Below are 42,310 nucleotides of genomic sequence, written 5' to 3'. Positions count from 1 at the left end.
CCTTCAAAGACTTTCAATACGAGTTGGTTTCCCCCTGTTTTGCCAGGCAAAACAGGGGGAAACCAACTCGCATTAAAAGTTTTTGGAGGGAGTCTGAGGGAACCTTTTTACAAAAAGGTTCCCTCAGTGCAATAAATCAGAGCTTACCTAAGCGCTTTCGATGAAGAGTTTGCCCGGGTCTTCGAGGTAGTTGATGATGCGGCTCATGAACAGCGATGCTTCGGAGCCGTCCACCACGCGGTGGTCGAAGGTGAGCGAGATGGGCAGTATTTTGCGTATTTTGATCTCGCCCTCGTGGATCCAGGGTTTGTCGCGGATGCGTCCTGTGCCGAGTATGCCCACGTCGGGGTGGTTGAGGATGGGGGTGGCGAAGAGGCCGCCGAAGGTGCCGTAGTTGGTGATGGTGAAGGTGGAGCCCTTGAGTTCGTCCAGCGTTATCTTCCTCTCCCTGGCCTTGCGGCTCAGCTCTCCGAGTTCGGCGGCGAGCTCCACTATGGATTTGCGGTCCACTTCCTTTACGACCGGCACCATGAGTCCCTCGTCGGTGTCCACGGCGATGCCGATGTTGTAGTACTTTTTCACCACGATCTCCTCGCCCTCGTCGTCGACCGAGCCGTTGAGCAAGGGGTGGGCCTTGAGGGCGTGTTGGACGGCCTTGATGAAGAAGGGCATGAAGGTGAGGTGTGCGCCCAGCTTCGCGGCCGCCTCCTTTTCGCGGTTCTTGAGGTTCCACAGGCCGGTGACGTCGGCCTCGTCCATGGCCGTGACGAAGGCCGAGACCTTCTGTGAGCGGATGAGCCTTCGGGTGATGCTCTTTCGCACGCCCTTGAGCTTTATCCTCTCGACGGGGCCGTACCTGTCGCGGTCGCCGCCCGGGGAGGCCGCCGCGCCCTGGGCCATGGCGGCATCGCGCACGTCCTCCTCGGTTATGCGCCCTCCGGGACCGGTGCCGGCCACGCCGTTGAGGTCCACGCCGAGCTTTTTGGCCAGGTGGCGCACGCCGGGGGTGGCGAGCACCTCTTCGGTCTCGGGCATGGTGCCGACGACGGAGAGCGAGGCGGGCCGCTGCTCGAGCTTCTTCTCCTCGCCCTCGACGGTCAGGGTGAATATGACCTCTCCCACCTCGACGGTGTCGCCCTCCTTCCTGTTGAGCCTTGCGACGACCCCTTTCTTCGGAGACGGCACCTCCACGATGGCCTTGTCGGTCTCCACCTCGACCACCCCCTGGTGGGCGTCGACGCGGTCCCCCTCCTTGACGAGCCACCTCACTATCTCGCCTTCCGTTATGCCCTCGCCGAGGTCGGGCAGCTTGAATTCATGGGGCATCTTCACACCTCGCCTTCTTGCTCCGCTTTGCGGCGACGGTCGTTAATTACTCTGTTAATTACTCTGGGGGAAACTTTCTGTAGAAAGTTTCCCCCAGACCCCCTTCAAAGACTTTCAATACGACTTGGTTTCCCCCTGTTTTGCTTGGCAAAACAGGGGGAAACCAAGTCGCGTTAAAAGTTTTTGGAGGGAGTCTGAGGGAACCTTTTACAAAAAGGTTCCCTCAGTGCAATAAATCAGAGTTTCCCTAAAACTCCATGACCCGTTCGTAGGCGCGCCGTATTCGTTCTTTCGACGGCATGTAATGGTCTTCGAGCAGCGCAAGGGGCACGACGGCCTCGGGGCCCGCCACTCTCACTATCGGCGCCTTGAGGTGGAGGATGGCCTCTTCGGCGACGAGCGCCGATATCTCGGCCCCCAGGCCGCAGTTCCTGGTCGCCTCGTGGACTATGACGAGCCGGCCCGTCTTCTTCACCGACTCGATGATTGTCTCTTCGTCGAAGGGTTTGAGCGTCATGAGGTCTATTATCTCGGCGTCGAAGCCTTCGCTCGCCTCGACGGCCCTGTGGAGCATGGTGCCCCAGGCCACGACGGTGAGGTCTGTGCCTTCCTGGTAGACGCTCGCCCTGCCGAGTTCGATCTCGTATGGTCTTTCCGGCACCTCGCCCTTGACGCCGCGGTAGAGCCTCGAGGGTTCGAGGAAGATGACGGGGTCGGGGTCGCGGATGGCGGCCGTGAGAAGTCCCCTGGCGTTGTACGGCGTGGAGGGGACGACGACCTTGAGTCCCGGCACGTGGCAGAGGATGGCCTCGGTGGACTCGGAGTGGAGTTCAGGGGCCTTTATGCCTATGCCGTAGGGGGTGCGCACGACCATGGGGACGGTGAAGCGGCCGCGGCTTCGCGAGCGCAGCCTGGCGGCGTGGCTTATGAGCTGTTCGAGGCCGCCGTAGATGAAGGCCATGAACTGTATCTCGGCGACCGGTCTTAGTCCGCAGGCCGCCATGGCGATGGAGGCGCCGATGATGCCGAGCTCGGCGAGCGGCGTGTCGATGACGCGCTCGGGGCCGAACCTTTCGAGAAGGCCCTCGGTGGCCCTGAATACGCCTCCGTCCCTGCCTATGTCTTCGCCCAGCAGCACGACGCGGGCGTCGCGCTCCATCTCGTCGGCCAGGGCGCTTGTGACGGCCTGGACGAGGTTCAGCGTCGCCATCCCAACTCCTCGAGCTCGTTTATCTGTCGCGGCGTGAGCTCGCCGTAGGTGTGGCGCACCATGTCGGCGGGCTCGGGCGGCGCCGCGGACTCGGCTTCTTCTATGGCCGCGTCGACCGTCCGCTCGGCCTCTCCGGTCACCTGCCGCTCGTACTCCTCGCTCCACAGGCCGCGGCCCTTCATGTAGGCGCGGAGCCGGATGAGCGGTTCGCGTCCCTGCCAGGCGGCCACCTCGCTTTCGTCGCGGTAGCGCGAGGCGTCGTCGGCCGTGGTGTGGTCGTCGAGCCTGTAGGTAAAGCACTCGATGAGGGTGGGTCCCCTGCCGGAGCGGGCCTTTTCGAGGGCGTCGCGTGTGGCCTTGTAGACGGCGAAGACGTCGTTGCCGTCCACCTGCACCCCCTCGAAGCCGTAGGCTATCGCCTTCTGGGCCATGGTCTCGGCCGCCGTCTGTTGTGTCCGTGGAATGGATATGGCGAACTGGTTGTTCTGGCAGAGGAAGACGGCGGGCAGGTTGTAGACGCCGGCGAAGTTGAGCCCTTCGTGGAAGTCGCCCTTTGAGGTGCCGCCGTCGCCGAAGTATCCGGCCGCCGCCGCGTCGGCGCCCTTGATCCTGAGCGCCATGGCGGCGCCTGCTATGTGCGGTATCTGGGTGCCCACGGGGATGCTCATGGGGAAGATGTTGAGCCCCTGGGGAGGGGACATGCCCCGCTCGTCGCCCTTCCAGTAGTTGAAGAGCGCGGAGATGGGATGGCCGAGCGCCACGTATACGCCCGACTCCCTGAAGGTGGGAAATATCCAGTCGTCCTTTTCAAAGGTTAGGGCCGTGCCTATCTGTGAGGCCTCCTGGCCGAAGATGGAGGCGTATGTGCCGATGCGCCCTTCGCGCTGGAGGCTCAGGGCCCTGGAGTTGAAGGTCCTGGCAAGGATTATCTTGGAGAAGAACTCCCTGACGACCGCATCAGGCGGCTCGTCCATGAGCGAAGCGTCGAAGCGGCCGTCCTCGTCGAGTATCTGGAGGTATTTGACCTCGAAGTTCTTGATCGTCCGAAGCGCCATCCTTTTGAGTTTACCATCAGAAAGTGCCTTGTCAAGAGGCCGGCCGCCGGGCGGTCCGGCGGAAAAGTCTTGACTTGGGGGGCGGCGGTGGTAAAATATCCAACTTCGAGCGCCCCCGTAGCTCAGAGGACAGAGCAACGGATTCCTAATCCGTGTGTCGCACGTTCGAGTCGTGCCGGGGGCGCCATGGAAATCAAGGGGTTGCGGCGATGCCGCAGCCCCTTTTTCTTTGTGTCCATTGAGTGCCCGATCTTCGAGCTTCTCAAGCGCCGGATGCGAGGCAAGGGGGCTCTTCCCGGAAGGGGCGGGCACGCTCGTATATGTCATGATGAAACCCTTTCAGACAAATCGGTGTTCCGTGAAAAATCGAGTTGACAGGGAGGGGGAAAGGGTAATATTCTCGTGATATCTTTCACTCCTTGTCGGCATGGGGTCATTCGTCGTGTGCCGCACTCTTTTCCAGGTTTCACGACCGTCTGCGAACCGGGGAGGCGCATATATGTCGGATATATTATGGACGTGGTTCACGAACGTGGAGGCGATATTCAGTTTTTTAGCCATGGTCTTCTCCGGTTTTTCCGGCTGGAGGCTGTGGCGGCAGAACAGGCAGTTGCGCGAGCTCGCCCGCAAGACGCCGAGTCTCGACGGCTTAAGGGAGCGGATCGAGTTCTACGAAAAGGCTCCGGTGTCCGAGACCCCCGTGGCCCTCGCCGTCTCGCTCGTCTCTGCGACGCACTCGATAAAGGGCGACGTGGAGGCGTACCTCAAGGCCAGTGGTAAGAAGATGAAAGTGATGGAGCTCAACATGGACGGCATAAAGGGCCGCGACGGCATCGAGAAGTTCATAAACCGGCTTCGCGCCATGCGAAGGGAGCTCGAAACCATGATGGCAAGCGAGGTCCATCTCTTCTTACAGGGGCCGGTCATGGCCGGGGTGCTTATTGGCGCCGTCTTCGACAACTGGAGGCCCGTAATCCTTTACCAGAAGAGTCCCGCTGGCGTCTCGCCTCGTCTCTACGACTACTGGTGTCCGCTGGTGAAATGAAGCGGGAGGGCGGAGACAGGGGGCGTGTAGTGGTGGACCTCTCCACCCTCTTCGACGGCACGGCGAGGCTCGGCGGGCTCGACGGCTACATCGCCAGGGTCGAGGAGCTCGTCACCCCCGGCTGCGAGGCGGTCCTTACGGGCCGGGCGCCGGTGTGGCTGTACCTCAAGGTCGCCCACGCCCTCCACGGCCGTGTGAGGCGGCTCGTTTACGACTCGCCCGTTACCGGCGAGGTGGAGATATTCGATCACGACCCTTTCTGAATCTGTGTTTGAGGCCGCCGTGCTTGACCGCGTGACGACCGGCGGGAATCTCCGCCCGGCCTGCCTTCGCGTGAAGGCGAGCCGCTGGCGCCCCGGTGGTGGACAGGCTCACCCTGCGGCTCGTCAACAGGCGCGTCATGAAGGCCTCCGACTTCCACGAGCGCGGCGGCGGCGGCGTCTACCTGCGTCGTGATGCCATGAAGCGTTACCTCGCCGCATGGGAGGAGCACCTGACCCGTCCCCTGGCCGGCGGCCATGGCACCGATCTCCGCCGCTCCTTCCGCCGTCAGGCCGAACGTCTCGCTGCGGCGCTCATGGGCGGTCCCGCCTACTGTGCGTTTTCTCTTGAAAGGCCATGAGCGATGTTGTATATTGTGTCGTACGACATCCCCGATACGCCGAGACGCACCAGGCTCTCCGAGCTTTTGAAGGACTTCGGCCGTCGCGTTCACTACAGCGTATTCGAGTGTCTCCTCGCCGATGGTGAGCTCGACGAGATGCTCGGCCGGATAGCCGACGTAGTGGACGGCGGCGAGGACAGCGTCCGCGTCTACGGCGTCTGCGCGTCCTGCGAGCGCCGGCTCGTGATAATCGGGCGCGGAGACAGGACGGTTGACGAAAAACACTATATTTTATAGTGAGTTGGCGGAAGCCGCAAAAGGGGATGAAAGTACGGGAGGTTATCTGAAGCTCGTAACTGCTTGCGGTTATTGGGAAAAACCGTTTTTGCCGCCTTCTGTTGCGGTCCCGCTAATTGAAAACCGATATCAAGAAAGGGGGGTTATGAAAAGGCTTGGTGTAACTGCCTGGAAAGAAAAGGAAAAAAAGGGGCGCCCTTGCAACATATGACCTGAAGTAGAAGGGATTGAAACTCATCGCCCGGAAAACCGGGCCCGTCGGCACACCAACTTGCAACATATGACCTGAAGTAGAAGGGATTGAAACAACCCGGGAAGATAAACCATCTGGGTCCCGAGCGCGCAGACTTGCAACATATGACCTGAAGTAGAAGGGAAGGCGTAAGCCCCTCCGTTCACTCCGCCTGGGGAACGCCGCCTGAAGACGCCTTGAGTCCGGCCTGATATTCCTGTAAATCATTCCTCAAGCGTTAACCGCCGAGCACTCGTGGAGGCTCTGATTTATTTCGGGGGGTGCCGGGAGCAACTTTCCTGGGAGAGTCTCCCATGGGCGGTAGAGCCGGGTTTCCTTGAAGGACCGCCCGGCCATGCCGCCGGCGTCCAGGCCTGAGAGGCCGTTTCCGTGCTCCATGCCGTGACCTGCTCCAGATACACCCTGCGGCTGCGGGCCGTCGATGCCGTAAGGCTGCCGCCCTTCAAGGGATCGGCCCTGCGCGGCGGCCTGGGTCGCGCCCTGAAGCGCGCCGCCTGTATGGTCAAGGGCGTGGAATGCCTGGACTGCGCCTTCCGAGCGACCTGCCCCTACGCCTACCTCTTCGAGACGCCGCCACCGCCGGACGCCGCCATGCTCCGCCTATACCGTTCCGTCCCCCACCCCTTCGTCCTCGAACCGCCGGACGACGGCATTACGTACTACGAGCCCGGCCGAACCTTCGAGGCCGGGGCCGTGCTCGTGGGCAGGGCCGTAGACTACCTGCCATGGTTCGTGCGGGCCTTCGTCGGATTCGGACGAGCGGGCGCCGGCAGGGGACGCGGCAGGTTCACGGTCGAGGCCGTCTGCGACGGCTCGGACGGAAAGGTCGTCTACGACGGCGTAAGCGAGAGGTTCGGCGCCACGGCTGGCGTCCTGAGGCCGGCCCGCGGCGCGACGCTGCCCATCCGGCCCGGCGGCGGGCTGCGCCTTCGCCTGCTGACGCCGCTTCGCATCGTCCACGGCGGCTCGCTCGTCTCGGACCTCGCCTTCCACCACCTGGTGAGAACGCTTCTTCGCAGGCTCTCGGCGCTCGCCTGGTTCCACTGCGCAGTGAGACTGGAGCTCGACTTCAGGGGGCTCATCGAAAGGGCGTCGGCCGTGGAGAGGGCGCACGCCGACCTCCGCTGGCACGACTGGGAACGCTACTCGTCGCGCCAGAAGACCCGCATGCGCCTCGGCGGACTCGTGGGGACGGTCGTCTTCAGGGGGGTGGACGCCGGGTTCGCGCCCATACTGCGCCTGGGCGAGGCGCTGCACGCCGGCAAGGGAGCCACCTTCGGACTCGGACGCTACGTGCTGGAAGGAGAGTGAAGGGACGGCGCTAACCGCCTCTCCGTCTTCACGCAAAAAGGCTTCATATTGCCTTCAAGCAAATATAAACATACGCTTGACACCGGCGCCGTGATCAGTGTAATATTACGGTGCGTCAGCGGCCGGACATCCATCGATAAGCCATCCCAACGACCGCCTGCCATCTGACGGTTCCGGCGGCCTGAGCCATCGACCAGGCCGTCAGTCTATATCGGGTCTGCCGGCGGTGCCGCAGGGCACCGGTCCGGTATCTCTTCTCTCTTGCAGTCGAAAGCCTCTCTCGACTCTCAAGCTATGCCCTCATCGCCAGGCCGAAAAAGATTTCTCGTCGTCGTCGAGACCCTGAAGGTAAAGGACTATCTCTTCGCCTCCCCCTTCCTGCGCGAGGTGCGCGGCGCCAGCATGCTGCTCGACAAGCTCAACACCCATTGCGTCGGAAAGTGCCTCTCAAAGACCACCTGGTCCGGCGGCGTCGAAGAAGTCTACTTCGGCGGAGGATCGGGGAGGGCGCTCTTCGAAAAACGGGAAGAGGCCGACGCATTCGCAGCTCGTGTCAAGGACCTCTACAGAGAGTACACCGTGAACGCCCGGGTCTCGGCTCCTGTCGAGGAGCGCAGGGAAGGCGAGAACTTCGCCGGGTGGGTGGCGAGGGCCGTGGGCCGCTCCAGGGAGGAGAAGCTCGCGGGCGGCTGGGCAGGCCCGGCCGTAGGCGGGCGATGGGTGAGGCCCTGCACCTCCTGCGGCGCCTTCCCGGCCGAAAGGCCCATGGCGGACATCCAGGGCGAACACATGCTGTGCCGGTCGTGCCACTGCAAGAGAACGGAGATAAACTACTTCTACAGGTACGAAAAGTGCAACTGCAGCCGCTGGCTCCCCGTCAATCTCGAAAAGATCAGGAATGAGAGGCCGGACTTCATACTCTCCTTCCTCGCCGGCGAGCTCGACCGTCGGTACGGCAGCGGGACAGAGCTGCTGCTGCTTCCGGTCGACTTCGACGACATCGGCGAGGCGTCGCGGCCTGGAAACTACATGGGTCTCATTTACGCCGACGGCAACCGCATGGGCGAGGTCGTCAAGGGGATCGGAGAGCGATTCGGCGACGAAGAAGAGTGCAAGCAGGCCTACAGGGCCTTCTCCGAGATAGTCGACAGGGCCACAAAGGAGGCGGCCGCTGAGGCCGTCATAAAACACGTCGGTTTCAAGGAATACGACAACATCGACATCAATGACGGCGAAAAGTGGAGCAGCGCTGCTCTTCTTGGGGCGACCAGTTTCAAGGAATACGACGACATCGACATCAATGACGGCAGAAAGGGCAAGGGCAGGTACGTACCGGCCGAGTTCATCATGGCCGGCGGAGACGACCTCATACTGGCCGTTCCGGCTCACTGCGCGGTGGAGACGGCCGCGACTTTCCTGGAGCTCTTCCACGAGAAGACGAAGCTTCTTCAACAGGAGTGGATCGCCTACGGACGCCTCAAGAGGCCTTTCCGCGAAGAAGGACTCTCCACATCGGCGGGGGTCGTCGTGTCGCACTGCACCTACCCGGCGGTCATGCTCGTCGAGCTGGCCTCGGAGCTGATGAAGTCGGCCAAGCGGCGGGAGGCGCAGGAAGGCTGCGCCATGGGGACGCTCGATTTCATGGTGGAGCACAGTTCGGTGAGCGAGTCACTCAAGACGAGGCGCAAGGAGTACGAGCGCCGCCACGATGGCGAGACCGTGATGCTCACCGAGCGGCCCTATACGCCCGACGAGACCCGACGGCTCGTGGAAACCATAAGGAAGATGAAGAAGGAGAGTTTCCCCCGCGGCAAGCTCGAGGCGCTTTACTCTTCTCTCTTTCAGGACAATGTATTGCAGGCCCGGTTCGACTCCATCTCCCTCCTCGCAAGACTCAAGGACGGGGGGACGCTCACGTCTGAAAATACCACGGAAAACCCCTTTGTTTCCTTCTTCTTCGGTACAGGGAAGTTCGATGTTGACAGATTCCCTTTCCGGCGTCGCGGAGGAAGATGCGCCTCTCCCCTGTCGGAGCTTGTTGAGCTCTATGACTTCGTCCATCCCCGAAGACAAGGGACGGCTCCATGACCGATACGAAGCTTGTCTACACACTCGAGTTCGACTCCCCCGTGGGGGTATTCACCGGCCTCGGCGTGACCGGGCTCCTGGACAGGACGGTGGTGCGGCGGAGCGACGGAGCGCCATGCATACCGGGCTCCACCGTCAAGGGGCGCCTGCGGTTCTTCGTCGAGCGGGTCTTGCGCGCCTCTCAAGGCAAGTATCACGACTTTACCATGCACGGTGAGGACAAGCCGCTATGCAAGGAGGCGGACCGGGCCTGCGTCGTATGCAGGCTGTTCGGCGCCCCCGCCATCCCTGCGATGCTCCATTTCAGCGACGCCGTGATGGACGGCGCGGTATGGGAGTCCCTCAAAGAGGCCGTGGGCGGCCTCCGCCACGGCCCTGTCTTCAGGCCCGGCTCCATTGTGCGGCCCGGCGTGGCACTCTCGCGCCGGACGAGGCGGGCCATGGAAGATCACCTATACTTCGACGAGGTCGTCGGACCCGCGGTCTTCAAGGGAAGGATCGTCTGCCGCGGGCTGAAAGAAGAAGAGATCGCTTTCCTCAAGGGCGTTGCGCGGCTCGTCGACGCCGTGGGCGGCCGCAAGGCCGCGGGACGGGGACGCCTCAGGGGCGGCATAGTGATAAGGGAGGACGAAGGATGACGGGACGGACGGCCTTGGAGATAAGGCTCGACTCGCCGACCCTCATAGCCGCAGGGCCGCCATCGTCCAATCTCGTCGATACGCTGACTTTCATCCCCGGCAACACGCTTCGCGGCGTGCTCGCGTGGCGGTACATAGATGAGGGCGGAGACGCCTCCTCCCCGGAGTTCAAGCGACTTTTTCTGGGCGACAAGCTCTCCTTCGGCTTCGCCTTCAAGGACGGTGCGCAGGCGATACCCCTCTCGGCCCGCACCTGCAAGTACTACGGGGGGTTCAGGGCCGACGGAGGCCACGGCGTAATGGACCTGCTCGCATCGAACGGCGAACTCCGGTGCGAGTATGAGGACACTCCCTGCAGCAAGCCCCTGGACTACTGCAATGGCTTCTACGACCCCATGCGGTTCAGGGAGGTCGGCGTAACGAGAAGGCTCGTCACGAGGACCGCCATAAGCCGCGCCAGGGGCTCGGCCGACCACGGCAGGCTCTATACGCAGCGGGTCATGGAAGAGGGGCAGCGCTTCGTGGGCCGCATCTACGGTGACGAGGACCTCGTGGCTAAGATAAGGAAACTCGTGGGGGACGGGTTCGAGGTCCGCATCGGCAAGGGCGTGAGCCGCGGTATGGGATGGGCGCGGGTCTCGATGGCCGGCGAGGCGGCCTGGGCCTGGCCTCCGGCCGGCGCGAAAGAGCGCTTCGAGGCATTTAAAGAGAAGTTCGGGCGGCCCGTGCTCGCCGTTACGCTGCTTTGCGACGCCCTCTTCACCGACGATTACCTCCGTGACAGGACGTCTCTTACCATAAAGGACCTCGAGCCGCTCGGCATAAAGGTGAGCGACTGGAAGGAGGCGCCGGCAAATGTCTTCGCCGCCACCCGCAGGGTCTTCGGGTTCGACGGCGAGCCCATAGGGCTCCCGAGGACGCCGAAGACGGCGCTTGCGGCCGGCAGTGTCTTCCTCTTCGAGGCCGAGAAGGGGGTCGATAACCCTTGCATACCAGATGGCGACGGCGTCGGCTTCATCGGCGAAGGGAGGCTCGAGGGCTACGGCAGGGCCATGCTGTGGCACCCTTTCCATGTGGAGGCGGAGCGGGAAGACGTCGCCGAAGGGCTGCCGGGCCGCGACCTGGACTCAATCCTCGCCGAGAGGGCCGGGGACCTCTATGCCCTGGGGTTCGGGCCGTCACGGATATCGTCCTCTCAGATGGCGGCCCTCGCCGAACGCATAAGGCGCGCGAAAGACCTTGAGGAGGCGGAGGAGAATATTTGCAGCTTCATCGACAACCAGTTGGGCAAGCTCCGGAAAGGGGCCGAGCGTACCGGCAAGAAGGGTTCGTGGCTCCTTGAAGGGAGGAGAAGGCGCGAGAGCCTTGGCGACCTCTTCAAGGATTACGTGGTGAAGGAGAAGCGCTACAGGCGCGGCCTCTGCGCCGGCGGCGCCGAAGGACTCGATTTGCTGCGCCGTTTCTGGAGGAAGTTTCATAACAGATACCGCATCGAGGCAAGCTTCAAGGAGCCCGTGCCGATGGACTGTTGTAAGGAGGAGGAATAATGATGAGCGGCACTACCATGAAGGACCATGGCGTTCTTGCAAACCGCTACATATTCACCGGCACACTGGAGCTCAAGACCCCCTTGCGGCTCTCCAGCGGTGTCGCCTCCGACGAGACCGACGCACCGCTCATGCGTGACGCATCGAGGAGGCCGCTCATCCCCGGCAGCAGCCTGCGCGGAGCCGTCCGCTCCGAGGTGGAGCGGATAATCGGGGCGGGCGTAGTCAAGGGCCTTAAAAGCTGCACGCTCTTCACCGGGGACGACTGCAACGAGAAGGCCAAGGCGTTCCTCGAAGAGCTCGAAGACGGTGGGGTGACCGACAGCGCGGAGCGGGAGGAGCGGCTCATGAATCATATACTGACCGCCCACTGCGACGTCTGTCGGCTCTTCGGCTCTACGGTCTTCGCCTCAAGGCTCGTATTCCACGACTCCGTCCCGCTGAAGAGAGGTGAGCACCGCGACCGGTCCATCATCAGGGACGGCGTGGGCATCGACCGCGACACCGGGGCGGCGAGAGAGAATGTGAAGTTCGACTACGAGGTGCTGGACAGCGGCGGCCTCTCTTTCGGATTCGAGATGACGGCGGAGAATATCGAGAAGGAGGGAAGCGATCATCTACTCATAAACATAGCCTTACTCGTGCTCAAGGGCGGCATCCACGTGGGCGGCAAGCGGGCTGCGGGGCTGGGACTCGTGAAGCTCAGCGATGTGAAGGTCAAGGGCTTTGACGACACGGCGGCCATGCTCGAGATGCTCGCCAGGGGAGAGGAGCCTCTCAGTGAGAAAAAGATAAGCTGGTCCTTTGAAATCTTCGATCCTTCGGCATCTTCGAAATCGGGGCCTGAGGTGTAGCGATGCTCAAGAAGAAACTTTGCGAGGCGGTCATAACCTGGAGGCTCAAATGCGATGGACCGCTTCTTATAGCGGACGGAAGGTACGAGAAGACGAAGGGAGACAAGGCGCCCCACAAGGTCTTTATAAGCCGCACGCCCCTGCGGGATGTGAAGAAGAAGGTGAAGGAGGCCGGCGGCGACGGGGCCGGGCTCGGGGTGCTCGATTTCTACGTCCCGGCCACGTCGATCCGCGGCCCTTTCCGGGCCCAGGCCGAGAGGATAATCCGCACGCTCTACAATGGCGATAAGCCGGCAGAGGCGGCCTGCGACCCCTTCGAGCAGGACGGCGGGAGCCGCTTTCGCTCCTGCGGCAAGCGCCTCGAAGGAAAAGCTGACGTATACAAAGAGGCGTGTCTCGCCTGTAAGCTCTTCGGCCTCGCCGGCCATGCGAGCCGGATCACCTTCGCCGACGCCGACGTGAGAGGCACGTCGGCCTTCCGCGACATGATAGGCATAGACAGGTTTACAGGCGGCGTCTACACCGGGGGAGGCGGTGGCGGAGGCGCCAACATGAGGTTCCACGTGCTGGAGGGGGCGGAATTCGAGACTAAGATCACCGTCGTCAACTTCGAGCTCTGGCAGCTCGGTCTGATGGCTTACGTCCTCAAGGACTTCGAGGACGGCCTCGTCCAGATCGGCTTTGGAAAGAGCAAAGGGTTCGGCGCTGTGAAAGGCGAGGTCCGGGATGTGAAGTTGTTCTACCCGAAGGAGCGGTGCGCGGGGCGCCTTGTCGGCGTGGGGTCGCTCGTGGAAGAGGAGGAGAGGAAGAGGTACGGATTCGTCCAGGACGATGAGACGAGTGAGGAGGTCCTGAAGCGTAACGGCGTCGGCGGTTCTCTCTCGCTCTACGAGAAGTTCATCCCAACAGAGCCCCAAGGTTTCTGGAAGGCCGCGGCCGCGGCCTTCAACGGTCGCATGGACGAGATGAACAAGAAGTCTTCCGACGGCTCCGGCGGTGGAGGCGAGAGCTGATGGCCGTTATAGGTTTCTTCATCGCCGGCGCCAATGAGCATCCGTCTTCGGTAAAGCCGGATTGTTTCGGCCTGTGCTTCGCCTGGTTGGAGTCGCCCGTCGCGGCAAGGCTCGATCTTACCGACAACGTCTCCTGGAGTATACCAGATATCTGGCCCCAGGGCCGCATATTCGGCGAAAACGGCGAGTACCGCTGGCGAAAGAAGTCGGACGGTAAGCTCCATTGCGTGCTCATATTAGACGATGGCAAGATGCCCGATGAGTTCGGTGGAGAACTGGAGCTTGAAAAGACCGGCGATGCCGGGCTCATCCTGTGGGGCGAGCCGGTGGACCCGGCAGGGGACCCCGAAGGCGGTGTCGGGATGGTGGTCTTTCATGACAACACCATACCGGGTTATTTGAAATACCCCATAACGTGGGGTAAGGTCGGTCAGCACGCAAAGGCAGCACCCTGTCTCACTGTGCGCAGGTACAGGGGGCGCAACGGCAGCGGCGAGTTCGAGCGCTGCTTGGCCGTGAAGATGGAGATATTCGGTGGTGAGGAAGGGGGATAGACGAGTGAGCGGAGAGTTCAAGCCATCGGTGAATCCCTACAACTTCGTCTCTCTGAAAAATGGGGAGAGCAAACGGGGGGCTCCAGTACTGTGGCACGACCTCGGGGAGCTTTACACCGGAAGGCTCGTATGCACGCTGGAGGCGAAGAGCCCTCTCTTCACCGCCGACCAGCGCACTCCGGCCCCGAACGGAGCGGGCGGCCAGAAGGTCTTCCGGTTTCTCAGGAACGGAGCGGACAAGCCCATCATCCAGGGCGCCTCCATCCGCGGCATGGTGCGAAGCGTCTTCGAGGCCGTGACGAACTCGTGCCTCCCCCTGGCGGCGACCGAGGGCGGAGTCAAGCTCGGTAAGCGTACCAGAGAATTTTCTTTCAAGCCTCTGGGGGAAGAGCACATGCGATGCCGCGGCCCCGAAAGCCTGTGCCCGGCCTGTCGCCTCTTCGGAGCCATCGAGGGGGAGACCCTGCACCTGCGCGGCAGGGTGGTCTTCACCGACGCCGTGCTCGACCAAGGATGCTCCCTCCAGGAAGCTTACAAAGCTTACATAAGACTCGCGGAACTCTCCGCCCCCAAGCCATACCACTACGCCATATACAGCGGCAACGGGCTGTGTAATGGTTCCATCGCCGGCCGCAAGTTCTATTACCACCACGAAGGGTTCGAGGAGCCTGAAGACGTAGGGGACAGGTGGTCGAAGAGGGCCTGCGGCATAGAGGAGTACGCCCCGAGTGGCGCCAGGTTCGACTTCGACGTCCTGCTCAATGGGCTCACTGATGAGGAACTAAAGACGCTCGTCCGCGTCATGGTGCTGGAAGAGGGGCTCGGCCACAAGGTTGGGATGGCAAGGCCCTTGGGCTTCGGCTCGTGCTCCATAACCATAAAGTGGGACGAGTCCCGCGTCCACCGCGGCGGGGAGCGCTACAAGAAGGACGGCGGGGAATCAGTAAAGGCAGACGAGCTTAAGAAGGAAGCCGAGGCGGTCACGATACCCGACGAGCTGATGGGGCTTCTTCGTCTTGACAAGCACGAACACGCGGAGATCGGCTACCTCCGGTATAACAACTACAAAGGTGTAGGCATAGATAAAAACGGCTGTTACATGAGAGGCGGCCATGGCGGTTCCGGCGGCTCGTCCGTCCGTGTCGAGTCTTCTGACAAAAAGTCTTCTAAAGAAGATCGTAGGTCTGCGAATAAGAGGCCGCCACGGAGAGGCGACAAGCTCATGGTGACGATGATGGGGAAGAGAGGCGACATATTCACGCTCAAGCCCGATGATGCAGAATGCTTCTCCTGCAGGGTCTCAGGGGGCTACATCAATTGGCGCGATGGAGAGAGACACAAGGTCAAGGTGCTCGAAGTAGGCGGCGATTTCAGGATAAAGAAGGTAGGGCCCGCCTGAGGCGACATCCCGCCGTGGCGGGATAAGGAGATTGCGTTATGGCGAACAGACCGCCCCGTATGACGGTGGAGTTCGGTATCGAGGTGATACGCTCGCTCTTCAGGACGAGCAACATCATGATAGTATCCCTCATCATAGGTTTTCTCGTCCTCCTCGGGGTCTTCTCCAACAGCCTGTTCGCCATCCTTACAGGTAACTGCTCCAAGGGCGTTCTGTTGGGCCTGCTGCTCTTCCCTGTTTATTTGTGGTGGTTATATCGTGAGAGCCGGAATGCCGCGGGCCACGTGAGGCTGCGGATCCAGCAGGACGATTCCCCCCAGGAGGTCAGGGCGCTCGTCATATTCCTCAGCCCTCCCCCCAAGGACCTTACCGTCGAAGAAATCAAAGAAAAAGGGCTGGCCGGTCTCCTTGCCGACCGGCCGAGGCTCGAAAAAAGTAAGGATATTTTCAAGAGCTGGTTCATGCCCTTCCTCGCCTTTTCCTATCACCTCGCCCGGCTTGAACGTGTCGTCGTATGTCCGTCCATTGACAGGGAGGTGGGAGGAAAAAATATAGAGGGCACATGGCGTCACTACGAGAAGTTTGAGGAGATGAGCCGTTTGCTCACGGGCAAGAAGAATATCAGTTTCGTGTCGGCCGGCGACCTCGATGAGCGGTGGCGAAAGGGCGTGGACTTCGAGGACGCCGACGAGCTCGTAAGGGCCGTCGAGGCGGCCTACGAGTACCTCGGCGGTGTGGGCATAAACGCCTGCGACATACTGGTTGATATAACCGGCGGCCAGAAGCCTCCGACCGTAGCCGGCGCTGCCGTGGCGCTCGCCGAGGGGCGCCGCTTCCAGTACGTCAGTACCGTCGACTACAAGGTGAAGACCTACGACATCACCTACAGGACGGACAGCTATTGAATCCAGGCGGTGTCCCGTACTTCCAAGTCTTTGTAGTCCTTGAGCAGATAGCCGCGTCAGTCGCTGTCGTTGAAGGGCGGATTGGCGGTGACGCAGTCAACCCCGCGGTCGGCATGGAGGTCGCGGTACTTTGTCTGCAAAGCGGACCGAGCTGCAGGACGCCAAAATTTTTCGATTCCTCTCGCCCCTATCCCTCTCTCCGAAGGTCTCCGGCGAAAAAGACTTGACAGTCTGTTGCGCCCGGTGTATATTCTCCCACCGGAAAATAATCGCAGGTGGCCGCAAAGGCCTTGATAGGGAAGTACGGTGCAAGACCGTCGCGGACCCGCCGCTGTAACCGGGGACGAAAGCCGCATCGTAAGCCACTGTCCGTAACCGGGACGGGAAGGCGCGGCGAGTAGGACGATCCGGAAGCCAGAAGACCTGCCTGCGATGATATGACGTCGCCCGCGGCCGTCGTGGTGGTCGGTCGCGGCCGTATCCCCGTGGGTGAAAAACGGCATCCCCGGACCTCTTCTCTTTTGGAGGTTCGGGGTTTTTTTATGGGCCGGGGCCTTCCCGGCGAAGGCCCCGCGGCAAGGTGCTTCGGAGTCAAGGAAGCTCTGATTAATTACCCTGAGGGAACCTTTTTGTAAAAAGGTTCCCTCAGGGTAATTAATCAGAGTTTCCTTAAGGGAAGGGAGTGGGAAGCTCCCGCCGCCCCGCGACTGTAATCGTGACGAAAGCCGCATCGTAAGCCACTGTCCGCAGTCGGGACGGGAAGGCGCGGCCGGTAGGATGACCGAGAGCCAGGAGACCTGCTTCGAAGCTGACGATATCCCGATTCCCCGAGGGGGGAGAAAGGAGCGCAAACGATGAAGAAGGTATGGTTTGCTCTGGCGTCGCTTCTTGCGGCGTCGCCGGCCTCGGCCGGAGACGACGCCGCCACACCCGTCATGGCCGAGGTGGTGGTGACGGCCACAAGGAGCGGCTACGACGCAACGCGCGTGCCGGCCAGGGTGGAGGTGATCGACTCTTCCACCGTGGAGCTCACAACCGGCGACACCCTGACCGAACAGCTCAAGAAGAACAGCTCGGTCGACGTCATCGAGTACCCCGGGGCCCTGGCCGGCATAGGCATCCGCGGCTTCAGGCCCGAGTTCTCGGGCATCACCAAGCACTCGCTGGTGCTCGTAAACGGCAGGCCCGCGGGGGCCACCAACCTGGCCGCCCTCCTTGCCGACAACATAGAGCGGATCGAGGTCCTCAAGGGACCGGCCTCCTCTCTCTACGGCGCCGAGGCCATGGGCGGGGTGGTGAACATCATCACAAAAAAGAGCACGGGGCCTGCAAGTGGCATGGTCGAGGCGGGCCTGGGCTCCTTTGCCACCAATTTCCAGAAGTTCTCCGTCGGCGGCTCCCTGACCAAGGCCCTCGACCTCGACGTCCACGCCGGCCGCTACGACCGCTCCGGCGACTACGATACGGGAGACGGCCGCACAAGGGCCAACACGACCTATGAGACGGAGAACGGCGGCCTGCGCCTCGGCATCGACATGGGCGGCACATGGCGGGCCGACGCAGCCGCGGACTTCTACCGGGGCCGTGACATCGAAACTCCGGGCGACATCTTCTACGGCGACTCGAAGGCGGGCTACAAGGACCTGGACCGCTACGGCCTCGACCTCACCGTGGGAGGCGGCCTCGGCCCGCACAACCGCGTCACCCTCACCGTCTACAAGGCGAACGAGACCTCCGAGAACTACAAGCGCTACACCGGCTGGTCCACGCCCGTGCCGTCGGACCCCTACCGCAGCTACGATTCGGAGATCGACTGGTTCGGCCTCCAGCTCAGAGACGAGCTCGCCGTCGGGGACCACCGCATAATAGCAGGCTTCGACTATCAGGAGATCGACATGGAGAGCCGGAGCTACAAGACCGACGGTACGAGGAAGGCCCCCTACTCGCCCGACGAGGGACGCACAAACCGGGCGGGCTACGTGGAGACGGTCTGGAGCCTCGGGGGCGGCAGGCTCACGGTCACGGCCGGAGGCCGCTACGACTCCTTCGACGTGGAGACGAGGCCCACGCCGTACAAGACGGACTTCACGCCGCGCTCGGAGGGTTTTTCCACCTTCAGCCCCAGGGCCGGCCTGAGCTACCTCCTCGGCGGGGGCCTGCGCCTGCACGCCACGGCGGGCCGGGCCTTCGTCCCTCCCACGGCCGCGCAGCTTGCCGGCTACTCGGAGCGGGTCGTGGGCGGCGTGACCATGGTGACCACCGGCAACGCCGGCCTCGACCCCGAGTCGTCGGTCACATACGACGCCGGTCTCGGCTACCATAGCCGCCGCCTCGGCATATGGGCCGACGTCACCTACTTCCGCACCTCTGTGGACGACAAGATAACGACCGTAACGAGCGGCTACACCACGACCTACGTCAACAGCCTGAGCGCCGAGATGGAGGGGGTGGAGACGGACGTCTCCTTCGACATGGGGGCGGCGCTCGACTGGGAGCGCTCGCTCTCGCTGTTCGTCAACTCCACCCACATGCTCAGGGCAGAGGAGGAGCGGCCCGGCGGCTCGATGCGCGATATCCACAACGTGGCCCGCTATACCATCAACTACGGCATACGCTACGAGGACGAGTGGGTGGAGGGCAAGCTCCACCTGCGAAGCCGGGGCTCCATGAAGGACACGGATTGGAACGCGCCAGGATACCCGGAGATCCAGTATCCCTCATTCACGGTGGTGGATCTCGTCGTGGCCGTAACCCTGCGCGACCATCACAGGCTGACCTTCAAGGCCGACAACCTCTTCGACAGGTACTACTACGAGAAGAAGGGCTATCCCAAGCAGGGCCGCGCCCTCTTTGCGGGCTACCGCTACGTTTTTTGAAGGAGGTCCCGGTTTGTTCCCCCGAGGGAGCCTCCTTGAAAAACGGACCGCGGCGCCCCCTCCAAGGCGTCACCCGGAGGGCCGGGCCGCAAAGGCGTAAAAAGACCCCGCCTGGCGCGGCCCGGCCCTCCGGGTGACGCCGGGTGCCTCCTGTGCCGCCGGTGACGGCGGTACCGGCGGGCAATAAAACCGGGATACGACCGGGAGGGTTCCATCGAGAAAGAGCCGGAGGTTTTTCGGTCTATGGATATTCTCACCTTGCTGTGCGCTCTTGCGCTTTCCGCATTGCTGCTCGGGGCGGGGAGCGGGACCGGGCTCTCCGCGGCGGGCCGCGGCGGACGTTCCTCGCTGCGCCGTCTACGGGGCGGTGTCGCCGGCGGGGCTGCGCTCGCCGTCGTCCTTGCGGCCTCCGCCGGCCCGGAGGGGGCGGCCGCCGGCGCACCGCAGCTCCTGCTCCTCGCCGCGGCCCTTCTTCTCGGTTGCGGGGCCGCGCTCCTCGGAGGCGGCCATGGAGAGGCCGGAGGGAACGGAGCGCCGCAGCCCTTCGTTCTCCTTTTCGCGGCGGCCGCGGGGCTTTCTGTCCTGTGCGCGCCGGGGCTCGGCGAGCTCATGGGGGCGTGGAAGGCGGCGGCCGCTGCCTGCGCCGTCGCCGTTACGGCTGCGAGCGCGGCGGCGGGCTTCAGGGCCGCCCGTGGAGGCTCGAGGACCGTGCCCCGCCTCCTTGCGGGCTCCATGGCCCTTGGAGCGGCCTGTCTCGTCGTCCTGGCCGTCTCGCCTCCCTTCGAAGACGCGGCGCGGGTCTACCGCCTGAGCATCGAGGGGCCCCGGCAGGACCGGGGCGGTGGAGAGGTCCTCGCCGTCCTCTTCGGCGGGGCCTTCCTCGCCGGCGCAGCTATGCGGCGAAGGAGGGGAGCATGGAAGTGACGGCCCTTCTCAAGTCGTTCATATTTCTTACGGCGTCGTCGCTTCTGCTGCCCGTGCTCGCCATGCTCGCGGCGCTTACGGTCTGGGTCGTCGTCCACGGCGGTTCGTTCTTCGCCCTCTGGCTCGAACGCCGCCGCGCCGGCAGGCCAGCAGACGCCGTTGAGGCCCTGGCGCGCGGCGAGTACAGGAGCTTCGGGCCGGCTGTAGAGACGTTCTGCCGCAGGCTCGCCGAGGTGGACCGCGGCGGGCGGGCCGACGTGGCGGTCATGAGCCTGCTGCGCGAGACGGAGCACCGGCTCTGGAAGGAGCTCGACGTGCTGCGTATCGTAACGCGCGCCGGGCCGGGGCTGGGGCTGGTCGGGACCCTCATACCCATGGGCACGGCCCTCGCCTCGCTCGGCGACGGCGACCTGACGCGCCTTTCCGGGGAACTCGTCGTGGCCTTCACGACCACGGTCGTGGGCATGACACTTGGTCTGTTGAGCCACTTCTTTCATACCGTGCAGCGCCGCTGGGTGGAGGAGGACGTAAGGCACATGGAGATAGCCGCCGAGCTTGCGACTTCGGGGGAGGACGGCCGGTGAGATACCTCGGACGCCGGCCGGTCGGCCCCCCTTCGGACGACGACCCCCTGAGCGGTATAGCCAACCTCTTTGACCTGGGGCTCGTCTTCATCGTCGGACTCCTGCTGGCCCTCTTCGGGGCCTACCACCTCGACGAGCTGCTGCGCGACGACTCCGAGGTGACCATAACCAAGCGTTCCGCCGACGGAACGATGGAGATAATCATGAAGAAGGGTAAGAGGATCGAGGCCCTGAGGCTGACCGAGGAGAAGAGCCGGGGCCGGGGCCGCCGTCTCGGCACGGCCTACCGCCTCGAAGACGGCACGGTCGTCTACGTGCCCGACGACGGTACCTGGGGACCGGGCGCGGGCGGCGGGGGAGGCGCAAAACAATGAAGACGAAGACCCTTCAGCGCGCCGCGGCGCTCCTTCTGCTCTTGCTCCTTGCGCCGGCGGCGGCACCTGCCCGAGACTACCCGCTGGTCTTCACCGATTCGGCGGGCGTGGAGACGAGACTCGATGAGAGGCCGCGCCGCGTGGTGTCGCTGTCTCCGGCGGTGACGGAGATGCTCTTTCGCATAGGAGCCGCCGACGCCGTGGCAGGCATCACATACCACGACACCTCGTGGCCCCAGGCGGCCGGCAAAGAGGTCGTCGGCGGCTTCGTCTCGCCGGACATCGAACGGATCGAGGCGCTGGCCCCGGACCTCGTCTTCCATTCGGCCCTGAACCGGGAGGCGCTCTCCCCTCTCCGGGGACACACCACGCTCGTAAACCTGTCGGCCCGCACGGTGGCCGAGGGCTTCGAAGAGATCGAGCTTCTGGGCCGCATCTTCGGCCGCGAGCAAGAGGCCGCCGCGGTGGTCGCCGAGCAGCGCAGGCTGCTTGAGCTGACGGCGCGCAAGACGGCGCTCATCCCAGCGGAACAGAGGCTTCGCGTCATGCGCATAATGGGGAGAGAGCGCCTCATGGCTCCCGGCGACGACTCGTTCCAGAACGAGTACATACGGGCGGCCGGGGCCATCGCGCCGCACTGGGGCAGGGACGGCGCCGTGGTGCCCGTATCGGCGCAAGAGTGGCTCGCCTTCGACCCCCAGGTCGTCTACGGCTGCGGCGGCGACAGGGCCCTGCTCTCCATCCTCCACAGCGAACCGTGGAACGGGGTCGAGGCCGTGAAGGAGGGCCGCATATACTTCTTTCCCTGCGAGCTCACCTGCCGCGTATCGACCCATGCGGGCTACTTCACCGCCTGGCTCGCCGCCACCGTCTATGAAGACCTCTTCGCCGGTCCCGGCAATACGGTCCTGCCCGCGGGCGTCATAAGGCGCAGGCCCCTGTCCGTCGAGCTCCCCTACGTTGAACGGGCCGAGCTCGTGGAGAGCGACGTCTTTGACTTCCGGAACAAAACACTCGTCGTCACCTTCAGCGAGCCCATGGAGGTGCTCTCAACCCTCGATGGACCGCGAAGCGGCGTTACGGCGGCGGCGAACCACTACTTTCCGCCGCCGGCCTGGGGCCTTGGGCACAGGCTGGGGGTGGAGGGGCTGCGCCGGGAGACCCTGGCGGCGCTGGGCCTTGACCCGGCGTCGACGGCCGTGCTCTTCACGGGTGCCGACATGGACGACGCCGCCGTTGTCACCGAGTCCTTCAGGGAGATGGAGGTAACGGTCGTGGTCACCGCCGGCGTGACGGGCAACGCCATGCGGATGGGCTACGACGAGGGGGCGTTCTACGAGCCGGAACGGCGCGGCCCCGGCACCGTAAACATCATCGTAATGACCAACATGCGCCTTACGGGGCGCGCCATGGCCCGTGCCGTGGTTACCGCAACGGAGGCCAAGAGCGCGGCGCTCCAGGACCTCGACATAAGGTCGAGCTACAGCGGTGCGGCAAACGGCGCGACGGGGACGGGCACGGACAACGTCATGGTGGTCGAGGGACGCGGTCCCCTCGTGGACGCCGCCGGCGGCCACACGAAGATGGGCGAGCTCATTGCGCGGGCCGTGCGTCGCGGGGTGATGCGGGCCGTCGAGGCGGGCAACGGCCTCAGGGCCGACCGGCCGGTATTCCGGCGGCTGCGCGAAAGGGGCATCGAGTTCCACGGGCTGTGCAGCGTCTTCGGCGGCGGGGACCGGCGGCTCTGCGCCGAGGCCGAGCGCTTGCTGCTCGATCCGTTCTACGCCGGCTTCGTTGAGTCCATGCTCGCCGTAAGCGACGGCGTGGAAAGGGGGCTGGTGGCCGACTCCGGGTCCGTCGGCGACTGGGCCGACGCCGTTGCGGCCCGTATAGCCGGACGGCCCGTGCGGGCGGAGGCCGTCGATGTGCCGGGGGTGCCGCCCGTGCTGTCGAGGGCCGTGGGGGCGATCTTCTCGGGGCTCGCCGCAAGGGAGGCGGACAAGGCATCGGGACGTCCGGCCGCCGGGCCGGCGGGGCCGGGACCGTGAAGGCGGCGGCTGCGGCGCTCGCGGCGCTGTTCGCCGTGCTGCTGCCGCCCGTGTCCTCTCAGGCGGCCGACCTCGTCCTCATGGTCATCGACAACAACTCCTACCTCGCAAACCGCGCCGCCGCCGGCCTCGACACGGCCGCCGACGTCGAGGTCGTGGCCGCAGGAGAGCTCGCAGGAGGCGGTGAAAGGCTCCGCCGCTCAATCGACGAGGCGAAGGTCCTGGTTGTGGACGTCATGGGCCGGGAGCTCACCGACTACCTCGACGGCCACATAGGGCTTGCGGGCAAGACGGTCTACGCCCTGCGAAGCTCGGTGGACGACGAGGGGCTGCGGCGCAGGGGCTACATCTTCGACGAAGAGGTGAGCGCCTACTACGACAACATGAGCGTCGGGAACGTGCGCAACATGCTGCGGCTCGTCATAAGCCGCCACCTCGACGAGGGCCTCTCCTACGGCGAGGCGGAACCCGTGACAAGGCTCGGCATATATCACCCCGACGCGGACGGGCTCTTCACCGACGCCGGCGCCTACGAGCGCTGGCTGCGGGGCAGGCCAGGCCACGACCCCCGGAGCCCGCGCATCGGGCTCCTGTTCTTTGCGTCCTTTCTCACCGAGGGGCAGCGCGAGCCGGTGGACTACATTATAAGGCGTCTCGAGGAGGCGGGCTTTTCTGTCACCGCCTGCTTCGGACGCGACGAGGAGGCCGTAAGGAAGTTCCTCCTCGACGAAGACGGCGTGGGGAGGGTCGACCTGGTGCTCGCCTTCTCGCTCAAGTTCTACTCGGCCCTGACGGAGGGTCTGGCCCGGGCCCTGCGAAACCTCGACGTGCCCATACTCTCGGCCGTGAACCTCTACGGGGACACGATCGAGAAGTGGCGGGAGAGCCCCGTGGGCATAGGCTCCACCGAGGCGGCATGGACCATGGCCGCGCCCGAGATATCGGGGCTCGTCGAGCCCACGGTCCTTTCGGCCAAGGAGGAGGTGGCGGACCCCGAGACCTCGAAGAGATACTACCTGAGCCGTCCGGTGGCGGAGAACGTGGAACGCCTCATACCGCGTCTTCGGGCGTGGGCGGAGCTGCGGCGAAAGCCCAACGCCGAAAAGAAGGTGGCCGTCATCTTCTATAACCACAGCCGCGGTAAACACAACATCGGCGCAAGCTACCTGAACGTCTTCGCCTCGCTGCGCGAGATCGCCGCGGCGCTCGCCGCGCGGGGCTACAGGACGGGCGGGGTGCCCGGCGAGCGGGAGCTCAGGGAGACCATAGTGGCCGGCGCGCGCAACATCGGCTCCTGGGCGCCCGGCGAGCTCGATGGGCTCGTCGCCGCGGGCCGGGCCGTCCTCCTCGACATGGAGACCTACAGGGAGTGGTTCTCGCGCCTGCCCGCGGACTTTCGGGAGGCCGTCATCGCCCAGTGGGGCGAGCCGGAAGATTCAGGCCTCATGGTCCACGGAGCAAAGATCGTCATACCCATGGTGCGCAGCGAAAACCTGGTGATGATGCCCGAGCCCGCCAGGGCCTGGAGCGACAACCCGGCCGGCCTCGCCCACGATACGACCCTCTACCCCCACCACCAGTACATCGCCGCCTACCTCTGGCTCAAGGAGGTCTTCGGGGCCGACGCCGTGATCCACCTCGGCACCCACGCAACCTACGAGTGGACGCCGGGCAAGCAGGCGGGCCTTTCGCCGTCGTGCTCGCCCGAGGTGCTGACAACGGACATACCGAACTTCTATCCCTACATAGTCGACGACGTGGGCGAGGCGCTGCAGGCCAAGCGGCGCGGCCGGGGCGTCATGCTCTCGCACATGACGCCCCTGCTGCGCCCTTCGGGCCTCTACGCGGAGTACGCCCGCATGGCCGAGCTGGCCGACGAGTACGAGCGGGCAAGGAGCGTGGGCTCGGTGACGGCCGACGAGAAGTTCAGCGAGCTTGTGAGGCTCGCGCAGGCAACGGGCCTGGCCGCCGAGACCGCGGGCCGCGGTGAGGATCGCCTCCACGGCGGCGCCGACGGGCGCAGCCGTTTCGTCCATGAGCTGACCCACTACCTCGAGGAGATGAGAGAGGAGATGATCCCCTACGGCATGCACACCTACGGCCGCGCCATGGACGCCGACGAGGCGAGGGCCATGGCCGGGGCCGTCGCGGGCCGGAACCCGGACGCCGACGAGGCCGAGGTGGCGCGGCTTGTCGAGGCGTCGGCGCAAAGGGAGATGGAAAACCTTCTGCGCGGGCTCGAGGGCCGCTACGTCGAGCCCGGCGAGGGCAACGACCCGCTGCGAAACCCCCAGGCCCTGCCCACGGGCCGCAACCTCTACGGCTTCAACCCCGCAAGGCTTCCGAGCCGCGAGGCCTGGCGGCTCGGCAAGGAGGCGGCCGACGAGATAATACGCACCCACCTCGAAGAGCACGGCCGCTATCCCCGCAAGGTGGCCGTCGTGCTCTGGGCCGTGGAGCTCCTGAGAAACGAAGGCGTAAACGAGTCGACGATCCTCTGGCTTCTGGGCGTAAGACCGAGGTGGCTTCCATCGGGCCGTGTGGCGGGGCTTGAGGTCGTCCCGGGCCGGGAGCTCGGCAGACCGCGCATAGACGTGCTCGTAAGCGCCTCGGGCCTCTACCGCGACCTCTTTCCCCACATGATCGAGTGGCTCGACGAGGCGGTCGGCCTGGCCCTGCGCCAGACCGACGTGGAGAATCTCGTGGCCGCGGCCGCCCGCCGCGCGAAGGCGCGGCTTATCGAAATGGGGCTCGACGAGGAGGAGGCCCGTGAGCTGAGCCGCCTGCGCGTATTCTCCGAGGAGCCGGGCTCCTACGGAAACGGCGTGGCCGAGGCGGCGGCCTCTCCACGCTGGCGCGACGAATCGGAGATAGCCGACATCTACGAAAGGCGCATGGGTTTCGTATTCGGAGGCGGCAGGTGGGGCGGCAAGGCCGGGAGGCTGCTGGCGGCGCAGCTTGCCGACGTGGACGTGGCCGTCCACTCGCGCTCCTCCAGCCTCTACGGCCTGCTCGACAACGACGACATGTTCCAGTACCTCGGCGGGCTCGCCGCGGCCGTGCGCCGCCGGGCGGGACGGGCCCCGGAAACGCTCGTTACTTCCCAGCTCCGCCCCGGCGCCGTGGAGGTGGAGGAGCTATCGAGGGTCATGGGCCGCGAGCTCAGGAGCCGAAACCTCAACCCCCGCTGGATCGAGGGCATGAAGGGCGAGGACTACGCCGGGGCCGGGGCCATGGCCGACTTCGTCGAGAACCTCTGGGGCTGGCAGGTGACGACACCGGAGGAGGTGGACGCATCGCTGTGGCGGCAGGTCTTCGAGGTCTACGTGAGGGACAGCCGAGGTCTCGACATCGAGGGCTTCACCGCCGGGGCGAACCCCTGGGCCCGGCAGGCCATGACGGCGCGGATGCTCGAGGCCGTGCGCAGGGGCTACTGGAGCCCGTCCGACGAGGTGAAGGCCGAGCTCGCCTCGGAGTACGTGGAGAGCGTGGCCGCCGCCGGTCCGGCATGCAGCGAGCTTGTCTGCGCCAACCCGCGGCTTGCCCGGCTCGCCGCAGACCTTGCGGCGCGGGCGGGCGTGGCTTCTGAAACGGTGGAGACCTTCGTCTCCCTGCTGGAGCGCGCCGCAGGCAGGCAATCGAGGCCAAGGGACGAAGAACTCGAGGAGATCGGCGTCGGCCCGGCCCGGGGCCGCCCTCTCGAGGCGGGGGAGGGGAGCGCGCCTGGAGGCGACGGAACCGTGGAGGTGGAAGGCTTCGCCATGGAGGAGGTGGGGGCCGGGACGGCCGGGAAGGGGGAAGGGCCGCCGCGGTCCGCTGCGGCCGCCACGGCGGCGCTCGCCGCCGCCGTGGCGGCCCTTCTCTTCTACGGCGCGAGACGGGCCCGGAGGCGATGAGCCCTTGCCGCGGGGGCGCCGGCGGCCCCGCCGTTTTTTCCCCCTCTTCCCCCCCCGCCCCCGGGGAGGTCGGCTCGCGCCAGGCGGGGGTGTTACGCCTTTGCGACCCGACCTCCCCGGGGGCGGGGGTTACGGGAATTTCTCTGGAGGGATGCCTATGAGTCTTTACGATCTCCTGGAGCGGGGCGGACCCGTCATGTGGCCGCTCCTTGCCTGTTCGGTCGTCGTCGTAGCGGTGGTGATCGAGCGAGCGGTATTCTGGGTCAGGCTCCGGCTCGGCGGAAGATGCGCCCTGAGGGAAGAGGTCGTGGCCCTTGCCGGGCGCGGGCTCTGGGAGGCGGTCGAAAAGAAGACCGCCGGAAGCGGCGACTACGTGCTCGCCGTGCTTGGAGCAGGCGCCAGGCACAGGCACGGGGGCATGACGGCGGCGATGGAGGCCGAGGCGAGGCGGGCGGAGAGAGAGATGGGCCGCTACATGAAGGCGCTCGACACGATGATAACGGCGGCCCCTCTCATAGGCATCTTCGGCACCGTGACGGGCATCATCACGGCCTTCAGCACGCTCGGCCACGGAGACGCCGCGGACCCGAGGCTCGTCGGCGGGGGCATCGCCGAGGCGCTCATCACGACCGCCGCGGGGCTTGCCGTCTCGATTGCCGCGGTCTTCCCCTACAACTACTTCCGGGGCCTCGTCGACGAGGCCGTCCACCATATGGAAGACTACGGCTCAAGGCTCGAGGCCGCCTGGAGCGTCGGGGGAGACGGCGCGAAGGCCGAAGAGAAGTCCTTTACGGCCCGCCGCGCAGGGAGCCGACCTTGAGGCTGGGCCGAAGAGAGACGCGGGGGCCGCGCATCGAGATGCTTCCCCTCATCGACGTGGTCTTCCTGCTGCTCGTCTTCTTCATCTACGCCATGCTCTCCATGGCCGTCCACCGGGGCGGGCGGGTGGAGCTTCCGGCCTCGCGGGCGGCGGCCGTCGAGACCGGCGAGGCCGTGGCCGTGACCATACGCAGAGAGGGCGAGGCCGTGGAGCTGCTCGTCGACGGCGAGGCCGTGCCCCGTGACGGTTTCGTCGGACTCCTGCGCGAGCGGGCCGGCGGGTCGGCGGACCGCAAGGTGAGGGTCTTCGCCGACAGGAGCGTATCCTACGAGCAGCTCTTCTCCGTGCTCGACATGGTGAAGGAGGCGGGGCTGTCGCGCATCTCGCTCCAGGCAGGCCCCCGGCGCGGCGCAAGATGAGTCCGTCGGCGCGGCTCTTCGGCGCCGTCCTCGCCGCCGCGGCCATCCACGGCGCGCTCCTGAGCGTAGAGCTTCCCCTGCCTGCGGCGGTGACGCCCCCAGGCCCCCGCGAAGAGAGAGACGATGGATCATCGGTGACGGTGGCGCTGGAGGAAGCGCCGCGCCGCGGCGGGGAGAATGAGCGGGAGATGGAGAAAGCGCGGGAGGGCGAAGCCGGAAGCGCCGCCGATGACGAAGGGCCCGCGGCCCTTGCAGCCGCCGCCGATGAGGCGGGGGAGGAGCCTTCCGCCGGTACGCCGGATGGGGCCGCGGCGAAAGAGGCGGCGCCCGGGCCTGCGGCCTTCGTGGAGAAAGCGGACAAGGCCGTGTCGTTGCGCTCCGTGGCCTTCGTGGAGAAGGAGCCCTTGCCCGCTGCCCTGTTCAGGCCGCCGGGGGCGGCGAGCGGGGACGCCGTGAAGGAGACCGCGCCCGATCCTTCGTCGCCCGCCTCGGGCGGAGAGGCGGCGGGCGGGACCGCCGAACCGCCGGGGCGGCAGGGTCCCGGACAGAGCCGTGAGGTCCGCACCGCCTTCGGTCCGGCCGTGCAGCCGGTCCACGGCGGGACGCCTGCGGCGGCGCGGGCGTCCCGCCGCTCGAGCGGAAGGCCCGGAGTCACGGCGGCCGATGGCGGAAGACCCGGCGGCAAGACCGGCGACCCCCCGCCTGGAGGCAGCGCCGCCGCGGCCCGCGGCGGCTCCCCGCCGGCCCGAAAGGACCCGCCGGCCCGAAAGGACCTGCGCCGCGCCGTTCCGCGCTACGACCTCAACCCTCCGCCCCGCTACCCGCGCATCGCCCGCCGCAGGGGGCTGGAAGGGGTCGTCACACTGCGGGTGCTCGTCGGCGCCTCCGGTCAGGTGGAGCGGGTCGAGGTCCTCGCATCGAGCGGCCACCGCCTCCTCGACCGCTCCGCCCTGGAGGCCGTGCGGCGCTGGCGGTTCGTGCCGGCCCTCGTGGACGGGGAAAGGAAGGCCATGTGGGTGGAAGTGCCCGTGCGCTTCCGCCTGAGACGAGCCGGGTCCGCGGAAGCCGCGGGGCCGTGACCCCATTGCCGGAGCTCCCGCAATGTTTCCTTGACTCCAGGGGAGAACGGGGGGTATGCTGACGTGGAGATTCCATCGCCTGCGAGGGAGGTCGCTTGTCCATGGGCGGCACCATCAACCGCCTTTTCCAGGAGAGCACGAGGCGCTTCGCCGGTCTTGCGGCCCAGCTCGAGGCCGAGCGCGGAGAGCGCCGTCCCGTCAGCTACGAAGAGCTCGGCTCGCTGGTCCGCCGCTTCGCCCTGGGGCTCAGGGCCATGGGCGTGGGCAGGGGCGACGCCGTGGCCCTGCTTTCGGAGAACAGGCCCTGGTGGGCCGTCGCAGACCTCGGCATAATACACGCCGGAGGCGTCTGCGTAGCCCTCTTCCCCACACTCCCGGCGGCACAGGTGCGCCACATCCTGGCCGACTCGGGCGCAAAGGTCCTCGTCGTCTCCGACGGCGGCCAGCTTTCCAAGGCCCTGGAGGCGAGACGCACGCTGCCGGGGCTCGGGCTCGTCGTCATGGACTCTCCGTCCGGTCGGCCGGAGGGCGTGCTCCGCTTCGACGACGTGCTCGCCATGGGCGCCGCCAAGGGGGGCGACGGCGACTTCGCAGGGCTGTGGCGGTCGGTCCGCCCCGGTGACAGGGCGTCGATCATCTACACATCGGGCACCACCGGCGAGCCCAAGGGCGCCGTGCTCACCCACGGGAACTTCGTCTCCAACGTCGAGGCCGCCCAGGCCATCTTCGGCCTTCGTCCCGGCGACGTCATGCTCTCCACCGTGCCGCTCAACCACGTGATGGGGCGCATGGCCGACCACTACCTGCCGCTCACCTGCGGGGCCTCCGTCTCCTACGTGGACAAGATACGGCGCATAAGGGAGAAGATGGTGGAGGTGAGGCCCCACTACATGGTGCTCGTCCCCCGCCTTCTCGAGCTCTTTCACGAAGGGCTCGTCTCGGCGCTTGCAAAGGAGTCGTACCTGAAGCGGAGGCTCTTCGAATGGGCCCTGTCGGTGGGCGGGCGCTCGGCCGGGCCCGCCGGGGAGAAGGCGGCCGCGCCGCTTCGCACCGGGCTTGCCCGGCGCCTGGCCGACAGACTGGTCTTCTCCTCCGTCCGCCGCCGTCTCGGTATCGACAGGCTGCGGTTTTTCATCTCCGGCAGCGCGCCCCTTGCGCTCTCGACGGCCCGGTTCTTCCGGGCCTTGGGCATACCGGTGCTCGAGGGCTACGGCCTAAGCGAGACCTCGCCGCTCGTGGCGATCAACCGTCCGGGACGGGAGAGGCTCGGCACCGTAGGCGAGGTCATCGAAGGCGTGGAGGTGAAGATCGCCGACGACGGCGAGATACTCGTGCGCGGCCCCAACGTCATGGAGGGCTACCACCGCAGGCCCGAGGAGACGGCACGGGCCGTGGACGCACAGGGGTGGTTCCATACCGGCGACGTGGGAGAGATCGACGAGCGGGGCTTCCTTCGCATAACGGACCGCAAAAAAGACCTCATCGTCCTGTCGAACGGCAAGAAGGTGGCGCCCCAGCCCATAGAGAACCGCCTGAGGGAGAGCCGTTACATCTCGCAGGCGCTGCTCCTCGGCGACGGGGCGAGCACGGTGGCCGCCCTCGTGGCGCCCGACTTCGACGCCGTGAGGCGGTGGCTTCACGATCGGGGCGGCGAAGTCCCGCGGGAGGACCCGGCCCTGGCGGCGAGCGGAGAGGTCAGGGCGCTCATGCGCAGCGAGATCGACCGTGCCTGCCGGGGGCTCGCCGAGTACGAGAAGGTGCGCAGGTTCGCGCTCCTGGAAAGGGACCTCTCCGTGGAGAGCGGCGAGATGACGCCCACGCTCAAGCTCAGGCGGCGTGTCGTGATGGAGAGGTACCGCCACCTCGTGGACTCTCTCTTCCGATGACGGCGCCGCAGGACGATGACGCCGCCCCGCCTGGAGGCGGGGCGCGCGGGGCGGCTGCGCAGCTCCTCGACCGGCGCAGCGTGGCCGCATGGGTCCTCTACGACTTCGCCAACTCCGTCTACCCGGCCGTCATAACGGCCACGGTCTTCAGCGTCTACTACGCCACGACCATAGTGGGCAACGACGACGGGCTCGGAGACCTGTGGTGGGGCCGCGCCGTCTCGCTCTCCATGCTCGTCGTGGCGCTCTCCTCGCCGCTCCTCGGCGCTGCGGCCGACAGGTCGGGGGCGAGGAAGAAGATGCTCTTCTTCCACACCGCCCTGTGCGTCGGCTCCGTGGCGCTGCTCGCCACCGTGGAGCCGGGCATGGTGCTCCGGGGCTTTCTGCTCGTCGTGCTGGCCAACATCGGCTTCGAAGGCGCGCTCGTCTACTACAACTCGTACCTGCCCGACATAGCGCCGCCGTGGCGGCGCGGCTTCGTCTCCGGCCTCGGCTTCGCCACGGGCTACGCGGGCTCCGTAATGGGGCTGCTCGCCGCGCTCGTGCTCGTAGACAGAGGCAGGTTCGATCTCACCTGGCTCTTCGTCGCCCTCTTCTTCGCCGTATTCTCTCTCCCGGCGTTCCTCGTCCTGCCGGGCGGGCGCGGCAGCGCGGGGTTCTTCGCCGCCCTCGCCGAAGGGGCTCGGCGCCTCGGCCCTCTCGTCGCAGAGGTCATGGAACTGAAGGAGCTTAGCCGCTTCCTCGCGGCCTTCTTCGTCTACATCGACGGCATCAACACGATCATCTACTTTACGGCGCTCTTTGCGGCCACAACGCTGGGCTTTGCGCCGTCCCAGCTCATCGGGCTCTTCCTCGCGGTCCAGCTCTCGGCGCTCGTCGGCGCCGCGGCCCTTGCCGGCCCTACAGACAGATGGGGACCCAAGGCCGTCATCACGGCCATACTCGCAGTGTGGACGTGCGTGGTCCTCTTCGCCTTCTTCGTCCGATCCAGGCCCCTTTTCTTCGCCGTCGCCGTCGCGGCCGGAGCCGGGCTCGGCGCCGTCCAGTCGGCGAGCCGCGCCCTCATGGCCTCTCTCATACCGGCCGGCAGGGAGGCCCGGATGTTCGGCTTCTACGCCCTGTGCGGCAAGAGCTCGTCCGTTGTGGGACCGCTTCTCTTCGGCTGGATATCGCACGGGCTGGGCGGAGACCAGAGGACGGCGCTCCTGTCGGTGGCGGCCTTCTTCGTGGCGGGGCTCGTCCTGCTCCAGAGGGTGGAGACGCCGCCGCGGTAAGGCGGCGCCTCCTCGTTTCAGAGCGCCGAGCCGCAGTACTTGCAGTAGCGGGCGTCGGCGTCGTGGCCCTCGCCGGCGCAGCGCGGACACGCCTGCGTGCTGACCTGCCGCGTCATGGACCTGCCGATCTCGACCGTCACTATGCCGGTGGGCACGGCTATGATGCCGTAGCCGAGGATCATGACCAGTGAGGCGAAGGCCCTGCCCAGGTCGGTCTGCGGCGAGATGTCGCCGTAGCCCACCGTAGTGAGGGTGACGACCGCCCAGTATATGCTTCGGGGGATGCTCGTAAAGCCGTTGTCCTCGCCCTCTATGAGGTACATGAGCGAGCCGAGGATGACGACCAGCGTCGAGACGGTGAAGAGGAAGACGGTGATCTTGCGCATGCTCATGCGGATGGCCTCGGCGAGCATCCGCGCTTCCACCAGGTAGTGGGCGAGCTTGAGGACCCTGAATATCCTCAGGACCCTCAGCACCCTGATGACGAGGAGGTACTTGGTGGAAGGGACGACGAGGCTCAGGTATGTGGGCACTATGGCGAGCAGGTCCACGACGCCGTAGAAGCTCGTGGCGTACTTGAGGGGACGGCCCACGCACAGAAGCCGCAGCACGTACTCCACGGTGAAGACGACGGTGAAGAACCACTCCACCGCCGTGAGGTGGACGCCGTAGGCGGCGCGCACCGACGCCACGCTGTCGAGCATGACGGAGAGGACGCTTGCCGCTATGGCCGCCAGCAGGGCCATGTCGAAGAGCCTGCCCGCCCTGGTGTCGGCCTCGAAGATCACCTCGTGGAGGACCCTGCGCCACGGCGCCGGCCCCGCAGCCTTACCGTCTTTCCTCATCTCTTTCGTTTGCGTGGCGCCTTTCCCGCCGACTCCATCCCCGGCCTTCCACGGGCCGCGCTACGGCCTGCTCCCCCGGCCGCCTCGCTCACCGACGGACGTTGACCGTCATCTCCCACGGGAAGGTGGAATCAATCGGAGCTTCCTTATTATAGCAGAGCGGCGGGCGACGGCAAGGTCGCAGGGGAACCGTTTCCCCGAGGGAGCCTTGCCGAAGAAGGCCGCGCAGGGGCGGGCCTTGACGCTGAGCGGCTTTACTGCTAAAATTCCACCGACGTCGTCACGCAGCGGCGTAAAGCGTTTTCCATCCCGACCGTCACCCCAACCCTGCGCAAGGGCGGAACCCTTCAAGACGAGGAGGTCCCCGTGAGAGGCATAATCATGGCCGGCGGTTTCGGCACGAGGCTCAGGCCCCTTACCAACAACCTGCCCAAGCCTCTCGTTCCAATGGCCACAAGGCCCATAATAGACTACATAGTGGAGCTCCTCAGGCGCCACTCGATAGAGGACCTCACCACGCTGCTCTACTTCCAGCCCGAGAGCATAACGAGTCACCTCGGCGACGGCTCGGACTACGGCGTCCGTATAGACTACGTAACGCCCGACTCCGACCTCGGCACGGCCGGAGCCGTGGCCTTCGCGGCGAGGGGCGTCAACAAGTCCGAGCCCGTGCTCGTCATAAGCGGCGACGTGCTCACCGACTTCGACCTCGCCGAGGCCGTGGCCTTTCACAGGAAGAGGCGGGCCGTGGCCACCATCGTGCTCACCAGGGTCGAAAACCCGCTGGCCTTCGGCATAGTCATAACCGACAAGAACGGCAGGATCCTGCGCTTCCTCGAAAAGCCGGGCTGGGGCGAGGTCTTCAGCGACACCATAAACACGGGCATCTACATCCTCGAACCGCAGGTCATGGAGTATATCCCCGGGGACAGGGAGTTCGACTTCTCCAAGGACCTCTTCCCCAGGCTCCTTGCCGACGGAAAGCCGCTCTACGGCTACGTGGCCGAGGGGTACTGGCGCGATGTGGGCAGCCTCGAGGAGTACCGCAACGCCAACATGGACATACTCCAGGGCCGCGTGAAGGTCGAGATACCGGGAAGCGAGCTCAAGGGGCGGCGCGTATGGACCGGCGAGGGGGCGAGGATAGACTTCACAACCGACTTCGAGGGGGCGGCCGTCATAGGGCGGCGCTGCAGGATAGGGGCCGAGGCGAGGATCGTCAACTCCGTCATAGGCGACGACACGGTCGTCGAGGACGGCGCCGTCATAATAAACTCCATACTCTGGGACGACGTCAAGGTGGGACGCGGGGCGAGCCTCCAGGAGAACGTCATATGCAGCCACACGACCATAGGCGACCGCGCAAGGCTCGCCGAAGGCGTGGTGGTGAGCGATCACTGCCGCATCGGCCGCAACAGCTTCGTGCGCGCCAACGTGAAGGTCTGGCCCTACAAGATAGTGGAGGACGACGCCACGCTGGCTTCGAGTCTTGTCTGGGGCGAGCGCTGGAGCAAGAACATCTTCAGCACCTACGGCGTCACGGGCCTTGCCAACATAGAGCTCAGCCCCGAGTTCGCCGCCAAGCTCGGCGCCGCCTACGGCGCCTCGCTCAAGAAGGGCTCCACCGTCTCCACGAGCCGCGACGCCCACAAGACGTCGCGCATGATAAACCGCGCCATCATGACGGGCATCCTCTCCACGGGCATAAACGTCCACGACTACGGCGTCACACCCATCCCCGTCGTCAGGTTCCTGGCCCGCAGCGGCAACGAGACGGGAGGCATCCACACGCGCCGCTCGCCCTTCGACCCCGAACTGGTGGACCTCAAGTTCTTCGACAACACGGGCCTCGATCTCCATCCCGGCGCGGAGAAGACCATAGAGCGCCTCTTCTACCGCGAGGACTACGGCAGGGTCCGCATGGACGAAACGGGCGAGATGTTCTTCCCGGTCCACGGCTTCGAGCACTACCAGAGCGGCTTCATGTCGGCCGTCGACGGCGAGACCATAAAGCGCGCGGGCTTCAAGATGGTGCTCGACTACTCCTACGGCTCGTCAACGAGGATATTCCCGTCCATCCTCGGCAAGCTCGACTGCGAGGTCATAGCGCTCAACGCCAACATAGACGGCGCCAAGGTCACAAAGAGCGGCGAGGAGTTCAGGAAATCGCTTACTCAGCTCGCCTCCATCGTCCGCTCGCTGGACGCCGACATCGGCGTGCTCCTCGACTCGGGCGGCGAGAAGATATTCCTCGTCGACGAGGCCGGCGACATCCTCGACGGCCCCACGGCCCTCAACCTCGTCACCCTCCTTACGCTCAGGTACGCGAAGAGCCGGGGGCTGGAGGGCGCCGTGGCCGTGCCGGTCTCGGCGTCGCGATCCATCGAGAAGATGGCCGCCAACTACGGCTACGAGGTGGTGCGCACCAAGACCACGCCCAGGGGGGTGATGGAGGCGGCGGCCTCCGGCAAGATGCTCTTCGTGGGCGAGGAGGACGGCGGCTACATCTTCCCCCACTTCATGCCCTGCTTCGACGGCATGTTCGCCATCGTCAGGATACTCGAGATGCTGGCGGCCCAGGAGGCGAAGCTCCACCGCCTCATGCGCGAGATACCGCCGAGCATCATGGTGCGCGAGCGCATCCACTGCCCCTGGGAGAAGAAGGGAACGGTCATGAGGCTTCTCACCGAGGACTCCAAGGACAAGGAGACACTCCTTCTCGACGGCATCAGGCTCAGCTACGGCGACGACTGGGTGCTCGCCTATCCGAGCCAGGACCAGCCCTGCTTCCACATAGTGGCCGAGGCCTCCACCGAGGAGGCGGCGCGAAAGCTCATCGAGACCTACTCGGAGAAGATAAGGAGATGGCAGGAGAAGTGACGCCCCCCATCTTCGAGAGCCTCGTCGTCGGCCCGCTGGAGGTCAACTGCTACCTCCTGGCCGACGCCGCCACGAGGGAGGCCTTCGTCGTCGACCCGGGCGGCGACGCGGACCTCATACTGCCGCGCATAGAGGGCCTTGGCCTCGACGTGCGGTACGTGATCAACACCCACGGCCACTTCGACCACGTGGGCGCCAACAGGGCGGTGGTCGACGCAACCGGCGCCGGACTCGCCATCCACGCCGAAGACGCGGGGCTGCTGCGCGAGGCCGCCTGCCAGGGCCGGGTCTTCGGCGTGGAGGCCGCCGATTCGCCGGAACCCGACCTGCTGCTCGACGAATCGACGACGCTGCGGGCCGGCTCGCTCACTCTCGAGTTCCTCCACACGCCGGGCCACACGCGCGGAAGCCTCTGCCTCTTTCTCAGGGAGCGCGCCCTGCTCCTCACGGGCGATACCCTCTTTGCCGGAAGCGTGGGCAGGACCGACCTTCCCGGCGGATCCTACGAAACGCTCATGAGCTCCATAAAGGAGAAGATACTTCCGCTCGACGACGACGTGACCGTCTGCCCCGGCCACGGCCCGCCGAGCACCGTGGGCCGGGAACGGACGACCAACCCCTTCCTTGCGGACCCGTGAGGCGACGGAAGAACGGAACCGGAGAGTACTCAAGGAAACTCTGATTGATTACCCTGAGGGAACCTTTTTGTAAAAAGGTTCCCTCAGACTCCCTCCAAAAACTTTTGACGCGAGTTGGTTTCCCCTGTTTTGCCTGGCAAAACAGGGGAAACCAACTCGTATCGAAAGTCTTTGAAGGGGGTCTGGGGGAAACTTTCTACAGAAAGTTTCCCCCAGTGTAATCAATCAGAGTCTCCTTGTCCGCCACGCGATCACACCGACCGGAGCGCAACAGGCGCTGTACGCGGGGGTTTTCTTCGGAAAGCCCCGCCTGGGGAGAGGGAGCGACGTCGTGAAGATAGCGGGAAGGCGCATAGTGCTCGGCGTGACGGGCGGCATAGCGGCCTACAAGGCCCTGGAGCTTGCGCGGCTTCTGCGCGGGGAGGGGGTGGAGCTTCGGCCCGTCATGACCCGTGCGGCCACGGAGTTCATAACGCCGCTCAGTCTCGCAACCCTTGCGGGGAACCCGGTCCTCACGGGGCTCTTCGAGTCCGCGGAGGGGGCCGCCATAAACCACATAGAGCTCGCCGAGAGCGCCGACCTGATTGTCATAGCTCCGGCGACGGCCAACGTCATAGGCAAGATAGCGTGCGGCATAGCCGACGACCTCCTGACGACCGTCGTCATGGCCTCGAAGGCGCCGGTGCTCTTTGCGCCGGCCATGAACCACCGCATGTACGAAAACCCCATCGTGGAGGCCAACGTGGGGCGTCTCGAGGGGCTCGGCTACCGCTTCGTCGGCCCCGCCGAGGGGGAGCTCGCCTGCGGCTACGAGGGCAGGGGGAGGCTCGCCCCGGTGGAGGACATAATGGACGCCGTCTTCGAGTGCCTGAGCGTAAAGGACCTGGCGGGCGAGAAGGTGCTCGTCACCGCCGGCGCAACCCGCGAGATGATAGACCCCGTGCGTTTCATATCCAACGCCTCGTCGGGCAAGATGGGCTTTGCGCTGGCCAGGGCGGCCAAGCGGCGCGGCGCCGAGGTGGTGCTCGTTAGCGGCCCGACCGCCCTTGCGAGACCCCACGGCATAGACCTCGTGGGCGTGACCACGGCCGAGGAGATGTACGACGCCTGCGTGAGTTTCTTCCCCCAGTCGACGGTCGTAGTAATGGCCGCGGCCGTCTCCGACTACAGGCCCGTGAAGACCCATGCGCGGAAGGTCAAGAAGGACAGGCCGCGTCTTGAGCTGGAGCTTGAGAGGACGAAGGACATCCTCAAGGAGCTTGCGGCGCGCAAGAAGCGGGACCAGACGCTCGTGGGATTCGCCCTCGAGACCGAGGACCACGTGGAGCGGGCCCTCGAAAAGCTCCGCGAAAAGAGCCTCGATCTCGTGGTGGCCAACAGCCCCAGCGGCATAAGCAGCGACACCAACGAGGTGACCATAATCGACCGCCGGGGCGGCCAGACCAGGCTCGAGCCGATGAACAAGTTCGACGTGGCCGACCGCATCTTCGACGAGGTGGCGAGGCTGAGGAGGTAGCGGACCCATAGGCCGCAAGCTCAAAGAGCGCGCCCGCCGGCGCGCCGCCCGCGAGCGCGGCGCCGTGCGCAAGGACCCCGGCGGGCGTCTGTGCGTGGCCCTCCTCTATCCGGGTCCCTACCGGCTCGCCATGAGCAACCTGGGCTTCCAGTACCTCTACGCCGCCCTCAACTCGCAGGAAAGGATCCTCTGCGAGAGGGCCTTCCTTCCCGACCGTGACGAGCTCTCCCGCTACGAGGGCGGCGGCGTCCGCCTCTTCACCATCGAGTCCCTGCGGCCCGTAAGGGACTTCGACGTGGCGGCATTCTCCATCGCCTTCGAGGACGACTACGCAAACGTTCCCTTCATGCTCGAGCTGTCGGGCATTGAGCCCCTGGCCGAGAGGAGGGAGGGTGCGCCGCTTGTCGTGGCCGGAGGCGTAGCCGTCACGCTCAATCCCGAGCCCACGGCCCCCTTCATGGACCTCTTCCACCTCGGCGAGGCCGAGGGCGCCGCGGTCACGCTCTTCGAGCGCATAAGAGAGGCGCTGGAGCTCGGTGCGTCCAGGGCCGAACTGCTCAGCGCCCTCGCCGGGCTCGACGGCGTCTACGTCCCCTCGCTCTACGACTTCGGGTACGCCGGTCCCGTTGTATCGACCATTTCGCCCCGCCCCGGCGCTCCGGCGCGGGTGCGGGCCGTAAAGAACCTGGACCTTCGGGGCTTCGAGCCCCCCCGCACTGCGGTGCTCACGCCGGAGACCGAGTTCTCGTCGATGAGCCTCGTGGAGATAGAGCGCGGCTGCGGGCGGGGGTGCCGCTTCTGCGCCGCCGGCTTCGTCTACCTGCCGCCGCGCATGCGCGAGGAGGGGGACGTGGCGGCGGCCATCGACGCCGGCATCGACGCGGCCGGCAGGGTGGGCCTCGTGGGAGCGGCGGTCTCCGAGTACCCGGCCGTGAAGGACCTCTTGCGCCGCGGCGCGCAAAGGGGCGCGGGTCTCACCCTCTCGTCGGTGAGGGCCGACATGATCGACGCGGAACTGGTCGGACTCCTCGGGGAGTGCGGCCTGCGGACCCTCGCCATGGCGCCCGAGGCGGGCAGCGCGAGGCTTCGCAACGTCATAAACAAGGGCATGGACGACGAGACCCTCGTGCGCGCCGCCGCCCTCGCCGGCGAGGGCGGCATCGGGAGGCTGAGGCTCTACTTCATGGTCGGCCTGCCCACCGAGACGGACGACGACGCCCGGGCCGCCGCAGAGCTTGCGCTGCGCATGAAGGCGGCCTTCGGAAAGGGCGACGTCACGGTCAGCATAAACCCCTTCGTGCCCAAGCCGGTCACACCCTTCCAGTGGTCACCCTTCGAGAGCGCGGCGGTCATGGAAAGGCGCCTCTCCATCATCAAGGACGCCCTTCGCGCCGTCAAGGGCGTGGCCCTGAAGGTCGAGTCGCCGAGACGCGCCCTCTTCCAGGCGGCCCTCGCCCGCGGCGACAGGCGCCTTGCGGCCGCGCTCGCCGCGGTATCGAGGCTCGGCTGGCGCGGGGCCTTCAGGGAGGCCGGTCTCGACCCGGCGGCCCTTGCCTGCAGGCCCAGGGAGCGCGAGGAACTCTTCCCCTGGTCGCTCATCGACCACGGCGTCACCGACGACTACCTGTGGAAGGAGTATTGCCGGGCCCTCTCGGAACAAACCACCCCGCCCTGCAGCGTGGGCCGCTGCACCCGCTGCGGCGTCTGCCGCTGAGGGAACCTTTTTTGAAAGGGTCATAGACCCACGGGGAATTAAAATTTTTGAAGGGGGTGTTTTGTCCGCATTGGCTGCCCGGGGGGCGGTCCTCTGGAGGTTCGGGCCGCAAAGGCGTAAAAATCCCGCCTGGCGCGGGCCGAACCTCCAGAGGACCGCCAAACATCACTATAATCCGTCGCCCGTCCCCACGGAAGCAGCTACTCTTTGGTGGAAATTATACATTCCGGGCGCAAGGTTTCCACCAACAGGGGGGCGGACACTTTATACTGGAAACATTCATGGCCAGAAAGAAGCATGGCCGTTGTCGGGCAGACCCGGCACCAATTTTGTGTAACTATATTTCCCGTACCAATCCGTATCATAACTGTTTTTCTGGTGATGTAACCGTTTTTCCCGATGGGGCGGGGGTGGTAAGGATTGGCGTTCTGTAATTATATTTCTTGACTTATGCTGGAATATAACGATAATTCTTGGATTGTAACCATTTCTCCGCCTGCCTGCCGCGACGTAATAGGGCGCAGCCAGGGAGGAAGCCGTGGCTGAAAACGATCAGGACGGATCGACTGACAGACCCGCAGGGTATGCGGCGCTTATCGAGCGATACGACCTCGATGTTATTCCGAATTGGCACAGGTCCCTGGTGGCTGCCAAAAGCGGAGTCCACCGGATCGACTCGAGCGGGGGCATAGTCGAGGAGGTCTATCCGCCCAGGTACTGGCCGGGGGATACACTGGGCGATCATCTTGAATTTGCGCTTAAGTATGACGGTACGAATCTCGCGATACTCGCCGGCCTGTTTCAGAAATTTGCAGAGGAAGATTTCCTCGAATATGTCCGGTCCAAACCAACCGGCAGATACGCCCGGCGGCTGTGGTATCTGTACGAGTTTCTGACCGGAAAAGAACTTCCGCTCGACGACGTGAAGCAGGGTAACTACATTGATCTGCTCGAGCCGGATGAATACTACACGGTCGGTCCGCCCCGCCGGGTTCGTCGCCAGCGGATCAACGACAACTTGCTGGGTGATCGACGGTTTTGTCCGACGGTTCGCCGTACCGATACGCTTCGTGACTTCGAGAGAGCCGACCTTCCCAAGCAATGTCACAGGGTGGTGTCCGGCTATCCGCCGGAATTGCTGAGGAGGGCGCTCGGCTACCTGTACGCCAAGGAGACAAAATCATCTTTTGAGATCGAACACATCAAGCCCACATCGACGAGGACCGAGCGATTTGTAGCGCTGCTTCAACTGGCCGAGCAGGAAGACTTCTGTGAAAAACAGCGCCTGATCGAGCTTCAGAATCGCATTGTCGATCCGCGGTTTCGCGATTCCGACTACCGGACGACTCAGAACTATGTGGGAGAGACAATCGCCTGGCAGAAGGAAAGGATACACTTCGTATGTCCTAAGCCTGAGGACTTGGCCGACCTGATGGAGGGTCTGGTGGCCGCCCATAAGCGCATGGACGCGAGCGATGTGTCCGCCGTGGTCCACGCTGCCGTCATCGCCTATGGCTTCGTCTTTCTGCACCCCTTCGAGGACGGCAACGGACGAATCCACCGTTTCCTGATTCACAACATCCTTGCCCGCCGCGGCTTTACGCCCAAAGGCGTCATGTTTCCCATATCGGCATCCATGCTGAAGAACCCTGCCGACTATGACGCCTCTCTGGAGGCATTCTCACGGCCTCTTATGAGCCTGGTGGAATATTCGCTCGATGAAGAAGGCCGCATGACCGTCCACAACGATACCGCCCAGTGGTACCGCTATATCGATATGACGCCCCAGGCGGAGGCGCTCTTCAGATTCATAGAGCGGACAATCAAGATGGAACTCGCCCGCGAACTGGCGTTTCTGGCCAACTACGACGAGACCAGGAGAGCCATCCAGGAGATAGTGGATATGCCCGACCGGAAGATTGACCTCTTCATTCGCTTCTGCCTGCAAAACAACGGCAGACTCCCGGCACGGAAACGCGCGAGTCACTTCGATTTCCTCTCGGATGAAGAAATAGCCCGTATGGAGCAGGCTGTGCTGGACGCCTACGGAAGCAGCGCCCTGAACGATGATTGATGGCGGCCTGTGCGACTGCTGCTGATCAGGGATAGGCACGGGGACCAAGGAGTAAGGTTGCGATCATGGCATGCGCCATGCCCGACGACTATTTAGGGCGCGTCCTTCGTCGTCAGAAGCCCGGACCAGAAAAGAAATCACCCTGAATTAAGAAAGCTCTGATTTATTGCACCGGGGGAAACTTTCTGTAGAAAGTTTCCCCCGGACCCCCTTCAAAGACTTTTAATTCCCTGCGGATCACCCCGATTTTGCTTGCAAAATCGGGGTCATACCGATCCTCATCGGGCCACCTCCACCACGTAACCGCCCGCGGCGCTCTCGCGCACGGCCAGGGCCAACCGGAGCGCGGCCAGCGCGTCCTCGG

General features: G+C 65.0%; 34 protein-coding genes, 1 tRNA gene and 2 riboswitches. Of the genes, 31 read left to right on the top strand and 4 right to left on the bottom strand.

Going from position 1 to position 42,310, the window contains the following annotated elements; all coding sequences use genetic code 11:
* Nucleotides 1–147: 147 nt before the first annotated feature.
* The 3 genes from ENJ37_00260 to pdhA all read right to left on the bottom strand — a co-directional run bounded on the left by ENJ37_00260 (nucleotide 148) and on the right by pdhA (nucleotide 3,591).
* Nucleotides 148–1,326 carry a 2-oxo acid dehydrogenase subunit E2 gene (locus ENJ37_00260; protein HHL38922.1) on the bottom strand — a complete coding sequence of 393 codons (1,179 nt, stop codon included), beginning with the start codon at nucleotides 1,324–1,326 and terminating at the stop codon, nucleotides 148–150.
* Between the two features lie 247 nt (nucleotides 1,327–1,573).
* Entirely contained in the window at nucleotides 1,574–2,536 is a 963-nt protein-coding gene (locus tag ENJ37_00255) for an alpha-ketoacid dehydrogenase subunit beta (protein HHL38921.1), read from the bottom strand.
* Nucleotides 2,524–3,591 (bottom strand): pyruvate dehydrogenase (acetyl-transferring) E1 component subunit alpha, encoded by a 1,068-nt coding sequence (gene pdhA, locus ENJ37_00250; protein HHL38920.1) that lies wholly within the window; start codon nucleotides 3,589–3,591, stop codon nucleotides 2,524–2,526. Before pdhA ends, ENJ37_00255 begins: the two co-directional genes overlap by 13 nt.
* 111 nt (nucleotides 3,592–3,702) lie before the next feature.
* On the opposite strand from pdhA, the gene ENJ37_00245 reads away from it, so the two are divergent.
* The 26 genes from ENJ37_00245 to ENJ37_00120 all read left to right on the top strand — a co-directional run bounded on the left by ENJ37_00245 (nucleotide 3,703) and on the right by ENJ37_00120 (nucleotide 32,279).
* A tRNA-Arg gene (locus tag ENJ37_00245) sits at nucleotides 3,703–3,778 on the top strand.
* Between the two features lie 312 nt (nucleotides 3,779–4,090).
* Nucleotides 4,091–4,636, top strand: a complete 546-nt coding sequence (locus ENJ37_00240; GenBank protein HHL38919.1) for a hypothetical protein — start codon at nucleotides 4,091–4,093, stop codon at nucleotides 4,634–4,636.
* On the top strand, nucleotides 4,633–4,899 hold the full coding sequence (locus ENJ37_00235) for a hypothetical protein (protein HHL38918.1): 267 nt from the start codon (nucleotides 4,633–4,635) through the stop codon (nucleotides 4,897–4,899). The genes ENJ37_00240 and ENJ37_00235 overlap by 4 nt, the downstream gene beginning before the upstream one ends.
* A 95-nt stretch (nucleotides 4,900–4,994) precedes the next feature.
* Entirely contained in the window at nucleotides 4,995–5,258 is a 264-nt protein-coding gene (locus tag ENJ37_00230; protein ID HHL38917.1) for a hypothetical protein, read from the top strand.
* A 3-nt stretch (nucleotides 5,259–5,261) separates the two neighbouring features.
* Entirely contained in the window at nucleotides 5,262–5,537 is a 276-nt protein-coding gene (cas2, locus tag ENJ37_00225) for a CRISPR-associated endonuclease Cas2 (protein HHL38916.1), read from the top strand.
* 4 nt (nucleotides 5,538–5,541) lie between these two features.
* The gene (locus ENJ37_00220) at nucleotides 5,542–5,748 is read left to right on the top strand and encodes a hypothetical protein (GenBank protein HHL38915.1); all 207 of its coding nucleotides are present in this window, start codon (nucleotides 5,542–5,544) and stop codon (nucleotides 5,746–5,748) included.
* 411 nt (nucleotides 5,749–6,159) lie between these two features.
* A complete protein-coding gene (locus ENJ37_00215) occupies nucleotides 6,160–7,101 on the top strand; it encodes a CRISPR system precrRNA processing endoribonuclease RAMP protein Cas6 (GenBank protein ID HHL38914.1) in 942 nt (313 codons plus the stop codon).
* A gap of 294 nt (nucleotides 7,102–7,395) precedes the next feature.
* Complete coding sequence (locus ENJ37_00210; GenBank protein HHL38913.1) at nucleotides 7,396–9,189, top strand: hypothetical protein; 1,794 nt, start codon at nucleotides 7,396–7,398, stop codon at nucleotides 9,187–9,189.
* Nucleotides 9,186–9,827, top strand: a complete 642-nt coding sequence (locus ENJ37_00205; protein ID HHL38912.1) for a hypothetical protein — start codon at nucleotides 9,186–9,188, stop codon at nucleotides 9,825–9,827. The genes ENJ37_00210 and ENJ37_00205 overlap by 4 nt, the downstream gene beginning before the upstream one ends.
* Nucleotides 9,824–11,374: a hypothetical protein gene (locus ENJ37_00200; GenBank protein ID HHL38911.1), complete on the top strand. Its 1,551-nt coding sequence runs from the start codon at nucleotides 9,824–9,826 to the stop codon at nucleotides 11,372–11,374. Before ENJ37_00205 ends, ENJ37_00200 begins: the two co-directional genes overlap by 4 nt.
* Nucleotides 11,374–12,228 carry a CRISPR-associated RAMP protein gene (locus tag ENJ37_00195; GenBank protein HHL38910.1) on the top strand — a complete coding sequence of 285 codons (855 nt, stop codon included), beginning with the start codon at nucleotides 11,374–11,376 and terminating at the stop codon, nucleotides 12,226–12,228. Before ENJ37_00200 ends, ENJ37_00195 begins: the two co-directional genes overlap by 1 nt.
* Nucleotides 12,229–12,230: 2 nt before the next feature.
* Entirely contained in the window at nucleotides 12,231–13,241 is a 1,011-nt protein-coding gene (locus ENJ37_00190) for a hypothetical protein (protein ID HHL38909.1), read from the top strand.
* Nucleotides 13,241–13,795 (top strand): hypothetical protein, encoded by a 555-nt coding sequence (locus tag ENJ37_00185; GenBank protein ID HHL38908.1) that lies wholly within the window; start codon nucleotides 13,241–13,243, stop codon nucleotides 13,793–13,795. Before ENJ37_00190 ends, ENJ37_00185 begins: the two co-directional genes overlap by 1 nt.
* Nucleotides 13,776–15,194, top strand: coding sequence for a hypothetical protein (locus ENJ37_00180; GenBank protein HHL38907.1), 1,419 nt, complete (start codon nucleotides 13,776–13,778; stop codon nucleotides 15,192–15,194). Before ENJ37_00185 ends, ENJ37_00180 begins: the two co-directional genes overlap by 20 nt.
* Before the next feature lie 38 nt (nucleotides 15,195–15,232).
* Complete coding sequence (locus ENJ37_00175) at nucleotides 15,233–16,099, top strand: hypothetical protein (protein HHL38906.1); 867 nt, start codon at nucleotides 15,233–15,235, stop codon at nucleotides 16,097–16,099.
* A gap of 256 nt (nucleotides 16,100–16,355) precedes the next feature.
* Nucleotides 16,356–16,545: riboswitch (cobalamin riboswitch) on the top strand.
* 185 nt (nucleotides 16,546–16,730) lie between these two features.
* Nucleotides 16,731–16,919: riboswitch (cobalamin riboswitch) on the top strand.
* Between the two features lie 34 nt (nucleotides 16,920–16,953).
* Nucleotides 16,954–18,975: a TonB-dependent receptor gene (locus tag ENJ37_00170; protein ID HHL38905.1), complete on the top strand. Its 2,022-nt coding sequence runs from the start codon at nucleotides 16,954–16,956 to the stop codon at nucleotides 18,973–18,975.
* A 243-nt stretch (nucleotides 18,976–19,218) separates the two neighbouring features.
* Nucleotides 19,219–19,899, top strand: a complete 681-nt coding sequence (locus ENJ37_00165) for a hypothetical protein (protein ID HHL38904.1) — start codon at nucleotides 19,219–19,221, stop codon at nucleotides 19,897–19,899.
* Nucleotides 19,890–20,483: a biopolymer transporter gene (locus ENJ37_00160; GenBank protein HHL38903.1), complete on the top strand. Its 594-nt coding sequence runs from the start codon at nucleotides 19,890–19,892 to the stop codon at nucleotides 20,481–20,483. Before ENJ37_00165 ends, ENJ37_00160 begins: the two co-directional genes overlap by 10 nt.
* Nucleotides 20,480–20,857 (top strand): DUF2149 domain-containing protein, encoded by a 378-nt coding sequence (locus tag ENJ37_00155; GenBank protein HHL38902.1) that lies wholly within the window; start codon nucleotides 20,480–20,482, stop codon nucleotides 20,855–20,857. The genes ENJ37_00160 and ENJ37_00155 overlap by 4 nt, the downstream gene beginning before the upstream one ends.
* Entirely contained in the window at nucleotides 20,854–22,905 is a 2,052-nt protein-coding gene (locus ENJ37_00150) for an adenosylcobinamide amidohydrolase (protein HHL38901.1), read from the top strand. The genes ENJ37_00155 and ENJ37_00150 overlap by 4 nt, the downstream gene beginning before the upstream one ends.
* Entirely contained in the window at nucleotides 22,902–26,801 is a 3,900-nt protein-coding gene (locus ENJ37_00145; GenBank protein HHL38900.1) for a cobaltochelatase subunit CobN, read from the top strand. Before ENJ37_00150 ends, ENJ37_00145 begins: the two co-directional genes overlap by 4 nt.
* 196 nt (nucleotides 26,802–26,997) lie before the next feature.
* Entirely contained in the window at nucleotides 26,998–27,621 is a 624-nt protein-coding gene (locus ENJ37_00140) for a MotA/TolQ/ExbB proton channel family protein (GenBank protein HHL38899.1), read from the top strand.
* 38 nt (nucleotides 27,622–27,659) lie between these two features.
* Entirely contained in the window at nucleotides 27,660–28,040 is a 381-nt protein-coding gene (locus ENJ37_00135) for a biopolymer transporter ExbD (protein ID HHL38898.1), read from the top strand.
* A 188-nt stretch (nucleotides 28,041–28,228) separates the two neighbouring features.
* The gene (locus ENJ37_00130; GenBank protein HHL38897.1) at nucleotides 28,229–29,119 is read left to right on the top strand and encodes a TonB family protein; all 891 of its coding nucleotides are present in this window, start codon (nucleotides 28,229–28,231) and stop codon (nucleotides 29,117–29,119) included.
* Between the two features lie 101 nt (nucleotides 29,120–29,220).
* On the top strand, nucleotides 29,221–31,005 hold the full coding sequence (locus ENJ37_00125) for a long-chain fatty acid--CoA ligase (GenBank protein HHL38896.1): 1,785 nt from the start codon (nucleotides 29,221–29,223) through the stop codon (nucleotides 31,003–31,005).
* Nucleotides 31,002–32,279 carry an MFS transporter gene (locus ENJ37_00120; GenBank protein HHL38895.1) on the top strand — a complete coding sequence of 426 codons (1,278 nt, stop codon included), beginning with the start codon at nucleotides 31,002–31,004 and terminating at the stop codon, nucleotides 32,277–32,279. Before ENJ37_00125 ends, ENJ37_00120 begins: the two co-directional genes overlap by 4 nt.
* Before the next feature lie 17 nt (nucleotides 32,280–32,296).
* On the opposite strand, the gene ENJ37_00115 is transcribed toward ENJ37_00120, so the two are convergent.
* A complete protein-coding gene (locus ENJ37_00115; protein HHL38894.1) occupies nucleotides 32,297–33,124 on the bottom strand; it encodes an ion transporter in 828 nt (275 codons plus the stop codon).
* 366 nt (nucleotides 33,125–33,490) lie between these two features.
* Here ENJ37_00115 and ENJ37_00110 point away from each other — a divergent pair, with 366 nt between their 5' ends.
* From ENJ37_00110 to ENJ37_00090, 5 genes are all read left to right on the top strand, one after another.
* Entirely contained in the window at nucleotides 33,491–36,004 is a 2,514-nt protein-coding gene (locus ENJ37_00110; protein ID HHL38893.1) for a nucleotidyltransferase, read from the top strand.
* Nucleotides 35,989–36,642, top strand: coding sequence for an MBL fold metallo-hydrolase (locus ENJ37_00105; protein HHL38892.1), 654 nt, complete (start codon nucleotides 35,989–35,991; stop codon nucleotides 36,640–36,642). The genes ENJ37_00110 and ENJ37_00105 overlap by 16 nt, the downstream gene beginning before the upstream one ends.
* Before the next feature lie 337 nt (nucleotides 36,643–36,979).
* The gene (gene coaBC, locus ENJ37_00100) at nucleotides 36,980–38,158 is read left to right on the top strand and encodes a bifunctional phosphopantothenoylcysteine decarboxylase/phosphopantothenate--cysteine ligase CoaBC (GenBank protein ID HHL38891.1); all 1,179 of its coding nucleotides are present in this window, start codon (nucleotides 36,980–36,982) and stop codon (nucleotides 38,156–38,158) included.
* A 64-nt stretch (nucleotides 38,159–38,222) separates the two neighbouring features.
* Complete coding sequence (locus ENJ37_00095) at nucleotides 38,223–39,872, top strand: radical SAM protein (protein HHL38890.1); 1,650 nt, start codon at nucleotides 38,223–38,225, stop codon at nucleotides 39,870–39,872.
* 538 nt (nucleotides 39,873–40,410) lie between these two features.
* The gene (locus tag ENJ37_00090; GenBank protein HHL38889.1) at nucleotides 40,411–41,946 is read left to right on the top strand and encodes a Fic family protein; all 1,536 of its coding nucleotides are present in this window, start codon (nucleotides 40,411–40,413) and stop codon (nucleotides 41,944–41,946) included.
* Nucleotides 41,947–42,310: the final 364 nt, after the last annotated feature.

The sequence above is a fragment of the Deltaproteobacteria bacterium genome, assembly GCA_011375175.1.
Lineage (GTDB): Bacteria > Desulfobacterota > GWC2-55-46 > GWC2-55-46 > DRME01 > DRME01.
This window is presented reverse-complemented; position numbering and strand designations above follow the sequence as displayed.

Coding starts and splice junctions, on each gene's coding strand:
- ENJ37_00195 (HHL38910.1), top strand. CDS start 11,374: ATGATGAGCGGCACTACCATGAAGGACCATGGCGTTCTTGCAAACCGC.
- ENJ37_00255 (HHL38921.1), bottom strand. CDS start 2,536: ATGGCGACGCTGAACCTCGTCCAGGCCGTCACAAGCGCCCTGGCCGAC.
- ENJ37_00135 (HHL38898.1), top strand. CDS start 27,660: ATGCTTCCCCTCATCGACGTGGTCTTCCTGCTGCTCGTCTTCTTCATC.
- ENJ37_00235 (HHL38918.1), top strand. CDS start 4,633: ATGAAGCGGGAGGGCGGAGACAGGGGGCGTGTAGTGGTGGACCTCTCC.
- ENJ37_00200 (HHL38911.1), top strand. CDS start 9,824: ATGACGGGACGGACGGCCTTGGAGATAAGGCTCGACTCGCCGACCCTC.
- ENJ37_00150 (HHL38901.1), top strand. CDS start 20,854: ATGAAGACGAAGACCCTTCAGCGCGCCGCGGCGCTCCTTCTGCTCTTG.
- ENJ37_00185 (HHL38908.1), top strand. CDS start 13,241: ATGGCCGTTATAGGTTTCTTCATCGCCGGCGCCAATGAGCATCCGTCT.
- ENJ37_00205 (HHL38912.1), top strand. CDS start 9,186: ATGACCGATACGAAGCTTGTCTACACACTCGAGTTCGACTCCCCCGTG.
- ENJ37_00190 (HHL38909.1), top strand. CDS start 12,231: ATGCTCAAGAAGAAACTTTGCGAGGCGGTCATAACCTGGAGGCTCAAA.
- pdhA (HHL38920.1), bottom strand. CDS start 3,591: ATGGCGCTTCGGACGATCAAGAACTTCGAGGTCAAATACCTCCAGATA.
- ENJ37_00120 (HHL38895.1), top strand. CDS start 31,002: ATGACGGCGCCGCAGGACGATGACGCCGCCCCGCCTGGAGGCGGGGCG.
- ENJ37_00130 (HHL38897.1), top strand. CDS start 28,229: ATGGAGAAAGCGCGGGAGGGCGAAGCCGGAAGCGCCGCCGATGACGAA.
- ENJ37_00240 (HHL38919.1), top strand. CDS start 4,091: ATGTCGGATATATTATGGACGTGGTTCACGAACGTGGAGGCGATATTC.
- ENJ37_00115 (HHL38894.1), bottom strand. CDS start 33,124: ATGAGGAAAGACGGTAAGGCTGCGGGGCCGGCGCCGTGGCGCAGGGTC.
- ENJ37_00175 (HHL38906.1), top strand. CDS start 15,233: ATGGCGAACAGACCGCCCCGTATGACGGTGGAGTTCGGTATCGAGGTG.
- ENJ37_00165 (HHL38904.1), top strand. CDS start 19,219: ATGGATATTCTCACCTTGCTGTGCGCTCTTGCGCTTTCCGCATTGCTG.
- ENJ37_00170 (HHL38905.1), top strand. CDS start 16,954: ATGAAGAAGGTATGGTTTGCTCTGGCGTCGCTTCTTGCGGCGTCGCCG.
- ENJ37_00160 (HHL38903.1), top strand. CDS start 19,890: ATGGAAGTGACGGCCCTTCTCAAGTCGTTCATATTTCTTACGGCGTCG.
- ENJ37_00105 (HHL38892.1), top strand. CDS start 35,989: ATGGCAGGAGAAGTGACGCCCCCCATCTTCGAGAGCCTCGTCGTCGGC.
- ENJ37_00260 (HHL38922.1), bottom strand. CDS start 1,326: ATGCCCCATGAATTCAAGCTGCCCGACCTCGGCGAGGGCATAACGGAA.
- ENJ37_00125 (HHL38896.1), top strand. CDS start 29,221: ATGGGCGGCACCATCAACCGCCTTTTCCAGGAGAGCACGAGGCGCTTC.
- ENJ37_00210 (HHL38913.1), top strand. CDS start 7,396: ATGCCCTCATCGCCAGGCCGAAAAAGATTTCTCGTCGTCGTCGAGACC.
- cas2 (HHL38916.1), top strand. CDS start 5,262: ATGTTGTATATTGTGTCGTACGACATCCCCGATACGCCGAGACGCACC.
- ENJ37_00140 (HHL38899.1), top strand. CDS start 26,998: ATGTGGCCGCTCCTTGCCTGTTCGGTCGTCGTCGTAGCGGTGGTGATC.